The organism is Campylobacter sp. JMF_08 NE1 (genome assembly GCF_027737875.1).
In the GTDB taxonomy this organism is placed as follows: Bacteria; Campylobacterota; Campylobacteria; order Campylobacterales; family Campylobacteraceae; genus Campylobacter_B.
The window spans coordinates 57,672-104,133 of sequence record NZ_JAOVUC010000006.1; the positions used below are offsets into that span (position 1 = coordinate 57,672).

42 protein-coding genes and 1 tRNA gene (1 of these 43 running past the window's edge) are annotated in these 46,462 nt (G+C 38.6%); 38 read left to right on the forward strand and 5 right to left on the reverse strand.

Features of this window, described 5'->3' with window-relative positions; all coding sequences use genetic code 11:
• The 19 genes from gap to OFN91_RS06210 form a co-directional block, all read left to right on the forward strand.
• On the forward strand, positions 1–4 hold the final stretch of the coding sequence (gene gap, locus OFN91_RS06120; protein ID WP_270859369.1) for a type I glyceraldehyde-3-phosphate dehydrogenase. 1,001 nt of this gene lie to the left of the window's left edge; the window shows 4 of its 1,005 coding nt (coding positions 1,002–1,005); its start codon lies beyond the left edge, outside the window; its stop codon occupies positions 2–4.
• Position 5: 1 nt separating this feature from the next.
• Complete coding sequence (locus OFN91_RS06125) at positions 6–1,217, forward strand: phosphoglycerate kinase (RefSeq protein ID WP_270869036.1); 1,212 nt, start codon at positions 6–8, stop codon at positions 1,215–1,217.
• Complete coding sequence (locus OFN91_RS06130) at positions 1,214–1,906, forward strand: triose-phosphate isomerase (protein WP_270873620.1); 693 nt, start codon at positions 1,214–1,216, stop codon at positions 1,904–1,906. Before OFN91_RS06125 ends, OFN91_RS06130 begins: the two co-directional genes overlap by 4 nt.
• Positions 1,903–2,721, forward strand: a complete 819-nt coding sequence (fabI, locus tag OFN91_RS06135) for an enoyl-ACP reductase FabI (RefSeq protein WP_270859372.1) — start codon at positions 1,903–1,905, stop codon at positions 2,719–2,721. The genes OFN91_RS06130 and fabI overlap by 4 nt, the downstream gene beginning before the upstream one ends.
• 53 nt (positions 2,722–2,774) lie before the next feature.
• Positions 2,775–3,755 carry a 3'-5' exonuclease gene (locus OFN91_RS06140; protein WP_270873621.1) on the forward strand — a complete coding sequence of 327 codons (981 nt, stop codon included), beginning with the start codon at positions 2,775–2,777 and terminating at the stop codon, positions 3,753–3,755.
• A complete protein-coding gene (locus OFN91_RS06145; RefSeq protein ID WP_270861933.1) occupies positions 3,748–4,584 on the forward strand; it encodes a DNA ligase in 837 nt (278 codons plus the stop codon). Before OFN91_RS06140 ends, OFN91_RS06145 begins: the two co-directional genes overlap by 8 nt.
• A gap of 44 nt (positions 4,585–4,628) precedes the next feature.
• Complete coding sequence (gene galE / locus OFN91_RS06150) at positions 4,629–5,618, forward strand: UDP-glucose 4-epimerase GalE (protein WP_270859375.1); 990 nt, start codon at positions 4,629–4,631, stop codon at positions 5,616–5,618.
• Positions 5,619–5,683: 65 nt separating this feature from the next.
• Positions 5,684–7,228 (forward strand): oligosaccharide flippase family protein, encoded by a 1,545-nt coding sequence (locus OFN91_RS06155; RefSeq protein WP_270873622.1) that lies wholly within the window; start codon positions 5,684–5,686, stop codon positions 7,226–7,228.
• Positions 7,225–8,508, forward strand: coding sequence for a Coenzyme F420 hydrogenase/dehydrogenase, beta subunit C-terminal domain (locus OFN91_RS06160; RefSeq protein WP_270873623.1), 1,284 nt, complete (start codon positions 7,225–7,227; stop codon positions 8,506–8,508). The genes OFN91_RS06155 and OFN91_RS06160 overlap by 4 nt, the downstream gene beginning before the upstream one ends.
• Positions 8,505–9,554, forward strand: coding sequence for a polysaccharide pyruvyl transferase family protein (locus OFN91_RS06165; protein ID WP_270873624.1), 1,050 nt, complete (start codon positions 8,505–8,507; stop codon positions 9,552–9,554). The genes OFN91_RS06160 and OFN91_RS06165 overlap by 4 nt, the downstream gene beginning before the upstream one ends.
• Positions 9,554–10,525 (forward strand): glycosyltransferase family 2 protein, encoded by a 972-nt coding sequence (locus OFN91_RS06170; protein ID WP_270873625.1) that lies wholly within the window; start codon positions 9,554–9,556, stop codon positions 10,523–10,525. Before OFN91_RS06165 ends, OFN91_RS06170 begins: the two co-directional genes overlap by 1 nt.
• A complete protein-coding gene (locus OFN91_RS06175; RefSeq protein WP_270873626.1) occupies positions 10,522–11,595 on the forward strand; it encodes a glycosyltransferase family 4 protein in 1,074 nt (357 codons plus the stop codon). The genes OFN91_RS06170 and OFN91_RS06175 overlap by 4 nt, the downstream gene beginning before the upstream one ends.
• Entirely contained in the window at positions 11,592–12,632 is a 1,041-nt protein-coding gene (locus OFN91_RS06180; RefSeq protein WP_270873627.1) for a glycosyltransferase, read from the forward strand. Before OFN91_RS06175 ends, OFN91_RS06180 begins: the two co-directional genes overlap by 4 nt.
• A gap of 19 nt (positions 12,633–12,651) precedes the next feature.
• Positions 12,652–13,686 carry a glycosyltransferase family 2 protein gene (locus tag OFN91_RS06185; RefSeq protein ID WP_270873628.1) on the forward strand — a complete coding sequence of 345 codons (1,035 nt, stop codon included), beginning with the start codon at positions 12,652–12,654 and terminating at the stop codon, positions 13,684–13,686.
• On the forward strand, positions 13,683–14,810 hold the full coding sequence (gene pglJ, locus OFN91_RS06190) for an N-acetylgalactosamine-N,N'-diacetylbacillosaminyl-diphospho-undecaprenol 4-alpha-N-acetylgalactosaminyltransferase (protein ID WP_270873629.1): 1,128 nt from the start codon (positions 13,683–13,685) through the stop codon (positions 14,808–14,810). Before OFN91_RS06185 ends, pglJ begins: the two co-directional genes overlap by 4 nt.
• Positions 14,803–16,974 (forward strand): STT3 domain-containing protein, encoded by a 2,172-nt coding sequence (locus OFN91_RS06195; protein ID WP_270873630.1) that lies wholly within the window; start codon positions 14,803–14,805, stop codon positions 16,972–16,974. Before pglJ ends, OFN91_RS06195 begins: the two co-directional genes overlap by 8 nt.
• Position 16,975: 1 nt before the next feature.
• Positions 16,976–18,103, forward strand: a complete 1,128-nt coding sequence (locus tag OFN91_RS06200) for a glycosyltransferase family 4 protein (RefSeq protein ID WP_270873631.1) — start codon at positions 16,976–16,978, stop codon at positions 18,101–18,103.
• Positions 18,096–18,701 carry an undecaprenyl phosphate N,N'-diacetylbacillosamine 1-phosphate transferase gene (pglC, locus tag OFN91_RS06205; protein ID WP_270873632.1) on the forward strand — a complete coding sequence of 202 codons (606 nt, stop codon included), beginning with the start codon at positions 18,096–18,098 and terminating at the stop codon, positions 18,699–18,701. Before OFN91_RS06200 ends, pglC begins: the two co-directional genes overlap by 8 nt.
• Entirely contained in the window at positions 18,688–19,275 is a 588-nt protein-coding gene (locus tag OFN91_RS06210; protein ID WP_270873633.1) for an acetyltransferase, read from the forward strand. The genes pglC and OFN91_RS06210 overlap by 14 nt, the downstream gene beginning before the upstream one ends.
• Positions 19,276–19,479: 204 nt before the next feature.
• Here OFN91_RS06210 and OFN91_RS06215 read toward each other — a convergent pair whose 3' ends face one another.
• A complete protein-coding gene (locus OFN91_RS06215; RefSeq protein WP_270868060.1) occupies positions 19,480–19,668 on the reverse strand; it encodes a hypothetical protein in 189 nt (62 codons plus the stop codon).
• Between the two features lie 156 nt (positions 19,669–19,824).
• Between OFN91_RS06215 and OFN91_RS06220 the strand changes: the two genes are divergently transcribed.
• The 12 genes from OFN91_RS06220 (at position 19,825) to OFN91_RS06275 (ending at position 33,622) form a co-directional block, all read left to right on the forward strand.
• Positions 19,825–21,861, forward strand: coding sequence for a WG repeat-containing protein (locus OFN91_RS06220; RefSeq protein ID WP_270873634.1), 2,037 nt, complete (start codon positions 19,825–19,827; stop codon positions 21,859–21,861).
• Positions 21,862–22,086: 225 nt separating this feature from the next.
• Positions 22,087–23,181 (forward strand): UDP-N-acetylbacillosamine transaminase, encoded by a 1,095-nt coding sequence (gene pglE, locus OFN91_RS06225; protein ID WP_270873635.1) that lies wholly within the window; start codon positions 22,087–22,089, stop codon positions 23,179–23,181.
• Positions 23,178–24,968: a polysaccharide biosynthesis protein gene (locus OFN91_RS06230; RefSeq protein WP_270873636.1), complete on the forward strand. Its 1,791-nt coding sequence runs from the start codon at positions 23,178–23,180 to the stop codon at positions 24,966–24,968. Before pglE ends, OFN91_RS06230 begins: the two co-directional genes overlap by 4 nt.
• A 2-nt stretch (positions 24,969–24,970) precedes the next feature.
• Positions 24,971–25,582 carry an imidazole glycerol phosphate synthase subunit HisH gene (gene hisH, locus OFN91_RS06235; protein ID WP_270873637.1) on the forward strand — a complete coding sequence of 204 codons (612 nt, stop codon included), beginning with the start codon at positions 24,971–24,973 and terminating at the stop codon, positions 25,580–25,582.
• The gene (gene hisA, locus OFN91_RS06240; protein ID WP_270873638.1) at positions 25,582–26,289 is read left to right on the forward strand and encodes a 1-(5-phosphoribosyl)-5-[(5-phosphoribosylamino)methylideneamino]imidazole-4-carboxamide isomerase; all 708 of its coding nucleotides are present in this window, start codon (positions 25,582–25,584) and stop codon (positions 26,287–26,289) included. Before hisH ends, hisA begins: the two co-directional genes overlap by 1 nt.
• 27 nt (positions 26,290–26,316) lie before the next feature.
• Positions 26,317–27,153 carry a 50S ribosomal protein L11 methyltransferase gene (locus tag OFN91_RS06245; protein ID WP_270873639.1) on the forward strand — a complete coding sequence of 279 codons (837 nt, stop codon included), beginning with the start codon at positions 26,317–26,319 and terminating at the stop codon, positions 27,151–27,153.
• A complete protein-coding gene (gene ftsH / locus OFN91_RS06250) occupies positions 27,146–29,083 on the forward strand; it encodes an ATP-dependent zinc metalloprotease FtsH (RefSeq protein ID WP_270873640.1) in 1,938 nt (645 codons plus the stop codon). Before OFN91_RS06245 ends, ftsH begins: the two co-directional genes overlap by 8 nt.
• Position 29,084: 1 nt before the next feature.
• On the forward strand, positions 29,085–29,822 hold the full coding sequence (gene pssA, locus OFN91_RS06255; protein WP_270859396.1) for a CDP-diacylglycerol--serine O-phosphatidyltransferase: 738 nt from the start codon (positions 29,085–29,087) through the stop codon (positions 29,820–29,822).
• 82 nt (positions 29,823–29,904) lie between these two features.
• Positions 29,905–31,422, forward strand: a complete 1,518-nt coding sequence (locus OFN91_RS06260; protein WP_270873641.1) for a 2-isopropylmalate synthase — start codon at positions 29,905–29,907, stop codon at positions 31,420–31,422.
• Between the two features lie 146 nt (positions 31,423–31,568).
• On the forward strand, positions 31,569–31,907 hold the full coding sequence (atpE, locus tag OFN91_RS06265) for an ATP synthase F0 subunit C (RefSeq protein ID WP_270859398.1): 339 nt from the start codon (positions 31,569–31,571) through the stop codon (positions 31,905–31,907).
• 32 nt (positions 31,908–31,939) lie between these two features.
• Positions 31,940–32,025, forward strand: a tRNA-Leu gene (locus OFN91_RS06270).
• Between the two features lie 199 nt (positions 32,026–32,224).
• Positions 32,225–33,622, forward strand: a complete 1,398-nt coding sequence (locus OFN91_RS06275) for a carbon starvation CstA family protein (protein WP_270859151.1) — start codon at positions 32,225–32,227, stop codon at positions 33,620–33,622.
• A gap of 250 nt (positions 33,623–33,872) precedes the next feature.
• Here OFN91_RS06275 and OFN91_RS06280 read toward each other — a convergent pair whose 3' ends face one another.
• The 4 genes from OFN91_RS06280 to OFN91_RS06295 all read right to left on the reverse strand — a co-directional run bounded on the left by OFN91_RS06280 (position 33,873) and on the right by OFN91_RS06295 (position 38,417).
• Complete coding sequence (locus OFN91_RS06280) at positions 33,873–34,838, reverse strand: helix-turn-helix transcriptional regulator (protein WP_270873642.1); 966 nt, start codon at positions 34,836–34,838, stop codon at positions 33,873–33,875.
• A 52-nt stretch (positions 34,839–34,890) separates the two neighbouring features.
• Positions 34,891–36,294, reverse strand: a complete 1,404-nt coding sequence (locus OFN91_RS06285) for an anion permease (protein ID WP_270873643.1) — start codon at positions 36,292–36,294, stop codon at positions 34,891–34,893.
• Between the two features lie 18 nt (positions 36,295–36,312).
• Positions 36,313–37,668 (reverse strand): adenylosuccinate lyase, encoded by a 1,356-nt coding sequence (gene purB / locus OFN91_RS06290; RefSeq protein ID WP_270860740.1) that lies wholly within the window; start codon positions 37,666–37,668, stop codon positions 36,313–36,315.
• Between the two features lie 263 nt (positions 37,669–37,931).
• Positions 37,932–38,417 carry a YbaK/EbsC family protein gene (locus OFN91_RS06295; RefSeq protein WP_270873644.1) on the reverse strand — a complete coding sequence of 162 codons (486 nt, stop codon included), beginning with the start codon at positions 38,415–38,417 and terminating at the stop codon, positions 37,932–37,934.
• A gap of 91 nt (positions 38,418–38,508) precedes the next feature.
• Between OFN91_RS06295 and mnmG the strand changes: the two genes are divergently transcribed.
• The 7 genes from mnmG to OFN91_RS06330 all read left to right on the forward strand — a co-directional run bounded on the left by mnmG (position 38,509) and on the right by OFN91_RS06330 (position 46,213).
• Positions 38,509–40,380 carry a tRNA uridine-5-carboxymethylaminomethyl(34) synthesis enzyme MnmG gene (mnmG, locus tag OFN91_RS06300; protein WP_270873645.1) on the forward strand — a complete coding sequence of 624 codons (1,872 nt, stop codon included), beginning with the start codon at positions 38,509–38,511 and terminating at the stop codon, positions 40,378–40,380.
• A 508-nt stretch (positions 40,381–40,888) separates the two neighbouring features.
• The gene (locus OFN91_RS06305; RefSeq protein ID WP_270873646.1) at positions 40,889–42,451 is read left to right on the forward strand and encodes a cyclic peptide export ABC transporter; all 1,563 of its coding nucleotides are present in this window, start codon (positions 40,889–40,891) and stop codon (positions 42,449–42,451) included.
• A gap of 108 nt (positions 42,452–42,559) precedes the next feature.
• Positions 42,560–42,883 (forward strand): c-type cytochrome, encoded by a 324-nt coding sequence (locus OFN91_RS06310; protein ID WP_270859129.1) that lies wholly within the window; start codon positions 42,560–42,562, stop codon positions 42,881–42,883.
• 103 nt (positions 42,884–42,986) lie between these two features.
• On the forward strand, positions 42,987–43,961 hold the full coding sequence (gene bioB, locus OFN91_RS06315) for a biotin synthase BioB (RefSeq protein ID WP_270873647.1): 975 nt from the start codon (positions 42,987–42,989) through the stop codon (positions 43,959–43,961).
• A gap of 54 nt (positions 43,962–44,015) precedes the next feature.
• Positions 44,016–44,639 (forward strand): riboflavin synthase, encoded by a 624-nt coding sequence (locus OFN91_RS06320; protein ID WP_270873648.1) that lies wholly within the window; start codon positions 44,016–44,018, stop codon positions 44,637–44,639.
• Positions 44,603–45,445, forward strand: a complete 843-nt coding sequence (locus tag OFN91_RS06325) for a polyphenol oxidase family protein (RefSeq protein ID WP_270873649.1) — start codon at positions 44,603–44,605, stop codon at positions 45,443–45,445. Before OFN91_RS06320 ends, OFN91_RS06325 begins: the two co-directional genes overlap by 37 nt.
• 9 nt (positions 45,446–45,454) lie before the next feature.
• Positions 45,455–46,213, forward strand: coding sequence for a hypothetical protein (locus OFN91_RS06330; protein ID WP_270873650.1), 759 nt, complete (start codon positions 45,455–45,457; stop codon positions 46,211–46,213).
• Positions 46,214–46,462: the final 249 nt, after the last annotated feature.

The window sequence follows — 46,462 nt, forward strand, 5'->3', positions numbered from 1 at the left end:
TTAAAATGAGCCAAATTTTAGATATTAAGGATTTGAATTTTACAGACGGCGCGAAAGTTTTTATTAGATGCGATTTTAATGTGCCTATGGACGAGTTTGGCAATATCACAGACGATCGCAGAATCCGCTCATCAATCCCTACGATTCGCTACTGTTTGGATAATGGTGGTTGCGTGATTTTGGCAAGCCACCTTGGCCGCCCAAAAAACGGCTACGAGGAGAAATTTAGTCTTCGCCCTGTGGCAAAAAGACTTGGCAGATTGCTTGATCGCGAGGTTAAATTTGTCGATGATATCGTAGGAGAGCGCGCTAGCAAGGCAGTTAGCGAGCTAAAAAAGGGTGAGCTTTTATTACTAGATAATTTGCGTTTCGAAAAGGGCGAAACCAAAAACGATACTGAATTAGCCAAAAAATTAGCTAGCTATGGTGAATTTTATGTCAATGACGCATTTGGCGTATGCCACAGAGCGCACGCAAGCGTCGAGGCTGTGACGAAGTTTTTCGACAACGAGCACAAAGCGGCTGGATTTTTGCTACAAAAAGAGATTAAATTTGCAGCCGACCTTATCAAACGCCCAGCCCGTCCTTTCGTCGCTGTAACTGGCGGTAGCAAAGTCAGTGGCAAGCTCCAAGCCTTGCATAATCTACTCCCAAAAGTCGATAAACTCATCATCGGTGGCGGTATGGCTTTTACATTTTTAAAGGCCGTCGGATATGATATCGGAAATTCGCTTTTAGAAGAGGATTTGATCGAAGAAGCAAAAAATATCTTGCGCAAAGGCAAGGAATTAGGCGTTAAAATTTATATCCCAGTCGATACTATCGCAGCCCCTGCTTGCTCGCAAGATTCTGTTATGAAGCGCGTAACGGTTCAAGAAATCCCAGCTGGCTGGATGGGGCTAGATATCGGACCTGCGACCGTGGCTCTTTTTAAAGAGGCGCTTGATGATGCGCAAACTATCTGGTGGAACGGACCTATGGGCGTGTTTGAGATCGATAAATTTGCACGCGGAAGTATGCGTATATCGCATTTCATCGCTGATAGCGACGCTACGACCGTCGTGGGCGGTGGCGATACAGCTGATGTGGTCGAAAGAGCCGGAAACGCCGATGATATGACATTTATCTCCACAGGTGGTGGGGCTAGCTTGGAGCTAATCGAGGGTAAAGAGCTTCCTGGCGTAAAAGTCCTAACTATCGAGGATAGCGAGCAATGATACTAGCCGCAAATTTAAAATGCAATCACACTAGGGCTAGTTTCGAGCGTTATTGCGAAATTTTAAATGCAAATTTAGGCGATGAAATTTTATCAAAGCACGAAATTTTGGTATTTCCGCCAAGTGTGGCTTTAAATTTGGGAAATCACAAATTTATCCAAGGCGCACAAAATTTCTATCCATGCCAAAACGGCAGTTTCACAGGCGAAATCGGCAAAGAAATGCTGGGCGAATTTGACATTTCTTGTGTTTTAATCGGTCATAGCGAAAGGCGTGAAATTTTAGGCGAAAGTGATGAGTTAATCGCGCGAAAATTTGAATTCGCAAAATCACAAGGCTGGAAAATCGTATTTTGTATCGGCGAAAACGAGGCTGTGTATAAAGAGGGCAAAACCAAGGATTTTCTAGCCTCTCAGCTTGAAAAAATCGATTTAGATTACCAAAATTTGGTTATCGCTTACGAGCCGATTTGGGCGATTGGCACGGGAAATACAGCCACGAGCGCGATAATTGATGAAATTTTAAGCTTTTTACGCACCAAAACAAAGGCACCTTTGCTTTATGGTGGAAGCGTAAATTTAAAAAATATCGCCGAAATTTCGCAAATTCCAAGTTGCGACGGCGTTTTAGTGGGAACGGCTAGTTGGGAAGCAGAAAATTTCATAAATCTAATCAAGGAAGCAAAATGATACTAAAAGGTAAAAAAGGGCTAATCGTCGGCGTTGCAAATAACAAATCTATCGCTTATGGCATTGCGAAAATTTGCCACGAGCAGGGAGCGGAGCTGGCTTTTACATTTTTAAATGACGCTTTGAAAAAGCGCGTCGAGCCGATTGCAGCGGAGCTTGGAAGCGATAAAATTTACGAGCTAGATATCAACAACGACGAGCATTTGGCGAATTTGCGCGCGAGTTTAGAAAAGGATTTTGGCAAATTTGACTTCGTGCTTCACGCTGTGGCATTTGCCCCACGCGAGGCGCTTGATGGAAAATTTATCGACACTACAAAAGAAGCTTTTAATATCGCTATGCAAACTTCGGTTTATTCGCTGATTGCGCTTACAAACGCAGTCGAACCGCTATTAAATGACGGCGGAGCGATTTTGACATTAAGCTACCTTGGTGGCGTGAAATTCGTGCCACATTACAATGTCATGGGCGTGGCAAAAGCAGCGTTAGAGAGCTCAGTTCGCTACCTAGCGCATGATTTGGGTGAGCGTGGAATTCGCGTAAATGCGATTTCAGCGGGTCCGATTAAAACTCTCGCAGCTAGTGGTATCGGCGATTTCCGCCTAATCCTAAAATACAACGAAAAAAATGCCCCACTCAAACGAAATGTGGATATTTTCGAAGTCGGCAAAAGTGGCGCGTATTTGCTTAGCGACTTTGCCAGTGCAGTTACGGGCGAGATTCACTATGTCGATTGCGGTTACAACATAATGGGCATGGGCGACATCGCCACCGATGACGAGGGCAACACAATCCTAGCGATTGATAAAAACTAATCCTTTTATCCGCCGTTTTGGCGGATAAACTAGCTTGACTTTATGGAAAATTTATGAATAAAAAACAATCTTACATTTGCGTTTTTGACTGCGAAACTGTGCCTGATACTACGGCTTTGCTTCGAATTTTAGACAAAGAAATCATTGATGAGTGCTATGATGAATTTGACAAAAAAAAATATGCCAAAATTTTGCTTGCTGGAATTGATGCGAAAATTCAGAGCAAAAATGATAGCATCTCAAACACTCTGCCTAAAATTTACGGCGATGAGCCGATTTTTAACGATGATAAAAGCAAAATTTTAAACCACAAAAAGCTCTCAATCGCGGCAATGGCGCATTTCAAGGAAAAAACAGGAAGCGAGTTTTTGCCTATAAATTTCCACAAAGTCGTAAGTATCAGCGCGGTTTTGGCTGATGAATTTGGCAAATTTGTGCGTGTAAGCACCCTGCAAGCAGACGATGAAAAGGGCAAAATCAAAAAATTTATCGATTTTATCAACTCTCACAATCCACGCCTTGTAAGCTTCAACGGGCGTGGCTTTGATTTGCCGATGATTATGGTGCGCGCAATGGTGCATAATATCAGTGCCAGCGAGTATTTTTGCACCGATGATAAGCTTGCGAACAAGGATAAATGGACGAATTATCGCTCGCGATATGACGGGGTTTTTCATCTTGATTTGCTCGATCATATTTGCGATTTTGGCTCTGTTAGGGGGCTCAAACTCGACTTTTTGTGCGCGTCTTTGGGGCTGCCTGGCAAATACGATGTGCATGGTGATCAGGTTTTGGAGCTGTTTTATGACGAAAAGGGCGATAAAATCGACGAATATTGCCAGAGCGACACATTAAATACCTATTGGCTTTTCTTAAAATACGAGCTTTTGCGTGGCAAAATTTTGCTAAATGATTATTTGGATAATCTAAATTTGATGAGCGAGTATCTGCAAAAACACTGCGCCGATATGGGGTATAGCGAGATTTTTTGCGAATTTATCGCGCGCGAGATTGAGAAATTTAAAAATGAATAAATTTGCAAAAACGCTTTTTTGTATTTTTTTATTTTTCACAAATTTGGCTTTTGGCGATGAATTTCGCCCAATGCTACTGAAAGAATACAAAAAAGGTATGGATATCTCAGGCTGGGTCGTAAGCGAAAAACTCGACGGAATCCGCGCTATATGGGACGGCAAGACCCTTCGCTCACGCAAGGGCAAAATCATAAATGCTCCCGAATCTTGGACAAAAGGATTTCCAGATTTTATGATTGAAGGTGAGCTTTGGAGCAGGCGAGGCGAGTTTGAAAAAATCGCTTCGATTGTGAGCAAAGCCACGCCAGATGAGCGTTGGAGCGAGATTAAATTTTATATTTTTGATATGCCAAATGAGAGAAAAAATTTGTTTGAAAAGATGAAAATTTTATCAAATTTCATCGAAAAAAACGGCGTGCAAAATTTAGTCGTAATCCCGCAAACTCCGGTTAGTTCGCACGAACAAATCGAAGAAATGCTAAATTTGGTCGTTGATAGTGGCGGTGAGGGGCTGGTGATCCGAAATCCATACGCGCTGTATGAGAGCGGGCGCAGTGCAAATATCCTAAAATACAAAAAAATGCGCGATAGCGAGTGCAAAATTACGCACATAAACCCAGGATATGGCAAAAACAAGGGCAAAATGGGTTCTGTAACTTGCGTGGATATAAAAAGTGGAGTGAAGTTTAAAATAGGGTCTGGTTGGAGCGATGAGTGGCGCGCAAAACCCCCTAAAATCGGCACTATTATCACTTATCAATACCAAAATTTAACAAGTGAAAAAAAGCCTAGATTTCCTACATTTTTGCGCCTTAAACCTGCAATTTAACAAATTAGGGTATAATCAAAAAATTTTTTTAAAAGGAAAATGATATGAAAATTTTAGTTACAGGTGGCGCTGGATACATCGGCTCGCATGTTTTAAAGCAACTTTTAGAATCAAATCGCCATGAAATCGTGGTTGTCGATAATCTTTGCAAAGGCTCAATGAAGGCAATCGACGCGCTTAAAAGCGTGGGCGAGTTTGAATTTATCAAAGAAAATTTGGAAAATTTGCCAGTAATCGAGGAAATTTTTAAAAAAGGAAAATTTGACGCGATTATCCATTTCGCGGCGTTTATCGAGGTTGCCGAGAGTGTGAAAAACCCGATAAAATACTATCTAAACAACACCGCAAACGCGATAAATTTAATCGCGCTTTGCCAAAAATACGGCGTGAAAAACTTCATTTTCAGCTCCACAGCGGCAACTTATGGCGAGCCAGAAAACGGCAAAGTAACCGAGGAAAGCCCGCAAGCTCCGATAAATCCGTATGGCAAAAGCAAGCTTATGGTCGAGTGGATACTAAAAGATACAGCCGCTGCGAATAAGGATTTTAAATTTGGAATTTTGCGCTATTTCAATGTCGCGGGCGCGTCAAGCGACGGACTAATCGGTCAAAACTATCCAAACGCCACTCACCTAATCAAAATCGCAACCCAAACAATCACTGGCAAACGCGATAAAATGTATATTTTCGGCGATGATTACGACACCAAAGACGGCACTTGTATCAGGGACTATATCCATGTCGAGGATCTCGCGAGCGCGCATTTAGCGGTGCTAGAATACTTGCAAACCAACGATAGCAATGTCTTTAATGTGGGTTATGGCACTGGATTTAGCGTCAAAGAGGTCATTAGCGAGGCTAAAAAGGTAAGTGGAGTGGATTTTGCGGTCGAAATCGCGCCGCGTCGCGAGGGCGATCCAGCTTGTCTAATCTCAAATGCTTCAAAAATTCGCTTCCAAACAACATGGGTTCCATGCCACGAGGATTTAGACGAGATAATCCAAAGTGCGCTAAATTGGGAAAGAAAGATTTAAAACTTCAATAAAATTCAGGCAAATTTAAATGCCTGAATTTCTAAATTTAAAATTTATGGTATTTTATGAATCTTGCTAGTATTTTAAATTCAGAGCCGACAGCTCAAAGAAAATTTGGCGTAGTATTATCGTATGTAAATATCTTTATTTCTACAATTTTAATGCTTGTTTATACGCCGTTTTTTTTGCGTATTATGGGACAGAGTGAGTATGGGTTGTATTCACTTGCCAGTAGCGTTATAGGCTATTTAGCGATTTTAGATTTAGGTTTTGGAAATGCGATTGTTGTCTATACTGCAAAATATATAGCCAGTGGCGAGATAGAAAAAGAAAAAAAACTTCATGGCACTATTTTTAGTGTATATTTATGTATGAGTGCAATCAGCCTTATAATCGGGCTTTTGCTTATATTTTTTACTCCGCAAATTTTTGGCGAAAAATTAAGCTTAGATGAAATTTCAAAACTTCAAATAATGTTATCCTTACTTACATTTAATTTTGTTTTAAGTTTCCCTTTTAGTATTTACTCATCAATTTTGACAGCTTATGAAGATTTTGTATTTTTAAAATTAATTGGGATTTTACGAACAATTTTATTACCAATTATCACTATTCCTATTTTATTTTTAGGGTATAGAGCAATTAGTATGGTAATTGTAGCAACTATTATAAATTTGATAGCAATTTTTGTAATTTACTTTTTTTGCAAGAAAAAAATAAATCCAAAAGTAAGCTTTAAAAACTTTGATTTCAGCATACTTAAAGAGATTTTTGCATATTCGTTTTTTATATTTTTAGGCATGGTTGTTGATCAGGTTAATTGGAGTGTGGATAATTTTATTTTAGGCGTAGTTGCAGGGACGACGGCAGTATCGCTGTATGCTGTGGCAAGCGGTGTGAATTCTATGTTTATCACACTTTCTGTAACCATAAGCGGTGTAATGCTTCCAAAAATTTCAAAAATGGTTTCGGCAAATTCAAGCAATGACGAACTTACAAATGAGATGATAAAAATCGGCAGATTGCAATTTTATATCATTTTCTTTATATGTTCGGCTTTTATTTTATTTGGTAGAGATTTTATGATACTTTGGGCTGGGAAAAATTACGAAACAAGCTACTATGTAGCGATGATTTTAACAATTCCAATTAGCATACCTTTAATCCAAAATTTAGGCATTGCGATTTTACAAGCGAAAAATAAATTTAAATTTAAAGCCATTGCAACCTTTATAATGGCGTTTGTAAATATCGCTATTTCTATTCCACTTGCCAAAATTTACGGCAGTATCGGTGCTGCGTGTGGAACTGCGACGGCTTTGGTGGTTTTAAATATAATTGTTATGAATTTATATTATCACTATAAAATTGGCTTAAATATGTTAAAATTCTGGGCTAATATAGCTAAGATGTTTATTATTTCGCTTGGTTGCGTGATGATAATTTTACCGATAATTTATGCGTTAAATTTACACGGAGTTATCTATATTTTGGTTTGTGGTGGAATTTATGCGATAATTTTTGCTATTATTAGTTTTAAATTTATTATGAACGATTACGAAAAAGCGATTTTTAGCAATGCTTTTGCAAAGATAAGGAGCAAATTTTGAATATCATAGGTGAAGTTGTCGCAAAAGATAGATGTATCGGCTGTGGTGCGTGTGCCGGGCTGTGTCCATCAAAAGTGCTAAGTATGGATTTTAATAGCTCTGGTCATTACGAACCAAAAGAAATTCCAGGTTGCAACCCAAAATGCGATATTTGCTTAAAAGTTTGCCCTTTTTATGAAAAAGATTTAGCTGAAAATGAAATCTCAAATGAAATTTTTGATAGCAAAAATTCATATAAAGAAATAGGCAAATATGTTGGGAATTATGAATTTTTTATAAAAGATGAAAATGAACGCATAAATAGTGCCAGCGGTGGGGCTGGATACTATCTGCTAAGCGAACTTTTAAAACGAAAAATGGTCGGTAAAATCATCGCCGTTGCGCCGTGCGAAAATTCAGAAAAATTATTCAAATTTGATATTTTTGATAACGCAGAAAGCCTAAAAAACGCTAGAAAATCGGCATACTATCCAACTAATATGGAAGAAATTTTAAAATTTATATTAGCAAATGACGATACTTATGCAATAACTGCTTTGCCGTGCTTTGCAAAGGCTTTGCGACTTGCAATGAAAACTAACCCAAAACTTCGCAAACGCATAAAATATATAGTCGGACTTGTTTGCGGTCAGGTCAAAAGCAAGAAATTTGCTCAATTGTTGGCAGATTTGAATTTCAGAGAACACAAAGAGCTTAAAAAGGTTGATTTTAGATACAAAATCAAGGATAGACCTAGTTCAAATTTCGCTTTTAAATTCTTGTCTGATGATGATTGCTCATCGATTAGAGATTGGTCGTCTGCTAACGAATACGCAACTTCACCAGTGATATTTTGGACAAGTAGAGCCTTTACGCCACTAGCGTGTAATAACTGCAACGATACTTTTGCGTTATGCGCAGACGCCGTGCTTATGGATGCGTGGCTTCCTAAATTTACACCCGATTGGCGTGGGCATTCGCTTGTGATAACAAGAAATAACGAACTTGATGAAATTTTTAAAAATGCAGATAAAAATACTGTGCATTGCGAGAGTTTCGATATAGAGCAAATTTATACTTCACAGCGAGCCGTCGTGGCACAAAAAGCTGCGTATTTTTATAATAAATTAAACATTTTACAAAAGCAAAAACTAAAATTGCAAAGAAAAATTTATCGTGACGATATGAAGGCGATTAAATATATAAATGATTATGTAAAATTTGAAAAAGTGTTAGAAAAAATCAAATTCCCATTTTTGGTTTGTAAATATATCATTAGAAAAATAAAGGAAAAAATGTGAAAATAGGAATTTTACCATTACTTTTGATAAATAATTACGGTGGAATTTTACAGGCGTATGCTATGCAAAAAACTTTGGAAAGTTATGGTTATGAAGCAAAAATTTTAAGAATAAAATACGATAATAACTATTTTTCTCTTGCTTATTGTAAATTTTTAGCGGCAAAAATTATTAAATTTAGAAAATATAAAGATGCAACATACGGATTTAAATATTTGAGAGATACTGCAAAATTTATTAAAAAAAACATAAATATTACAAAAGATATTTTTGAGATAAGAGATTTTGAAAAAGTTTTAAAAAATGAGAAATTTGGCGGCATAGTGCTAGGTAGCGATCAGGTTTTGCGCCCTAAATTATGGGGTTTTAAAGATTATGAAAAATGTATTTTAGGGCTTAGTGATGATTTGAAAAAAATCATCTACGCAGGAAGTTTTGGTTCAAAACAAGCTGAAAATTTAGAAAAATTAAAAAGCGTTTTTGATAAATTTAAGGTCGTATCTGTGCGTGAAAAAAGTGGCGTGGAGCTTTGCAAAAAGCATTTTGGCGTAGAAGCAAAATGGGTACTAGACCCTACGCTTCTAGCAGACAAAAAAATCTATGAAAAATTTCTTAGCCAAACAGAGGCTGAAAATAAAATTTTTGCCTATATTTTAGATAGTAATGAAAAAACTAGCCAAATTTTACGAGAAGTTTCGGAGCGCGAAAATTTGGGTGTTTGCGAAGTAAATGACACGGCTAATCGCATAAGTATAGAAAAGTGGATAAGCTCTATCGCAAAAGCGAAATTTGTCATCACAGATAGCTTTCATGGGTGCGTTTTTTCGATAATTTTCAATAAACCATTTTTTGCTTTTGTTAATGAAGCGCGTGGAAATGCTAGACTTGAATCGCTTTTTGAAATGTTTGAGTTAAGCGGTAGAATTATAAATTCAAGTGATGATGTAAATTTGAAAAATGAGATAGACTATAAAAAAGTAAATGAAATTTTGACACAAAAAAGAGAATTTTCTAAAAATTTTATAATTAAAAATTTGGAGAAGTAATGAATAAAAATCCATTAGTTTCAATAATAATTCCAGTCTATAATGTCGAAATGTATTTAGGCGAGTGTCTAAATTCTGTTATAAATCAAGATTATAAACATTTAGAAATTATCTTAGTCGATGACGGAAGCACGGACAAAAGCGGGGAAATCTGTGATGAATTCGCAAAAAAAGATAATCGCATAAAAGTAATTCACCAAAAAAACAGCGGCGTAAGTAGTGCTAGAAACAAAGGTCTTGATAGTATAAGTGGAGATTTTGTAACATTTATAGATAGCGATGATGTGGTAGCAAAAGAACATATCCAAAATATGGTAAATTTACTAAAAGACGACACTGATATAGTTTGCACACCAGCTAGAAAAGATTTGCCCGAATTTGAAGTGCGAGAGTTAAGCGGAATTGATGGTTTAAAATATATTTTAGATGAGCGATATTTTATAAATTTTTTTAAAGATGTGAAGTTTGATTGGGGTAATTGTAATAAGCTTTTTAAAGCAGATATTGTAAAAAGTATTAGATTTTTGCCCGACGAAAAGGTCGGAGAAGATTTTAGTTTTTTGTGGAAAGCGTTTTTAAATTCAAATAAATTTATTTTTGGGAATAAAAATACCTATAATTATAGGCGTTCCGAGACTTCGGTTATGGCATCGAAATTTGACGAACGACACCAGACTCTTTTACTTGTCTGCGATAGATTTATCGAGCATGTCGAAAATAACGATATAGATTTATTAGAAGAAGCATATTGGATAAAAGCAAGAAGCCTTTTTGATTTGATTGCCTATGCACAAAATGATAAAAATGAAAAATTTGTTAAAAAATATTCAAGAGAGTTGCAAAAAATACAGATGAAAATTTACAAGAATAAAAATGTAAAATTTTATTTGAAATTTTTATGCTTTTTGCACTCGAATTTTTATATTTTGTTATTTATAAAAAGAAGCATAAAAGAAAGACTTGGGCGATGAAAATTTTATTCGTAATTTCAGCACTTGGTAAAGGTGGAGCAGAACGGGTTTTGCAGGTTTTGGCAAATCATTTTGTAAAAGACCATGAAATTAAAATTTTAAAATTTGATAGCGATGAGCCTTTTTATGAATTTTCGCAAAAAATCGAAATAAAAAATTTAAATCTAGGTGTTGGAAATTTGGGCTTTTTTGGCAACATAAAAAAACGATTTGGCAAAATTTTCGCCCTAAGAAATGAGCTTAAAAACAGCGATGCAGACATCGTAATATCGTTTTTGGATAATACAAATATTTTAACACTACTTGCAAATTTTGGCGTTGGTAAAAAAATCATCATAACAGAACACATAAATTATAATTTTTTGCAAGGGTTTTGGCGAGTGCTAAGACGACTAACTTACCCTTTTGCGGACGGCTTAACGGTGCTTACGAAGTATGATTATGAGCGATACCCTTATGTCAAAAATCGCACCATTATGCCAAATCCTATGTTTGAAATACCAGAAATTTCTGGTTTCAAAAAAGAAAATTTAATTTTAAGTGCAGGGCGTTTGATACCGCATAAAGATTTTAAAACATTTTTAAAAGCCCTAAATTTGGTGGATAGTAAGCTTTTAAAAGGCTGGAAAATCGTCATCGCAGGGGATGGAAGCGAGAGAGAAAATTTACAAAATTTAGCTAATGAGCTAAATTTAAATATCGATTTTGTGGGTTTTGTAAGCAACCTGCACGAATATTACGCCAAAGCAAAGATTATCGCGGTAACTAGCACACAAGAGGGATTTTGCAATATCTTAATGGAGAGCATTTATTTTGATATTGCTAGGATTTCAACTGATTGTATCGCAGGTCCGTCTGAGCTAATAAATAATGGCAAAGACGGCTTTTTATGCGAAGTCGGCGATGAAAAGGGAGTGGCAGAAAAATTAGAAATTTTAATGCGTGATGAAAATTTGCAAGAAGAATTTATAAAAAATGCGAATTTAAGGCGAAATGATTTTTTGGCTGAAAATATTTGTAAAAAATGGGTAGATTTTATTAATTTAACTTTGGAGAAAAATAATTTATGAAAATTCTATTCGTTATTTCTAGATTGGCTAATGGTGGTGCAGAGCGTGTTTTGCAAGTTTTAACAAATTTTCTATGTGTAAAATATGAAATTTGTATCGCTATCTTAGAAGACAACAAACAAAGATATAATTTTGATAAAAGAATTAAATTTTTATATTTAAATGTGTATAAAAATGGTGGTAAATTTGATAAGTATAAAATTTTAAGGCAATGTTTTAAAACGGAAAGCCCCAATTTAATAATCAGCTTTATGGATTGGACTAATGTTGCTTGTGTTATATCGAATTTTGGATTAAGTTATCCGCTGATTGTTACAGAACATAATACGCACTCTTATTTGCAAAATAAATTTTTTGCAAAAATTAGAGATATTTGTTATAAAAGAGCTGATTTTTTGACTGTTTTAAATGAAGACGATAAGAAATATTATTCAAAATTTACAAAAAATTGCGAAGTGATGTATAATCCATATTTTGGCAATTCTTTGAAAGATATTACATTAAAAGAAAATATCATTTTAAGTGTAGGACGATTAGAGACAGTTAAGGGCTATGATATTTATTTTAAAGCTTTAAGTCTAATTGATAAAAAATTACTAAATAAGTATGAAGTTCAAATTGCAGGAGACGGTTCGCAAAGGCAAAATCTTAAAAATTTAGCAAAAGAGTTAAATTTAAAAATTAATTTTTTAGGTCATCAAGAAAATATTTCTAAATTTTACGAAAAAGCTAAAATTTTCGTTATATCATCTGTCGATGAAGGATTTGGAAATGTTTTAGTTGAAGCCGCGTTTAATAAATGCGCTCGGATTTCTAGCGATACTGTTGGCGCAAAAGAGATTATAAAAGATAAATTTGATGGAATTTTATTTAAAATAGGAGATGAAAAAGAGTTGGCGCAAAAACTTTCAAATTTAATGCAAGATGAAAATTTGCAAAAACAACTAATAAAAAACGCAGAAATTGGGCTAGATAAATTTAAAGCAGAAAATATAATTTTAAAATGGGAAAATTTGATAAAAAATATAGCAAAATAAATTTAAAAAGGTTAAACAAATGGTTAAAAATCCGTTGATTTCAGTAATAATCCCTGTTTATAATGTTGAAAATTTTTTGCATGATTGCTTAAATTCTGTAATTTCGCAAACTTATACAAATTTAGAAATTATTTTAGTCGATGACGGAAGCACGGATAAAAGTGGCGAAATTTGCGATGAATTTGCTAAAAATGATACTCGCATAAAAGTGCTTCATCAAAAAAATTCAGGTCAAGCAGTAGCAAGAAATAATGCACTTGATATAATGCAAGGCGAATATTTAAGCTTTGTAGATAGCGATGATATAATCGATGAAAACTATATACAAATTCTTTTTGATTTGATTAAGAAATACAATACAAAAATTTCTATGGCAAATTATAAAGAATTTAGCAAAAACGAGCAAATTCAAAGCTACAAAGCAGAAAATTTACAAAATAATGATGAAAAATTATTAGAGCCAAAAGATATATTTATCGGTAGTTGCATTGGAGAGCCTTATTGCTTAACTGCTGTTTGGCGCTGTCTGTTTCATAGGGATATTTTTGTAAATTTACGATTTCCAGCTGGCGAAATTCACGAAGATGTGGCGATTTGGTTTGAAATTTTTCAAAATTGTAAAAACATAGCAATTAGTAAACAATATATATATTTTTGGCGATTAAATTTGAATTCAACGGTTAGGAAAAAAATCGATGATAAATTTTTTGTAATTATAAAAAATACTGAAAAATTCACGAGCCAGTTTGAAAATAAATACCCAAACTATGCTAAATTTGCAAAATATAAAATGTGTTTTGTATATTTAAATTTAGGTCATAAAATTATAGAAAATAACAGCAAAGAACATTATGATAAGTTACCAAAATATCACGCTTATATTAGGAATAATTTAGACTTAAAACTAGCAATGAAATATTTAAAAATAGGTTTTACAAATAAAATTTTATTTTTATTTTATATTCACCCTAAATTACCAGATTTTTTAGTAAATTTTTATCAAAATTTTATAATGCCGATAAAAAATATAATTCAAAAAGTGATTAAAAAATGAAAAAACTAAGCGTATTTATTTATTCTATGGCTGGTGGTGGGGCTGAGCGGGTTGTGAGCAACCTTTTGCCTGAGCTTTGCAGGGCCTACGAAGTGCATTTGATTTTGATGAACGATAGGATTTTTTATGAAATTCCAAATTCGGTGCAGGTGCATTTCATAGAAAAATCAGCCCCTTTTGAAAACGGCTTAAAAAAGCTAATCAAACTGCCATTTTTAGGGCTAAAATATAAAAATTTATGCAAAAGATTAGACATCGATATTCACTTTGTATGGATGAATCGCCCTTGTTATGTGGCTGGTTTTGCGCGAATTTTTGGAGATAAAAAACCTTTGATAATCAATGAGTGTTCAACGCCAAGTGTGCTTTATAAGGAGCCGAATTTCAAATCGAAAATCAGCAAATTTTTACTTCGCTGGCTCTATCCGAAGGCTGATTTTATCTATCCAAATTCGCTTGGCAATTTGGCCGATTTGCGTGATAATTTTGGTATAAATCCCGCTAAAATGGGTGTTTTATACAATGCGCTAAATTTAGACGAAATCGCGCAAAAAGCCTGTGAGCAGGTAGAACAAAAAAAGCCGTTTTTCCTAAGTGTTGGCAGACTTGATGCTGGAAAAAATCACGAGCTTTTGATTCGTGCTTATGCAAAGCTTAAAAATTGTGATAAAGATTTGCTGATTTTAGGCGATGGCGTGTTGCGTGAGCATTTGCAAAATTTAATAAACGAGCTAAATTTAGCTAGTCGCGTAAAACTGCTCGGTTTTGATAACAATCCTTATAAATATATGTCAAAATGCTATGCTTTCGTTTTCGTTAGCCTTTTTGAGGGCTTTTCAAATGCGCTAATCGAAGCTTTGGCGTGTGGAAAACTCGTCATTTCAAGCGATCATCAAAGTGGTGCAAGAGAGCTTTTGGGTGATGATGAGTGGGGCGTTTTAGTTGGAGTAAATGGCGAAGAGAGCACGATAAAAGCTATGCAAAAAGCGATCGATGAGCCTGAATTTGTAAAAATTTATGAAAAAAAGGCTAAAATAAGAGCCGCTTTTTTTGACAAAAAAAAGATAAGCAAAGATTTAATCTTAAAAATTGAAGAAATCAACAAAGGATATAGGGGTGAATAATAGCGCGCAAAACACGCAAAATGGGGCAAATTTGCCACAACAAAAAGGCGGCGTTTTTAAATTTATTAAAAATTTTGAACTCTCCAAACATTTGTTAATTTTGATTGTTTTAGCTTACGGCGTGAGCGTGATTTTTAGGCTGTATTGGGTGTATTGGGCGAGTGGATACTCTCACATACTTTCATGGAATAATCAAATCATGATCAACACAAACGACGGATATGCGTTTGCTGAGGGAACGAGGGATTATTTGGCTGGATTTCATCAGCAAAATGATTTAAGCTACATTGATTTTCCCCTAGCCAAGCTAACTGCATTATTAGCGCAGATTACGCCATTTTCGCTAGAAAGCCTCTTTTTGTATATGCCAGTCGTTTTTTCATCGCTTATCGTCGTGCCTATTTTGCTCATTTCGGCTGAATTTCGCGCCCTTAGGGCTGGATTTATCGGCGCGCTAGTTGCTTGCGTGGCAAACAGCTACTACAACCGCACAATGGCTGGGTATTATGATACCGATATGCTAAATATCGTCTTGCCGATGTTTATCTTGTGGGCGTTTATCAGGGTTTGCACCAAGGGCGATGCTAGGGCTCTGTTTTTTACAGGCGCATTTGGGATTTTTTATCTGTGGTGGTATCCATCTAGCTTTTCGCTAAATGCGATGATGTTAGGCGCGCTAGTGCTTTACACGCTGATTTTTGCGCGCAAAAATTTGGTGAATTATGAAGCGATAATTATATTTTTGCTAGCGATTTGTATGTTTAATCTATACGCTAAAATTTTGCTTTTTTTAGCGATTTTTTATCTTTTTGCATACAAAAAAGAGATTGTAAATTTTAGAATTTTGCTTGGCGTGGGAATTTTAGTTTTTGCGATTTTTGCGTATTGTGGTGGATTAAATCCGATTATTTTCCAGGCTAAATTTTACATTTTCCGCTCGTTTGCGGACAATCCTGACACGATTTTTCACTTTTTTAATGTCAATCAAACTATCCAAGAAAGCGGTCTTGTGCCAAAAGAGGTCTTCATGCGCCGAATCAGTTCGAGCGTGATTGTCTTCGTGGTGGCGTGCGTAGGGTATGTGGTGCTGTGTTTTAGGCACAAAGAGTTTTTGCTCTCACTGCCACTTTTGCTTTTGGGCTTTGCGGCAAACAAAGCTGGGCTTAGATTTACCATTTATGCTGTGGGCGTAATGGGGCTAAGCTTTGGGTATATTTTGTATTTTTCGGTAAAACGGCTAAATCTGCCAAAATTCGCTGGGCGCATTATCTTGCTAGCCTTAACTATTTTGGCGCTTTATCCAGCGTGGCAACACATCAAAGCATACACCGTCGAGACTGTGTTTTTCAAAAGCGAGGTTGAGGTTTTAGACAAGCTCAAAACTATCGCCGATCGCGAGGATTATGCGCTTGCGTGGTGGGATTATGGCTATGTCATAAGGTATTATTCCGATGTCAAAACCCTAATTGACGGCGGCAAGCACCTAGGAAATGACAACTACCCGGTAAGTTTCGCGCTTTTGGCTGATCAATACAGCTCAGCGCACATGGCGCGCGTAGATGTCGAATACACAGAGCGAAATTTCACCGAGAAATTTCCAAATAAAATAAAGCAAATTTTAGCTGATTACAAACTCGATGATTTCAATGCGTTTTTGCTAAATTTAAGCTTGCCGGATTTCAAAACACCGGCCAAAACTCGCGATATTTATTATGTCTTGCCAGATCGCATGATGAGCATACTCTCGACCGTGTCGCAGTTTTCGAGCATCGACATAACCACAGGCAAAATGAAAAAAGATAAAATTTTCATTGCTAGCGAAAGGTTTTGGCAAGATGAGAGCGGTATAACTATGGATAATGGTATCAAAATCGCAAATAACTTGCTTAGCATAGAGGCTGAGGGCAATAAATTTCCGATAAATACATTTTTCGAAACCAGCCACAACGCTAGTGGCAAACTCGAAGTCAAAGAGATTAAAGTCGATAGTTCGGCGCAATTTTCGATAATTTATATGAAGGATTATGGCAGATTTTTGCTGCTAGACCCTGAAATGCTAAATTCGACCTATATTCAGCTTTTTGTGCTAGAACGCTACAAAAGCGATCTTTTCGAGCCTGTGGTTTTAAGCCCAGCTGTGAAAGTTTATAGATTAAAGAAATAAAATGGCGAAATTTGGTTTCCTTTCACACTCTGATATGAGTATTTATTTTTTTAGAGCGCCCATTATGCGGGAGTTACAGCGTCTTGGTCACGAGGTTTTTGCGATAGCGCCACGCGGAAATTATACGGCGAATTTGGAAAAAGAATTTATTAGCGTAACTTACGATTTAGACAAAGCAAGTCTAAATCCGCTCAAAGTATCGCAAAATACGGCAAATTTGGCTGGAATTTTAAAAAAGCTAAATTTGGATTTTTTGCAAACTTCGGCGCACAAATCAAATGTTTTTGGCACATTTGCTGCCAAAAAGGCCGGAATTTCGCGTGTGTTAAATTTAGTCGAGGGTCTGGGAAGCTTTTATATCGACACAGATCTTAAATCTCGCATGGTCAAATTTAGCATTGAAATGCTCTACAAAAGGGCGTTTTCGCTAAGCAATGGTTGCATTTTTGTCAATGATAGCGACCCAGATTATATGCTCTCTCGCGGACTTATTAGCGAGAATAAAATTTTTCGCATTAAAAGTGTCGGCGTAAATAGCGAAATTTTCGACGAAAACGCTCACGAGCGCGCGAGCTTGCCTGAGATCACAAAGGGTAAAAAAATCGTGCTAATGAGCGGTCGTGCGCTCTGGCATAAAGGAATAGCCGAATTTTACAAAGCCGCTGAAATTTTAAAAGAGCGAAAAGATACTTGTTTTGTCTTCGCGGGCGATGTTTTTGCAGGGAATAAAAGCTCGGCTGATGAGGCATTTTTGCGCTCGGGAAATGTCGTTTGGCTAGGGTGGAGAGATGATGTGGCGGCGCTTTATAAGGCGTGCGATATTTTCGTGCTTCCAAGCTACAAAGAGGGCTTTCCACGCACTGTTTTGGAGGCTATGAGTATGAGTAGACCTTGCGTGGTAAGCGATGTGAGTGGCTGTATCGAGGCTGTGAGCGATGGCGTAAATGGGCTAATCTGCAAGGTTAGAAACGCGAGCGATTTGGCTAGAAAGATTGAAACGCTACTTGATGATGAGAGTTTGGCGCGCAAAATGGGGCAAGCTGGGCGCAAAATGGTGGTCGAAAACTACGATGAGAAAATCATAGCGAAAAAATATATTGAAATTTACAGGAAATTTATCGATGTATAGGGCATTTTTCAAACGATTTTTGGATTTTTTTGGCGCACTTTTTTTGATAATTTTGACTTCGCCACTTATGATTGTAACATATTGTCTAATCCGCAAAAACATAAGCAAAAGCGCGATTTTTACGCAATCCAGGCCGGGGCTTGACGAAAAAATTTTTAAAATTTACAAATTTAAAACTATGAGTGACGAGCGGGACGAGGGCGGCGAACTTTTAAGCGACGAACTACGGTTAAACGAATACGGCAAAAAAATTCGTGCTTTAAGTTTGGACGAACTACCGCAACTTTTCAATGTCCTAAAAGGCGATATGAGTTTTATCGGACCTAGACCTTTGTTGCCCGAATATTTGCCGCTTTACAGCGAAGAGCAAAAACTTCGCCATAGTGTGCGACCGGGCATAACGGGGTTGGCGCAAGTAAATGGACGAAATGCCATTAGCTGGGCGAAAAAATTTGAATTCGACACGCATTACGCTAAAAATTTAAGCTTTTTACTAGATTTAAAAATCGCATTTTTAACCATAAAAAAAGTTATCAAAAAAGACGGCGTTAATAAAGAAGGCATGGCGACAACGGAGAAATTTAATGGAAAAAACTAAAATTTATATTTACGGCGCAAGCGGTCATGGCAAGGTCGTAGCAGATGTCGCAAAAAGCGCAGGTTATAAAGAAATCGTTTTTTTAGACGATAACGGCGAATTAAAATTTAGCCCTGATTTACCGAAATTTCCCGTTATAATCGCAATCGGCGATAATAAAATCAGAGAAAATTTGCAAAAAAAAGTCAGCGAAGCAGGATTTGAGCTAGCCACGCTTATACACGAAACTGCCGTGATTTCGCCATCGGCTAAAATCGGGCGTGGCGTGGTTATCATGCCAAATGTCGTGGTAAATGCAGATGCGATTATCGGCGACGGGGCGATTTTAAATTCAGCGTGTGTAATCGAGCATGATTGCGTAGTGGGCGAGTTTAGCCACATTTGCCCGCGCGTGAGCGTGGCTGGAAATACTAAAATCGGGCGTGGCGTGTGGCTTGGGATTGGCTCGTGCGCGATCCAGGGCATAAATATCGGCGAGTGCTCATACATAGGGGCTGGAAGCGTTATCATCTCAGATATCGCCCCATTTAGCCTAGCTTACGGCAGCCCAGCGAGAATAATTAAAAGAATTTAATAAATTTAATTTCGTATGAAATTAAGTGAAATTTGCTATTTATTATTTCAAAAAATTTCATAGTGATAGCTTGGATAAATTGTGCGACAAGTTTATTGCGGACGAAATGAGATTAAGTAAGCACCAAAGCTTAATGACCGCAAACACTTTCTATCAAAAAGGACAATTTTAAAAATATAAACGAGTGTAAAATTTTGTGAGATTTTAGTTTTCTTTATCGAATTTTTTCGCTATTTTGCAGAGTTCATCGTGGTTTTGTTTGCTTTTGGCGATAATATCATCAATCGCCAAACCTTGCATTATTACGCGATATAAATTCGGTCTAGTTTTTTTCCAATTTCGCAAAGTTTGCACATTTACACCAAGAAACCCTGCAATATCTCGTTTTGTCATTTTTCACCTACTTTTTTTGCGAAAAAGCTTATAAAAAATGTTTTTAAAATCTAACAGCATAATATTTAGCTATTTTTATTTTAAAAAGCATAAATATTAGGTTTTTTTTATTGCGAGTTAGTATAATATGCGAAAATTTATTTAAGGATATAAAGCATGGGTATTTTTAAATGGCTTTTTGATTTTTTCTTTGGCGATTCTGACGAAAAAAAATGTGATGAAAAAAATAGATCATATTATTGCTATCAACATTCAAAACCTGACTATTATAAACCAAAGCATAGCTCTCAATCTCCAAAATCCTATTGTCATGGTTATGAAAAGATTTGTAAAAATGGTAAATTTGGGCTTGTTGATAAAAATGGAAGTAATGTGCTACCTTGTATTTTTGATGAAATAGACGAAATAGACGAAATAATAGACGAAATAGTTGATAATTTTATTTTATTAAAAAATAAAAAAATAGTTGATAATTTTATTTTATTAAAAATAAATAAAAAATTCGGACTTTATGATAAATTGTCTGGAAAAATAGCTTACATTACAAAAGATAATAAGTTATTTGGAGTTAGTAAGCAATGGTCTCATAAGTATTATACAATCTATGATTTGATAAAAATATTGGGTTATGACATAGATAAAAAATATGTAAAATATATAGAACATATTGATGAAAACGGACAAAAAATTTCACATTGCATTATCGACGAAATAAATGAATTTAGTAGTAATTTTTTGCGTATTAAAATCGATAAAAAATTTGGATTTATTGACAAAAAAAATGAAAATAAAATTATTATATATGATGAGTATGATGAGTTGGAAAAATTCAATGATTGTATTATGGTTAAAAAAGGTAATAAAATTGGCTTATTAAATCAAAATGGCAAAGAAATTATTCCTTGTAAATTTGATGAAATTTATACTTTTGCGGAAATTAAAAATTACTTAAAAATAAGTAAAAACAGTAAAATTGGTATTTATGATAAAGACGGAAATGAGATTGTTCCTTGCATATATGATGAGTTGGAAAAATTCAATGATTGTATTATGGTTAAAAAAGGTAATAAAATTGGCTTATTAAATCAAAATGGCAAAGAAATTATTCCTTGTATTTTTGACGAAATAGATGAAATAGACGAAATAGACGAAATAGTTGATAATTTTATTTTATTAAAAATAAATAAAAAATTCGGACTTTATGATAAATTGTCTGGAAAAATAGCTTACATTACAAAAGATAATAAGTTATTTGGAGTTAGTAAGCAATGGTCTCATAAGTATTATACAATCTATGATTTGATAAAAATATTGGGTTATGATATAGATAAAAAATATGTAAAATACATAGAACATATTGATGAAAACGGACAAAAAATTTCACATTGCATTATCGACGAAATAAATGAATTTAGTAGTAATTTTTTGCGTATTAAAATCGATAAAAAATTTGGATTTATTGACAAAAAAAATGAAAATAAAATTATTATATATGATGAGTATGATGAGTTGGAAAAATTCAATGATTGTATTATGGTTAAAAAAGGTAATAAAATTGGCTTATTAAATCAAAATGGCAAAGAAATTATTCCTTGTAAATTTGATGGAATTTATACTTTTGCGGAAATTAAAAATTACTTAAAAATAAGTAAAAACAGTAAAATTGGTATTTATGATAAAGACGGAAATGAGATTATTCCTTGCATATATGATAAAATATCTTACATTGGTGATAAGTGTTTTGCCGCAAAAAGGAACAATTATGCATATCTGATAAATGAAAATAATAAAGCCATACGATGTGATTGCGATGAAATATGTTCTTTATTAAATGATTTTTTATTCAAAACTAGCAAAAATGGGAAATTTGGAATAATTGATAGAAATGGAAATACAATTTGTTATTGGCTTTATGATGACATTATTGCATTACATGATTTTTATATAATTAAAAGGGATAATAAATTGGGTTTAATTGATAAAAATGGCGATAAAATATTTCCTTGTATATATGATGAAATTGATTATAAACCTGAAACAGAAAATTTTTTAATTAAAAAAAATGAAAAATTTGATATTATCGATAAAAATGGAAAAAAAGTAAGACCTATAATAGATAAACACAACGAAAAAAATAATGAAGAAAAGTATGAATTTACATCAGAAGTAATACATAGTGATACATGGGATTAAAGATATTTATTGTTGTGAAAGATATATTTGTAAAGCCTTAGAACGGGTATCCTTGCCTACCAAATTTTTTAAATTTGCAAATTTTATAAAACAGCAAAAATAAAAATCATAAATTTATTTAAAAGTGGTAAAATAACGGCTTTTAAATTTTTAAATTTGCAATTTTTTGGTTGCAAATCGCCTAAAAATTAGGCTAAATTTATAAATTTCATCGAAAGAGAGAAAATGGCAAGAATATTTTTAAGCCCCCCAAATATGGGCGGAAACGAACTAGAATACATAAAAAAAGTTTTTGAAAGCAACTATATCGCGCCACTTGGCGAGTATGTTAATAGATTTGAAAAATCAGTTTGCGATTACACTGGCGCGAAATCAGCCCTCGCGCTAAATGCCGGTTCAGCCGCACTTCATCTAGCATTGCGAACGCTAGGCATAAAAGACGGCGATGTGGTGCTTGGTTCTACTTTTACCTTTATGGCGAGCCTTAATCCGATCTTTTATGAGCGTTGCATACCTGTGCTAATCGACAGCGACGAAAGCTGGAATCTAAGCCCAGAACTTCTAAAAAAAGCAATCAAACTAGCGCCCAAAAAACCAAAAGCCCTAATCCCGACCCACCTTTATGGACAGGCTGCGAAAATGGACGAGATAATGGAGATTTGCGAAAATGAAAATATCGCCGTTATCGAGGACGCAGCCGAGGCACTTGGTGGATTTTACAAAGGCAAAGCCCTTGGCACGATTGGCGCGTGTGGTGCGCTAAGCTTTAATGGCAACAAAATCATCACCACAAGTGGCGGTGGAATGCTAATTTCGGACGACGAAGCCTTAATCGCCAAAGCAAGGTATTACAGCACGCAAGCCAGAGAGCCGCTTTTGCATTATGAGCATTTGGATTATGGCTATAACTACCGATTAAGCAATGTTTTGGGCGCGATTGGCGTGGGACAAATGGAAGTTTTGGAAAAACGCGTCGAGCGAAAAAGAGAAATTTTCGCACTTTATAGTGAGCTTTTAAAAGACTGCGCCGAATTTATGCCAGAAATTCCAAATTCACGCGGAAACAGATGGCTTACAACCTTGGTTTTCAAAGAAAAAAATGCTCACTTACGCGTAATCGACGCACTCAATAAAGCCGATATCGAAAGCCGTCCGCTGTGGAAACCAATGCACTTGCAGCCAGTTTTCAAAGGCGCATTAAGTGTGGTTAATGGCACGAGCGAGGATCTATTTAGTCGCGGAATTTGTCTGCCAAGCGGAAGCGATATGAGCGACGAGCAGGTCGTAAAAGTCGCCGAAATTGTAAAGAAAAGCTTATGATTTTTAGACCGACCAAGCTCAAACGCTTCGCATTTTTTCTGATTTTAGATATTTTAATTTCGATTTTTAGCGTCGCAATCGCTTTTGTGCTTCGTTTCAGTGGCGATATTCCAAACGAATTTTACAAAGGCTTACTACTAAGCGCGACCCTAATTACCGCTATTCGCATTGCGTATTTGTGGTTTATGAAAATTTACCTTGTGCCGTGGCGATTTTTCGGGCTTTATGAAGCGCGCAAAATTTTCTACACGCACATTTTCACAGCTTTGACATTTTTGGCGATTTTCTTTTTAATGGAAAAGATTTTCAATCCCTTCCCGCGCTCTGTGATTGCCATAGACGCGGCGATTTGCTTTATTTTAATCAGTGGCGTAAGAATCTCAAAACGCATGTTTTTACTCCACGAAAAGTCAAATTCTAGCGCCAACGAACCCTGCGTCGTCGTGGGAGCGACTAGCAAAACCGTGCATGTGCTAAAAGGTATGCGCCAACACCACATAAACTACTATCCTGTGGGCGTCGTCGATGGCAGAAAAGAGCTAGTGGGCACATACTGCGAAAATTTCGTCGTGCGCGCAAAAAGCACGATTCCAGAAATGATAAAAGAAAGTGGCGCCAAAACCGCTATCGTGGCACTTTCTCTGCACCCAGAAGATCTCAAAGAGCTCTACGACGAGCTAATCGCGTATGGGCTAAAAGATATCAAGCTATTTTCGCTACTAGAAAACGAGCAGAAAAAAATCCGCGACATTTCGATCGAAGACCTACTTGCGCGCAAACCAAAGGATTTGGATAAAGAGGCGATTAAAAATTTCATCGACGGCAAGGTTGTTTTAGTAACTGGCGCAGGTGGCACGATAGGAAGCGAGATTTGCAAACAATGCTTGAATTTCGGTGCAAAACGGCTGATTATGGTCGAGCATAGCGAATTTAACCTTTATCAAATCAACGAAGCCACGAACGCAGATCCTCGCAACGAATTAAAAATGATAAATATCGTTTATCGCGATGAATTCGATGAAATTTTTGCTGAATTTAAGCCTGATGTCGTGGTGCATGCAGCAGCGTATAAACATGTGCCGCTTTGTGAATTTAACCCGCATTTAGCGGTGAAAAACAATGTCCTTGGCACAAAAAATGTCGTGGATTTATCCAAAAAACATGGCGTTAAAAAGGTCGTTTTAATCTCCACTGACAAGGCTGTGCGCCCTACAAATATCATGGGCACAACAAAGCGAATTTGCGAACTTTATAGCCTAAATTCGAGCGATGAAGCCACTCAAATCGTGGCTGTGAGATTTGGAAATGTGCTAGGAAGTAGCGGAAGCGTAATCCCGAAATTTAAACGCCAAATCGAAGCAAACGAGCCACTTACGGTTACACACCCTGATATTGTAAGGTATTTTATGCTAGTGAGTGAAGCTTGTCAGTTAGTGCTTCAAGCGGCCTCAATCGCCAAAGGTGGGGAACTTTTCGTGCTTGATATGGGCGAACCTGTCAAAATCGCAGACCTTGCCAAACGCATGTTGCAGTTAGCTGGAAAAGAGGAGCTTGGGATTAAATTTGTAGGACTTCGTCCCGGCGAGAAGCTTTACGAAGAGCTTTTGATCAACGAAAACGACAAAAGCACAAAGTATCAATCGATCTTTGTTTCAAGCTTTACAAAATACGATTTAGAAAAGCTAAATTTGCAAATTTCAGAGCTTGTAAATGCGCAAAACTGCGAAGTTGCCGCAAAACTCAAAGAGATTGTGCCGGAATTCGACCATAAATTAAATAAGGATTGATTTTGATAGGAATTGTTGATTATGGTGCTGGAAATATACGAAGCGTGAAAAACGCGCTTAGCTTTTGTGGGGCGAAATTTGAGCTAGTGAGCGAGCCAGAAAACCTTTTAAGAAGCGACAAAATTTTACTTCCTGGCGTGGGGGCATTTGGCGAAGCAATGGCTAAACTAAAAAGCGCGAATTTAGACGAAGCGATAAGAGAATTTGTCGCAAGTGGGCGGTATTTTTTGGGAATTTGCCTTGGCATGCAACTTCTCTTTGATAAAAGTGCGGAATTTGGTTCAAGCGAGGGGCTTGGGATAATTAGTGGCGAAGTGGTGAAATTTGATGAGAGCAAATTTAGCGAGAGTTTAAAAGTCCCGCACATGGGCTGGAATACACTAGAATTTACGCGCGAGGCGCCCATAAATTCGGGGCTTGAAAGTTCGGTTTATGCGTATTTTGTGCATTCTTATCACGCGCTTTGCGATGAAGAATTTATCCTAGCAAAGACGGCGTATGGGTATGAATTTGTAAGTGCGGTTTGCAAAGAAAATGTCTTTGGCTTTCAGCCACACCCCGAAAAAAGCCACGAAAATGGCATAAAAATAATTAAAAATTTCACGGAGTTATAATGGAAATTTTACCTGCGATTGATTTAAAAGAGGGTCTTGCTGTGCGCCTTAGCAAGGGCGAAATGGAGAGTGCTAAAATTTATTCAAAGACCCCTTGGGAATTAGCTAAAAAATTTGAAGACATGGGGGCGAAATACCTGCATTTGGTAGATTTAGACGGAGCGTTTGCGGGAGAGCCTGTGAATTTCAAAACGATTGAGAAAATCGTAAATTCGACAAATTTAAAGGTCGAAGTAGGTGGTGGAATCCGCGATGAAAAGCGCATAAAAGACTACCAAAATTTGGGCGTTTATAGATTTATTTTAGGCTCAGTTGCGCTAAAAAATCCAAATTTTGTCAAAGAAATGTCGCCAAAATACAATATCGTCGTAGGAATCGACGCGCTTGGTGGTATGGTCGCAACCGAGGGCTGGGCAGATGTGAGTAGCATTAAAGCAACTGATTTGGCTAGGCTTTACGCAGGAGCGGGAGTTAGCGCGATAATCTGCACGGATATCGGCAAAGATGGCATGCTATGTGGCGTAAATGTGGGATTTACCGAAGCAATCGCCGAAGCTAGCGGGATTGATACAATCGCAAGTGGCGGAGTGAAGGACATTAGCGACATTTTGGCGTGCAAAAACAGCGGTAAAATCGCAGGCGTAATTGTCGGCAAGGCATATTACGAGGGCAGTATAGATTTAGAAAAAGCGTTTAAAATTTTGTGATATCGTAATGGCTTTTAAGGTTTTGAGATGAAAGAATTTTATAATGAAATGAGTGTAAAGAGCCAAAACGGCTTGGAATTTTTCAAAGATTTTGTCTTTGAGCTTGGGATTTCGTGCATAGAAGAGCGCGAGGGCGAGTTTATCGTGCGCGATGAGGATAGCCTAGAAATGGTGAAATTCGCGCTAATCGAATTTAAAGAAGCCTTGCAAAAATCCACAGGGGCGCAAATTTTGCTAGAAATCGAAATTTCGCAAAAGAAAAATCAAGATTGGATAAACGAGTATAAAAAGGGCGTCGAGCCGATTGAGGTGGGTAAATTTTATGTCCGCCCTAGCTGGTGCGAGAGCAGAGCAGGGCTAATCGATATTTTAATCGATCCAGCACTCGCCTTTGGCTCAGGGCACCACGAGAGCACAAATATGTGTTTGCAAATTTTAAGCGAGATTACCAAAGAGGGCACAAAAGCCCTTGATGTGGGCTGTGGAAGCGGAATTTTAAGTATCGCGATGAAAAAGCTTGGCGCAAATGTCAGCGCGTGCGATACTGATGAGCAAGCCACTGATGCTAGCGTGCAAAATGCGCAAAAAAACGGCGTGAGCTTGGATAAAATTTGGACAGGAAGTATCGCAGGAGCGGGCGAAAAATACGATTTAGTCGTAGCAAACATAATCGCTGATGTGATTTTGATACTAGCCAGCGATTTGAAAAACGCGCTAAACCCAGGCGCACACCTCGTGCTTTCTGGAATTTTAGAAAATTACAAAGATAGAATAAAATCTGCATTTTCGGATTTGCGCTTCGTGAAAATGGAGCAAAAAAACGAGTGGTGTAGCTTTGTTTATGAGAAAGGTGAAAATGAATAATCAAAATAACAAAAATCAACAAAATGGCGGAGGAAATTTTTTCAACAAAAATCCTATTGGTATGTTTGTGGTTTTTGCGCTGATTTTAATTGTGATTTTTAGGGCAATTAGCCCAAATGGTGGCGGTTTTGGCGAGGGCGCGACCCTTGGAAATTTAGGCGTGGGACAGACTAGAAATGTCAGCTACTCGGAGCTAAAATCACAGCTTAAAACAGCTCAAATTTCAATGGTTTCTATCGGCAAAACCACGATAAAAGCCCAAAGTGGCGATATTATGTATGTAGCCCAAAGGGTCGATGATAACGAGCTTGTGAGTATTTTAGAGAGTAGAAATATCCCTTATGGCGCATATAACGAAACAAATTTACTCACAGATTTGCTTTTTAGCTGGGTTTTACCGCTTGTGATTTTTTTTGGAATTTGGATGTTTTTGGCCAATCGTATGCAAAAAAATATGGGTAGCGGTATGCTAGGAATCGGCAGTTCGAAAAATTTAATGAGCGCAGAGAAGCCAAATGTCAAATTTAGCGATGTCGCCGGTGTCGAAGAGGCCAAAGAAGAGGTCAAAGAGATAGTTGATTTCCTCAAAAACCCTGAGCGATACATAAGCTTAGGAGCGAAAATCCCAAAAGGCGTCTTGCTTGTAGGCCCTCCTGGCACGGGTAAGACACTGCTTGCAAAGGCTGTCGCAGGAGAAGCAGATGTGCCGTTTTTTTCTATTTCGGCTTCTAGCTTTATAGAGATGTTTGTAGGCGTGGGCGCAAGTAGGGTTAGAGATTTGTTTGAAACAGCCAAAAAACAAGCACCCGCGATTGTTTTTATCGATGAGATTGACGCGATTGGAAAAAGTAGAAATTCAGGCGGAATCGGCGGTGGAAACGACGAGAGGGAGCAAACCCTAAATCAGCTTTTGGCAGAAATGGACGGCTTTGGCACAGAGTCTAGCCCAGTCATCGTCCTAGCAGCGACAAACCGCCCAGAGACGCTTGATGCTGCGCTTTTGCGTCCGGGTAGATTTGATAGGCAGGTTTTGGTCGATAGACCTGATTATGACGGCAGAATCGCGATTTTAAAGGTGCATATGAGAGATGTCAAATTTGCTCGCGATATTGATATTGAAGAGATTGCTAGGCTAACTGTGGGCTTTGCTGGGGCTGATTTGGCAAATATAATAAATGAAGCCGCGCTTTTGGCGGGTCGAGAGGCGAAAAAAGAGGTCGAGCAAAAAGATCTGCTCGAAGCAATAGAGCGCGTGGCGATAGGATTAGAAAAAAAATCGCGTCGCGTAAATCCTGTGGAGAAAAAAATCGTCGCTTACCACGAGAGCGGTCATGCGCTCATCGCCGAGCTTACCAAAGGCGCAATGCCAGTTAGCAAGGTTACGATTGTTCCGCGTGGGCTTGGTGCGGCTGGATATACGCTAAATTCGCCGTTTGAAAATAGATTTTTGCACCAAAGATATGAAATTTTCGCTGAAATTGATGTTTTACTCTCTGGGCGAGCTGCTGAGGAGGTATTTTTGGGCGAGATTACAGACGGGGCTAGCAACGATTTACAGCGCGCGACTGATTGGCTAAAATTTATGGCGGCCAAGGTCGGTATGACGGACGAGCTAGGCTTAATCGTGCTTGAAAAACAGCAATATTCGTTTTTAAACGGCGGTCAGAGCATTAAGGATTACAGCGAGGAAACGGCTGTAAAAATCGATAATTATGTCAGAAAAACTCTCGATGAGCGTTATAAAGCTGTAAAAGATACCCTAAAAACATATTCTGGCGCAATTGAGGAAATGGTAAAAACTCTGTATGAAAAAGAGACCGTCGCTGGCGAGGTTATCGTGGATATTATCGATAAATTTGAAAAAGAAAACAATTTGCCGACGCGTTTGGTGCGAAATTTAGCCAAAGAAAATCCAGAAGAAGAGGCGTAAAATGGAAGAAGAAAGAGGAAAATTAGTATATATTTTGCCAAATCTTTTCACCGCGGCTAGTATATTTTTGGCAATGCTAAGCATTTTTGCCTCGATAAATGGGCATTATGCTAGCGCGATTGCGTATATAATTTTTTCTTTAATTTTTGACGGACTTGACGGGCGCGTGGCAAGGCTCACGCACACAACGAGCAAATTTGGCGTAGAATTTGACAGCCTTGCTGATATAGTGGCGTTTGGCGTGGCACCAGCGGTGTTGTTTTATTTTGTCATCGGCAAGGATTATGGGCAGGTCGGCACGCTAATTAGCGCGCTGTATGTGATTTTCGGCGCTGTGAGATTAGCGAGATTTAATGTCACTGTGGGCACCTACGAGCCAAATGTTTTCATCGGTCTGCCAATCCCAACTGCGGCTATTACGATTGCTGTGTGGATTGGGATTTACCTCAAATACGAGGTTTCGTCAGTGTGGGGTGGCGTATTTATCATCGGCATGGCAATTTTGTCGTTTTTAATGGTCAGCAATATCCGCTTTCCAAGCTTTAAAAAGATAAATTTAAAACGGCCAAATGCGATTAAAATTTTGGTTTTGCTCATTGTGGTGTTTTTTTCGTGTCTGTATCTTTTCAAGCTCGAATTCCCTGCATTTATCATTTTGCTATACATAGGATATGGGCTCGTGCGCGCGGGGCTAACGCTTATCGGGGTTAAATTTAACAAACAAAGCAAAGAGAACTAAATAATAAAATTTATCAATTCCAACTAAATTTAAGCCTAAAATTGCTATAATCGCCAAATTTTATCAAATGAAAGGGTAGGTTATGGATAAAAATAAAATTATTATTTTTGATACGACATTGCGCGACGGCGAGCAAAGCCCTGGCGCTTCGATGAATACAGAAGAAAAAATCCGCCTTGCACTCCAATTAGAAAAACTCGGCGTCGATGTTATAGAGGCTGGGTTTGCGGCGGCTAGTCCGGGGGATTTCGACGCGATTAATCAAATCGCAAAGGCTACTAGCAAGATTAGGGTTTGTTCGCTCTCTCGCGCGCTCGAAAACGATATCAAGGCCGCGGCGCAGGCTATCGCGCCAGCGAAATTTCAGCGCATACACACATTTATCGCCACTAGCCCGATTCACATGGAATTTAAGCTAAAAATGAAGCCTGATGAGGTCATCAAACGCGCAGTTGCGGCTGTGCAATATGCGAAGACTTTCACAGATGATGTGGAGTTTAGTTGCGAGGATGCGTGTAGAAGCGATGTAGGCTTTATGAAGGAAATTTGCGAGGCAGTTATCGGCGTGGGCGCAACTACGATAAATTTACCAGATACCGTGGGATATCGCTTGCCAAATGAAATTTACGCTATTTTTAAACAAATGGTCGAATTTATAGATGGTAGAGCGATAGTATCGGCTCACAATCACAACGATTTAGGGCTTGCCACGGCAAACACACTAGCGTGCATTGAAGCTGGCGCGCGCCAAGTCGAATGCACCATAAATGGTCTTGGCGAGAGAGCTGGAAATACTGCGCTCGAAGAGATTGCAATGGTCGTAAAAACTAGAAATGACCATTTCTCGCCACTTTATACGGATATAAATTTCAAAGAAATTTATCCATCAAGCCGTCTAGTCGCAAGTATCACAGGTATCGAACCACAGCCAAATAAGGCAATCGTGGGCAAAAATGCCTTTGCGCACGAAAGCGGAATCCACCAAGACGGCGTTTTAAAACACCGCGAAACTTACGAGATTATGAAGGCTGATGATATCGGGCTGGATAAAAACTCTCTCGTGCTTGGCAAACACAGCGGACGCCACGCTTTCAAGGACAAATTAATCTCCCTTGGCTACGAGTTAGACGAGGCGCAGTTGCAAGTGGCGTTTGAGAAATTTAAAATTTTAGCCGATAGCAAAAAAGATGTCTATGACGAGGATTTAAGAGAGCTTGTAAATGACGAATTTATGGGCGCGAAAACCAAGGCTTACGAGATTGCGCTTCTTAGCTCAAATGGCTGCAACAAAGGCCACGCAAGCGCAGCTGTCACGCTAAATCACGATGAAATTTTGCTAAGCGATAGCGCGCTTGGAAATGGTGGGGTTGATGCGATTTTTAAAGCGATTGATCGCATAAGCAAGGTTAGTGGCGAGCTTAAAGATTATCAAGTCAAGGCCGTATCCAAAGGCAAAGATGCTCTGGCAAAAGTAACCGTTAAGGTCGAATTTGAGGGCACTGGCGCGATTATGGGGCATGGGCTTGATGTCGATACGATGCTGGCCTCAGCCAAGGCTTATGTCGGCGCACTAAATACATATTTAGCTTCGAAAAAATAAAATTCATAAAGTGGCGAAATTTAGGCGAATTTTGCCACTTTTTTAAACTAATTAAAAGCAAAATTTCACTAGAATACCGCACTCAAAATGTTCTTAGTAGGGGACAGATCCGAAAGGCGTTTTGAAATTTTATTTTGGAGACTTTTATGAAAAAAGTTTTGGTTTTACTTTTCGCGCTTTGTGGCGCAGCATTCGCAGGTGAGGAGCTTAGCGCTTATACTCAAATCGTATCATACTCAGCAATCGCTGTTGGTATCGTTCTTGGTTTTGCCGCTCTTGGTGGCGCTGTTGGTATGGGTAATGCAGCTAATGCAACAATCCTTGGTATCGCTCGCAACCCAAGCGTAGCTAGCAAACTATCAACTACAATGTATATTTCGCTAGCGATGATCGAAGCACAAGTTATTTATGCGCTTGTTATCGCATTTATCTTGCTTTTCGCTAATCCTTTTGTTACAGACGCTCTTACAAAAGCAGCTGCGTAATCACTCGCCCGCACTTTCGCGGGCTCTTTCATGCGACCATGGTGGAATTGGTAGACACGCTATCTTGAGGGGGTAGTGCGCTTCGCGTGTGCGAGTTCAAATCTCGCTGGTCGCACCATAAGTTTTATCCAAATTTACTATTTCAAATTCACCTATTAACAAAATTAAACAAAAATCACGCAAAAATAACATTTTTTCCAAATTTTAAGCAATATTATTTGTAAATGCTAGATAAATTCAAATTAAATTTATGTAACATTATATACAATTTTACAAACAATTTTTTTTGTTTTAAATTCTTTTTCGAGGAGGCAAAAATGCTTTGGTTTTTCTTTTGTGTAGCGCTTCTGATTGGAGCGTTTTTTACATACGGAAAATTCGTAGAAAGTGTTTTTGGTGCCAGTGCTGAGCGCAAAACTCCTGTGCATGACATGGCCGATGGCGTGGATTATGTCAAAATGTCAGATTGGAAAATCTATCTGATCCAAATCCTAAACATCGCCGGTCTTGGACCTGTATTTGGTCCGATTATGGGTGCGCTTTATGGTCCTGTGGCTATGCTATGGATCGTCATCGGAACGATTGTAGCAGGTGCTGTGCATGACTACTTTTCTGGTATGCTAAGCGTGCGCGCAAACGGTGCTTCTATCCCTACCGTCGTAGGTGTGCAGTTAGGAAACTGGGCGAAACACTTCATGAATATTTTCGCTCTTGTATTGCTCGTGCTCGTTGGTGTTGTTTTCACAACTGGTCCTGCTGGCCTTCTTAAAGGCATTACAGGTATGGAAGCTGGTATTTGGGTAATCATCATTTTTGCTTACTACTTTATCGCGACACTATTTTCAATCGATAAAATCATCGGTAGATTTTATCCGATATTCGGTGCTTTGCTGATTTTCATGTCAGTTGGTCTTACTGTCGGATTTATCGTTAGTGGCAGAAGCTTCTATCCAGAGGGTCTAAATTTCTTCGTAAATATGGATCCAAAAGACCTTCCGCTATGGCCATTGCTTTTCGTTACTATTAGTTGTGGTGCGCTTTCAGGCTTCCACGCTACACAATCACCGCTTATGGCTAGATGTATCCAAAACGAAAAATCAGGTAGAATGGTTTTCTACGGCGCAATGATTGGCGAGGGTATTATTGGTCTTATTTGGTGCACACTTGGTCTAAGCTTCTATGAGACCAGAGAGGCTCTTGCAGCAGCTGGTAACCCAGCACAAGTAGTCCATGAGATCTCAAAAACACTTCTTGGACCTGTTGGTGGTATCATTGCGGTTCTTGGTGTCGTTATTTTGCCTATCACATCTGGTGATACTGCGTTCCGTGCGGCTCGTTTGATTATCGCTGATTTTTTCAAAATGCCACAAAGAGATATCGTAAAACGACTTTTCATTGCCGTTCCGCTATTTGCTATCGGTATTGGTCTATCTCAAATCGACTTTGGTATCATTTGGAGATATTTTGGTTGGGCGAACCAAACAACTGCGACTATCATGCTATGGGCAGCGTCAGCCTACCTATACCGTAGAGGTAAATTCTTCTGGGTTACTTTGATCCCAGCAATCTTTATGTCAAATGTCGTAATCGCTTACCTTGTAAATGCGAAAATCGGCTTTAACATGCCTATGACTATCGCGACAGCGGCTGGTATCATCGGCACTATCGTTATCTTGCTACTATTTTTCAGACTTAAAAAAGTTAGCGAAGAATAATTCACAAGGGGCAAATTTTGCCCCTTTTTTAAATTTTATCCATTTTTTAAAATTTGTTCCACTGCGCGAGTGAAATCTGCCAAATCGAAGCTTTGCATTAAAATTTGAGCGTTTTTGTAGCTAAATAGTATCCTATTATACCACCTACTGTCGAATACACTCTCGCGAGTCGTGGTAAAACGCTAATCCCGGCACTTTAATCGCTCTATCTCTGGGCGCAAATGCAAATGAAGAGCGAGTGAAATTTAGGCTAAATTTGCAAATTTAGCCTATCTAAATTTTTCCCAAATTTTAGATAATCCATAATTAATTTATCAAATTTATTCCTTGTTGATTTCGGCGAAAGTATTACAAAATCAGGAAACCAACGCCTTGCTAGTGGCATTAGCATATCATCGCTACTTATGGTAAATTCGACCACTTGCCATAAATTTTCTAAAATTTCATCGGTGATTTTTTGCGAAGCGAAAAATGTCTTTTTCTCGAAAAATTTAACCACTTTTGGCGAGATAGCCACTCGCACCACAAAGGGCTCGGCTCTGTATCCGTCAAAAAATGTTTCTAAATTTTGTATAAAATTTTCTGTGTATTTGTCGGTATAAAAAGTGTTTTTAAGCAACCTAATCTCATCTATAAAATTTACTCTTAAAACCTCGAAACCGCTGTTTTTATCGCAATCCCTGAGCGTTGCGACAGACCAATTTCCCTTTGAATAAATAAGCTTTAAAATTTTTACATTTTTTAAAATTTCATTATCGTATTTTAAATTTGTATATTTTTTAAATTTAATCGCTTGTTGAAGTTTGGCAAAAATATCTAAATTCGGCGTTTTTTCGTGCGGTGAGCCTTTTATTAAAAAAATTTCGCTTAGCTCTTTTTCTAGTTTTTCATCGACTTTTTTGTGCGCTTGTGGCAAAAATTTACTAAATCCGGGATTTATGATATGGAGCAAATCGATGAGTTTTTCGCTTTCGTTTTGGTATTTGTTGGGGCTGATAAAGGTTTTGAAAAATTCTGTATTTTTGCAGATATAGCTTCCTTTGGCGAGTTTTGCGATAAATTCTTCGCCAAAAATCTCTCGCAGATCTTTTACATATCTTCTGGCTGTGCGGGTTGAAATGCCTGTTTGTAGGGCATAATCCTCGATGATTATCTCTTTTCCGCTAACGAAATCTTTAAGCAATTCCAAAATTTCAAAAACTTTTTTATTTGCCATGAAAAATCCAAATTTAAAAATTAAAAAGAGCGGAAAAATCCGCTCTTTTATTTTACCATAAACCTAGAACTTTCCACCAAATTCCGCCTATAATCGTCCAAATAAACAGATTTATCAGCGTTGTGATAAAGCCTAGTCTCCACCACTCGTTTTGGGTGTTGTAACCTGCACCAAAGATTATCGGTCCAGGAGCACCGCCGTAGTGGGTGATTGGCATCATAAGGTTACTTGCATAAGCAAACACGAGTGCTACGAAAACGCTAGGAGCTCCCGCTGCGATAGCAACTGCACCAAAAGCCGCATACATCGCAGTAATGTGCGCAGTTAAACTAGCAAATAAATAGTGCGAATAAACATAGATTAAAAGCAAAATTCCCATTATCAAAATCCAGTTTATATCGCCCATACCGCCTGCGACGGTGTCTGAAAACCACTTGATAAAGCCAAGTTTATTTAAACCGCCTGCAAGTGCGATTAGCGCACCCATCCACATTAGCGTATCCCATGCGCCTTTTTCGCCGATTACATCGTTCCACTCTAAAATTTTTAGAGCAACCATAACACAAACCGCTATCATGCCGACATTGGTCGCATTTATGCCTGTTAGGGTGCCAGTTGCCCATAAAAGCAATGAGCCGATAAAAACGCCTAGCATACATTTTTCACTTTTTTGCATAGGTCCGATTTTTGCAAGTTCGGCTTTTGCGATTTCTTTGCCTTGTGGAAACGCCTTTATCTCAGGCGGATAAATTTTATAAAGCACAAAGGGGATTATTATAAGCGAACAAATCGCAGGAACTATCGCACCAAGCGCCCACAATGTCCAGCTAATTTCCACACCAAATGAGCTTAACGCTAAGCTTGCAATTAGCGGGTTTCCTGCCATAGAGGTTAGAAACATACCATTTGTAATGGTGTTTCCTTGCCAAAGCGTTTGCATAAAATATGCTCCTGCCTTTTTTCTGCTTCCCTCATCAGGCTCAGAACCTAACGCCTTAGCTAACGAATTTACGATAGGGAATAAAATTCCACCAGCCCTAGCACCACTACTTGGCATAGCAGGGCTGATAACCGCATCACTTATGACGATGGAGTAACCTAGCTTTAAGGTGCTATCTCCCAAAAGCGAGATGATTTTATAAGCAATGCGCCTACCAAGCCCTGTTTTGATAAATCCGCGCGCTATCATATACGCGCTTACGATCAACCAAATAGTCAAATTTCCAAAACCAGCTAATGCTTCTGCTGGTTTCATCGTTTTAGTTAAAATCGTAATCGTAACACCGATAAAGGCAACCGCTCCGATTGGAAGCGGTTGGAGAATAAGACCTAAAATTGTGGCAAAAACTATGGCAAAAAGATGCCATGCTTGATCACTCACAGCCTCAGGGTGCGGACAAAACCATATAAGTATTCCGACGACAATGACTAGAATTCCTTTTGTAAGCTTATTCATAGCTTATCCTTTTTAAGTTTATCCGAAGTATTTTTTACTATCTTCGATAACTCTATCTACAAAAGTAGCACTCAATCCGACATATTTTTCAGGTTGCATGATTTCTTCTAAATCTGCTCTTGTGAAATATTTACTAACCTCTTCGCGCTCTAAAAGATCATCAATTACTGGTTTGCCGTCTGTGAAGGCTTTCATACAAACTTCATAAACGATTTCGTGCGCAGTTAAACGACCAAGCTTTTCGCCTAAGTGTAGCATTACGGCTTCGCTTAGCATTGCGCCTTTTAGTGCATTAAGATTTCTTTTCATATTTTGTGGATAAACAAGTAAATTTTCTAAAATATCGTTGATTTTTTCAAGCGCACCTGCGATTAAAATAGAGCTTTTTGGAATTGCGTCCCACTCGACCGCCTCGCAACCCCAGTCGCGCTCGTTTTCGCACTCCATAGCCTCTACCATTAAAGGTGCTTGTGCGCGGACAATTTTAGTTAGAGCGATTACGCCTTCGCAAACTTGCGGATTTCGTTTATGTGGCATAGTAGAGCTTCCTACTTTTCCCATGAAAAACGGCTCTTCAACCTCGCAAATTTCAGTTCTTTGAAGACTTAAAATTTCTCTTGCGATGCGTCCGATTGTCCCTGCGATTATCGCTAGCGTAGATACATACTCAGCCATGTGATCTCTGCTTGGGTGCCATGAAATCACAGGGATATTTAAGCCCAAATCCTCCATCATAAGTTTTTGCATTTCTAAGCCTTTGCCCTCTTGGCTTGCCATAGTGCCGACCGCACCGCTTAATTGACCAACTAAAACTCTTGGAGTAATCTCTTTTAATCTATCAAGGCTTCTGCGAATTTCTTGCGCCCACATTGCAGTTTTAAAACCAAATGTAATAGGCAAAGCGTGTATTACATGCGTTCTACCAGCCATAACGGTGTTTTTGTGCTCGGCTGAAATTCTCAATGCTTCTTTGTAGGTTTTTTCCAAAAGTTTTTTGATGAGCGGCAAAGCTTCTTTGATCTGCAAAACCATACCATTATCCATAATATCTTGGCTTGTCGCACCCCAATGCACAAATTCGCCACTATCATCATCAAAGACCTTTTTAAATTCTTTTAGCAAAGGAACGATTGTGATAGAGCTTTTGTAGTTTTCACCTATCGCGTCTAAATCTAAAAGCTCGGCTTTGGCAAATTTTGTGATTTGCTCGGCGCGTCTTGGCTCGATAATGCCTAGTTTTGCTTGCGCTCTTGCAAGAGCAGCTTCGGTATCTAGCCATTTTTGCGCTTTGTTTTCGTCGCTGAAAATCTTTCTCATCTCTTCGCTGACGAACATAACTCTAAAAACTCTACTATCTACTACACCTGATGCCATTTTGCACTCCTTAAAAAGAAATTTATTTTTCTAATTTTCTTGGCAAAATTTTACTGAATAAAAATGTCAGAAATTGTCCGTTTGGATTTTAAAAAATTTGGATTGTCGAAATTTTAATTAAAAAAAGTGCGCTGTTTTGGGAATTTGTTGAAATTTGGCTAAATTTGATTTATTTAAATTTAAGCCCAAATTTAGGGAATAATTTTAAAAATAGTGTCAAAATTCGTCCGTTTAAATTTAAAAAAAGCCAAATTTTGATTTGGCTAAATTTTAGCGAATTTTACCAGCTTTGGATTTGCGATTTTTTGGTAATCTTTCGCGTCTAAAATCACCGAGTGATCGAGCAAGCCTGCGTTAAATGCAATTTCGTCATATCGCTCAAAAAGCGCAGGATCGCAGACTAAAACTAGCTTTTCGTGGAAGCTAAACGGTGGCACAGAGCCAAAAACGCAATCACTTAGCTCCAAACCCTCGGCCGGAGAGACTAGGCTGGCGCGGTTTCGCTCAAACGCCCTTGCTAGTGCGCTCAAATCCGCTTGCATATCGGCTGGAAGCACGGCTAGGGCATAGATTTTTTCTCCGCCACCTTTTAGGGTGCAAATTAGAGCTTTTGCGCCCTGTCCAAGCTCGGTGCCTCTTGCTTTGGCAACCTCTGCGCTAGTGCCTACGCTATCGTGAGTTACGACGCGAAATTTTGCTCCATTAGCCTCTAAAATTTCAACGATTTTATTAAAAATTTTCTCGCTCATTTTCAATCCTTTTTAAATTTTAAAAGTTCAATTTTACCAAAATTTCATAGAGTTTTTGATACTATCGCACGCAAAATTTTAAAGGAAAAATATGAATTATGATGTGATAGTTATAGGCGGCGGACACGCTGGAATCGAGGCTGCGCTAGCAAGCGCGAAAATGGGCGTGCGCACACTTTTGATTACGATTTTAATCGAGCAATTAGGCGCTGCAAGCTGTAATCCGGCAATCGGAGGGCTAGCTAAGGGGCATTTGGTCAAAGAACTCGACGCTCTTGGCGGTCAAATGGGGCGCACCACCGATGAGTGCGGGATCCAATTTCGCATACTAAACGAGAGCAAAGGCCCGGCTGTGCGTGGTTCGCGCGCGCAAATCGATATGGATAAATACCGCATTTATATGCGAAATTTGCTTTTAAACACGCCAAATTTGGAGCTCACGCAAGAGATTGCAACCGAAATTTTAAGCGAAAATCGTGGTGATGAAATCATCGTGCGAGGCGTGAAAACCCACCTTGGCAACGAATACACCGCCAAAAAGGTCGTCATCACCACTGGCACATTTTTAAACGGCCTTGTGCATGTGGGCGAAAGCACCATAGAAGCGGGGCGCGTTGGCGAATTGCCCTCAAAAAATCTCTCAAATTCGCTCAAATCTTTCGGGCTAAAAATGGGCAGGCTCAAAACCGGCACCTGCCCTAGAATTGACGCAAAAACAATTGATTTTAGCGTCTTGGAGCGTCAAGACGGCGACGAAAATCCAAAGCCATTTAGCTTCCGCACCGAAAATTTCGCGCCAAATCAGCTTCCATGCTACATCGCCTACACAAACGAAAAAACCCACGAGATAATCAGCTCAAATTTCGCCCGTGCGCCGATGTTTACTGGGCAAATTTCAAGCACAGGACCAAGGTATTGCCCTAGCATAGAAACCAAAATTTACGAATTCCCAGATCGCGAGCGCCACCATGTTTTCGTCGAGCCCCAGACTGCGCAGGCTAGCGAGTATTATGTAAATGGACTTTCGACTTCGCTTCCTTACGATGTGCAAGTTAGCTTTATTCGCTCGATTAAGGGCTTTGAAAACGCCAAAATCGTGCGCCCAGGATACGCTATCGAATACGATTATGTTGATCCTACCGAGCTCAAACACTCTTTGGAGTGCAAAAAGGTCTCGGGGCTGTATCTTGGCGGGCAGATTAATGGTACCACAGGCTACGAAGAGGCTGGGGCGCAGGGGCTTATGGCGGGTATTAATGCTGGTCTTGCCGTACGCGCCAAAGAGCCGCTAATCTTGCGCCGTGATGAGGCTTATATCGGCGTGCTAATCGATGATTTGGTCACCAAGGGCACGAAAGAGCCATACAGGATGTTCACTTCGCGCGCCGAGTTTAGGCTACTTTTGCGCGAGGATAACGCGATTTTGCGCCTTGGCAAATACGGGCATGAAATAGGGCTGATTGATGATGAAATTTATAGCAAAATTTGCAAGATTGAGGGCGAGACGAGGGCTGGCGTGGAGCTTTTAGAAGCCAAAGAACTCACGCCAAACAAGGCAAATTTGGCGTTTTTAGCAGAACTTGGCGAGGAGGCGATAAGCCAAAATGTAAGCTTGCAAAAAATCGTAGCCAGAAAGAGCTTTACAAAAGAGAAATTAAAGTCGCTTGATCCGATTTTTGCGGGATTTTGCGATGAGAGTTTGGAGCAAATTTTAGTCGAGTGCAAATACAAACACTACATCGCCGAACAGCGCGCCAGCATTGATAAAATGAAGGATATGCTAAGCGTGAAAATCCCTGAGGACTTCGATTTTCGCGCGGTTAGCGGCCTTAGCAATGAAGTGGTCGAAAAGCTAGAAAAATTCGCCCCGCCGACGCTGTTTGCTGCAAGTGAGATTTCAGGTGTAACACCTGCCGCGATTGATATTTTGCACATTTATATCAAAATGCGTGGGAAAAAATAAGGAAATGTAAAGCATTTCCGTAAAAATAAAACCAGCTAAATTTAGAAAAACGCAGTTTTTCTAAATTTAGCCACCTTGTAAAGCGTCGTCGGGGGTTGGGGGTTTGTAAGGGGGAAGGGGCGCGACCTCGCAATTGGGGCCCCCTTCCCCCTTACAGAGAATTTCACGGCGCAGGTTAAATTCAAAAAATCGTTCAATACAAAATTTAGGTTGAATTTTGAATTTAAATTTTACTGGATTGCCACGCCGTGCAAGCACGGCTCGCAATGACAGCAAATTTAGCGTAAGGAATTTTAAAGTCGTAGATTGCTTCACTTTCTGCGAAAGCTCGCAATGACAGATTTAACAAATTTGCCTGCCATTGTCATTGCGAGTAAATTTCGGGGCAGTGTTTGGGGGGTTGCGCTAGCGAAATGCGAAATTTTAAAATTTCAAATTTTCCAAATTTAAAATTTATAAAATTTTTTGTGCTTAAATTCTGCGATTAAACAAATTTAAGGACAAAATTTTGAAACATTACAAAGGTTTTGGCAAGCAAATTTTGCTAATGATTATCTTTAATGCCGTTTATAGTGGCGCTGGAATCGCGATTTTGGCGTTTATCAACAAATATTTGCTAGGCGAGGGCGAGAAAACGACCTCGCTAATTTTCATGTTTTTTGGGCTTTTGGTGCTGTTTTTGGCTCTCTCGGTCGCTTCACGCGCCGTGCTTTGCGTGATTGAGAATAACTTCGTCTTCAACCTGCGCTCAAAGGTCATCAAACAGATAATCGATACGAAATTCGAGTGCATTGAGGCCGCGTCAAAGGCGAATTTGCTGGCCTCTCTAAGCTCTGATATTTCGCGCCTGACTGACGGATTTATGCGCATTAGCGAGCTAATTCAGGGCGGTATGACGGTCGTGTTCGCTGGAATTTATACGATTTACATTTCGCCGAAAATGTTTTTGTTTTTGTTCGTGTGGATCGGCGCGCTGATGATTTTAAACCAGCTAATCATGCGCAAAGTAATGCAAAATTTCGACGCTTACCGCAAAAACGAGGACGAGCTTTACAAGAACTATTCTAAGGCAATCGAGGGGCATAAGGAGCTTTCGCTAAACATAAAAAAAGCGCGCTATCTTTATGAAAATGAGTTTATCCCAAACGCAAACAATCTGCGCCAAACCTCGCTAAAAGCGCAGGTTTATCAGGCGTTTGCGGGGAATTTTATGAGCGTGATGATGCTAGGAGCTGTGGGTGTGGTGCTGTTTTGGGGGCTAAATGGTGGCGCACAGGCCCTCGCAAATGCCGTAACAATCGCACTTACGATACTATTTTTGCGCGCGCCATTAATGATGCTTGTTTTCTCTTTCCCGAGCATTTTGCGCGCCAAAATCGCTTACCAAAAAATCGAGGAATTAGGGCTAGATCCGCATGTGGCGGGATTTGAAATAAAAAATTTAGCCCCATGGCAAAAACTCGAATTAAAAAATGTAAGCTTTACCTATAAAAACGGCAAATTTGGCGTGAAAAACCTAAATTTAGCCATAAATTCGGGCGAGGTCGTGTTTTTAGTAGGCGAAAACGGCAGCGGCAAATCGACGCTTTTTATGATTTTATCTGGGCTTTATGGCGCACAAGCTGGCGAAATACGAGCTGATGAGCGCGCTATATGCGCCGATGAGCTTCGCGCGTATAGCAACAACATAAGTGCGGTTTTTAGCGATTTTTATCTGTTTGATTATATCGTGGGCGATGAAAATACTGCGCGCGAGTGGCTCGAAATCATGGAAATTTCGCAAAAGGTCAGTATCGAAGGGGGCAAATTTAGCACCACAAATCTCTCCGCAGGTCAGCGCAAACGCCTAGCACTCGCGGCTGCGCTAAGCGAGGGGCGCAAATTTATCATGCTTGATGAGTGGGCAGCAGATCAAGACCCGCACTTTCGCGCGCACTTTTACGAGTGCATAATCCCAAGGCTCAAAGAGCGCGGATACACGATATTTGCGATAAGCCACGATGATAAATATTTCGGCGTGGCGGATAAAATTTATAAAATGAGCGGGGGCGAAATTTCGCAAATTCGCTGAAATTTCGCTATAAATTTTGTCGGATTAATTTTTCTTTGATAAAAATTTAATTTTAATTTACAAAATTTAGATTATACTTCACACGCAATTTAACTGAAAGGATCGAAAATGAAAAAAGTTTTCATCGCATGTGCTGCATTAGCGGCAATTAGTTCAAGTGCTTTTGCTGCTGACGGAGAGGCGCTATTCAAAAAATGCGCAGCATGCCACGGCGCAAACGCTGACAAACCTTACCTAGGTGGTAAAGTTCCAGCGCTAAACACACTTGCAAAAGACGATATTATCGCTAGCGTCAAAGGCTATAAAGAAGGCACTGTCGGCGACGGCGGTAAGGGCAAATACGGCATGGCTGGCGTAATGAAAGGCCAAGTCGCAACACTAGATGACGAGTCAATCGCAGCATTGGCTGATTTCATCGAAAGCAAAAAATAATCCCCCTTTTTAATCAATTCTAGCCTGGCGCGTCCCCCTCGCGTCAGGCTTTTTTAATTTAATCAAATTTATAATCCTTGAAATTTCGAAATTTGGAGCTTTTATGAGCGATTTAAATTTTATAAACGAAATGAAAGACAAGGCTATCGCCGGTGAGTGTTTAAGCAAAAATGAAGCGTTAAATTTAGCCAAAACTAGCGATTTGGACGCACTTTTGAGCGCAGCAAATGAGATTAGACAAATTTGCTGTGGCGATGAGTTTAATTTTTGCTCGATTATAAATGCGCGTTCTGGCAAATGCTCGGAAGATTGCAAATACTGCGCCCAGTCTGCGCATTTTAAAACAGGTTGCGAAACTTACTCGCTTTTGGACATGGCGCCTGTTTTGCAAATGGCAGGGCAAAACGAAAAGGCAAAAGTTCATCGTTTTTCGCTCGTTGCCAGTGGTCGCGGGATAAGCGAAAATGACAAAGATATGCCAAAAATCGAGCAAATTTATCGTGCGCTAAGAGAGCAGACGAATTTGCACCTTTGCGCTTCGTTTGGACTTGCGAGCGTGCAAGCCTTGCAAAAGCTTAAAGATAGTGGCGTGAAAACCTATCATCACAATTTAGAGACTTCGCGCAGGTTTTATCCGCGAATTTGCACCACGCACACCTATGATGATAGAGTGCAAACTATCAAAAACTGCCACGCTGTCGGGCTTGATGTGTGTAGCGGCGGGATTTTTGGACTTGGCGAGAGCGTGGAAGACCGCATAGATATGGCGTTTGAGTTGCGAGAACTTGGCGTAAGCTCCGTGCCGATAAACATTTTAATGCCGATTTCAGGCACTCCGCTTCAAAACTGCGCGCCGCTTAGCGAAGAAGAAATTTTACGCTCAATCGCCGTGTATAGATTTATTTTACCACGCGTTTATCTGCGTTTTGCGGGCGGACGCGTAAAGCTTGGCAAAAGTATCGAAAAAGCGTTAAATTCCGGCGTAAATTCGGCGATTACAGGGGATTTTCTCACCACCACAGGGGACAGCATAAGTGGCGATATGGCGCTTGTTTCTTCGCTTGGATTTAGGATATAAATTTGCGAATTTAAGCTGTTTTTTGTAAAATTTCGCAAAAATTTTGGAGAAAAAATGTTTAACGGACTAATCAGAGAAATCGCGGAAGTCGTTAGTTTTAGCGGAAATTCGCTTCGAATTCGCGCTAAATTTCGCCCCGAGCATATCGGCGATAGTATCGCTATAAACGGCGCGTGTCTTAGCGTAACGCAAATTTTAGCTGACGGCTTTGTCGTGGAGATTTCGAGCGAAACGGCAGGGCTGATAGCCACGCAAAATTTCAGAGACAGAGTGCATATCGAACCTGCTATGCGACTTGGGGATCGCATTGACGGGCATTTGGTGCAAGGGCACATCGACGGCGTGGGCGAAATCACAAAAATTACAAAGCTAAAAAGCGGATATGATTTTTTTATAAATTTGCCAAAAAATTTAATGCCATTTGTTGCAAATAAAGGCTCGGTCGCAATCGACGGCGTTAGCCTTACCATAAACGAAGTCTTGCCTAACGCAATTCGCCTAACCATAATCCCACAAACTATGAAAGATACGCTATTTGGCGAGTTTAAAACGGGGCGAAAGGTAAATGTCGAAACCGATCTGCTCGCAAGATACGCAGCGCGAATTTTGGGCTTTGTGGGCGAGAAAAAAGAGAGTTTGTCGTGGGATCAGGTGAATTTGATTTCAAGCCTTTATTAAATGCCTTTAAATTCGGCTTTACCGATAAATTTGGTTTAGCTAACGCAATTTTTAAGGATACTGCGCTGAAAAATTTGAACGGCGAAAATTTGGGAAAATTTGGCAAATTTAACCTTGCTTTTCATGTGGGCGATGAATTTGAAAATGTGCTAAAAAATCGTTTTAAATTGGCAAATTTGCTAGGTTTGCCTTTGCGAAATTTGATTTTTATGAACCAAATTCACAGCGATAAAATTTGCGTTGTAGATGAAAAATTTATGGCTGAATTTGGGGTGAAATTTGATAAATTCTTTGAATTTGGCAAATTTAAAAGTGAAAATTTGCAAAGCGAATTTGTGAAAATTTTACCCGAGTGCGACGCAATGATTACAAATTTGCATGGCGTGGGGCTGTGTGTCATGGTGGCGGATTGTTCGCCTGTTTTGCTGCTCGATGAAAAAAGCGGCGCAGTGGGCGTAGCTCACGCTGGCAGAGCTGGGGTTACGCAAAAAATCGTAACCAAAACAGCCATTAAAATGAGTGAAATTTACGGCACGAAAATTTGCGATTTAAGCGTGATTGTGGGGGCAAATATTGGAGGCAGTTGCTACGAAGTTGGGGATTTAGATCTTGGCGAATTTAATGCCTTTAAGCGTGGCGATAAATTTGATATGAATTTGGCTTTAAAAGCCGAATTAAAGGGGCTTGGCATAAAGAAATTCAAATTTAGCAAATTTTGCACTCATTGCGAAAATCATCTTTACTCATACCGCCGAGAGAAGCAAACAGGGCGTTTTTGCGGGTTTGTAGTGAAAAATAGAAATTAGGACTTTAAAATGGAATTAAAAGAATTTATAAAATTATCGGTAAATGTGCTAAAAGATAAAACGCCATACATAGAACAAAAAAATTTAATAAGCGATATTTTTGAAAAAACAGAAAATATTCTTGTTAGACTTACCATAATCGATTCGTTGTATTCTACGCAAATGAATAAAAGATTGTATGGCTTAAATGACTTAGCCAATGAAATTGGTAAAATTAAAGATTTGGATAAAGAAATTCAAAATTTCAAAGATAACAAACCAAATAAAATTAGTAAATTATTGGATGAAAAATATGGAATAAAGAAAAGTGGTAGAGAATTCGGACAGGCTAGGTCGTTGATTTCAAAATATATTTATTTTGCAACAAATTATAACTTTCCAATCGAAGATAGATTAGTAAAAAAAGTATTAAATGCGGTTTTAAAATATTTTGGATATAGCGAAATTGATATGGATAAAAACGATATATTAAGGGAGTTGATTATTTTTTGTGATAATTGTGAAATAAAATATTCAGATTTCGATAATTTATTATGGTTATTAGGCAAAATCAAAGAAGGCTCTTTGGCTTCAATTGTCGATAAAGAAAAATATGAAAAAATAATTGAAAAATTAGAATTATCAGATATAGCTGAAAGTAAGGTTTTTGATAAGAAAATGGCTGAAAAATTAAAAAATATAAATGAAATAGATAAAATCAAGAATTTAATATCTAATGACTTCTATGAATTTTTAGAATTTGCCAAAAATATTAAAATAGAAAAATAAAAATATCCATTGTTTTAAGGGGAAAATTTGACTTTTGCTTGTCATTGCGAGCGAGTGTAACGAGCGAAGCAATCCAGAAAAATTTAAATTCAAAATTCAACCTAAATTTTGCATTGAACGATTTTTTAAATTTAACCTGCGCTATGCTTTTCTCGTAAGGGGGAGGGCGCGCTTTTTAGGAGACGCTACCCTCCCCCTTACCAACCCCCACCCCTGTAAAACCTTAGAAGTGGCTAAATTTTAAAAAGC

What these genes read in the sequence shown, in the direction of transcription:
- OFN91_RS06145 (WP_270861933.1), top strand. Translation starts at nt 3,748, where the DNA reads ATGAATAAATTTGCAAAAACGCTTTTTTGTATTTTTTTATTTTTCACA.
- pssA (WP_270859396.1), top strand. Translation starts at nt 29,085, where the DNA reads ATGGAAGAAGAAAGAGGAAAATTAGTATATATTTTGCCAAATCTTTTC.
- atpE (WP_270859398.1), top strand. Translation starts at nt 31,569, where the DNA reads ATGAAAAAAGTTTTGGTTTTACTTTTCGCGCTTTGTGGCGCAGCATTC.
- OFN91_RS06170 (WP_270873625.1), top strand. Translation starts at nt 9,554, where the DNA reads ATGAATAAAAATCCATTAGTTTCAATAATAATTCCAGTCTATAATGTC.
- pglC (WP_270873632.1), top strand. Translation starts at nt 18,096, where the DNA reads ATGTATAGGGCATTTTTCAAACGATTTTTGGATTTTTTTGGCGCACTT.
- OFN91_RS06245 (WP_270873639.1), top strand. Translation starts at nt 26,317, where the DNA reads ATGAAAGAATTTTATAATGAAATGAGTGTAAAGAGCCAAAACGGCTTG.
- bioB (WP_270873647.1), top strand. Translation starts at nt 42,987, where the DNA reads ATGAGCGATTTAAATTTTATAAACGAAATGAAAGACAAGGCTATCGCC.
- OFN91_RS06200 (WP_270873631.1), top strand. Translation starts at nt 16,976, where the DNA reads ATGGCGAAATTTGGTTTCCTTTCACACTCTGATATGAGTATTTATTTT.
- OFN91_RS06180 (WP_270873627.1), top strand. Translation starts at nt 11,592, where the DNA reads ATGAAAATTCTATTCGTTATTTCTAGATTGGCTAATGGTGGTGCAGAG.
- OFN91_RS06175 (WP_270873626.1), top strand. Translation starts at nt 10,522, where the DNA reads ATGAAAATTTTATTCGTAATTTCAGCACTTGGTAAAGGTGGAGCAGAA.
- ftsH (WP_270873640.1), top strand. Translation starts at nt 27,146, where the DNA reads ATGAATAATCAAAATAACAAAAATCAACAAAATGGCGGAGGAAATTTT.
- OFN91_RS06295 (WP_270873644.1), bottom strand. Translation starts at nt 38,417, where the DNA reads ATGAGCGAGAAAATTTTTAATAAAATCGTTGAAATTTTAGAGGCTAAT.
- galE (WP_270859375.1), top strand. Translation starts at nt 4,629, where the DNA reads ATGAAAATTTTAGTTACAGGTGGCGCTGGATACATCGGCTCGCATGTT.
- OFN91_RS06230 (WP_270873636.1), top strand. Translation starts at nt 23,178, where the DNA reads ATGATTTTTAGACCGACCAAGCTCAAACGCTTCGCATTTTTTCTGATT.
- OFN91_RS06155 (WP_270873622.1), top strand. Translation starts at nt 5,684, where the DNA reads ATGAATCTTGCTAGTATTTTAAATTCAGAGCCGACAGCTCAAAGAAAA.
- OFN91_RS06125 (WP_270869036.1), top strand. Translation starts at nt 6, where the DNA reads ATGAGCCAAATTTTAGATATTAAGGATTTGAATTTTACAGACGGCGCG.
- OFN91_RS06220 (WP_270873634.1), top strand. Translation starts at nt 19,825, where the DNA reads ATGGGTATTTTTAAATGGCTTTTTGATTTTTTCTTTGGCGATTCTGAC.
- hisA (WP_270873638.1), top strand. Translation starts at nt 25,582, where the DNA reads ATGGAAATTTTACCTGCGATTGATTTAAAAGAGGGTCTTGCTGTGCGC.
- OFN91_RS06330 (WP_270873650.1), top strand. Translation starts at nt 45,455, where the DNA reads ATGGAATTAAAAGAATTTATAAAATTATCGGTAAATGTGCTAAAAGAT.
- OFN91_RS06275 (WP_270859151.1), top strand. Translation starts at nt 32,225, where the DNA reads ATGCTTTGGTTTTTCTTTTGTGTAGCGCTTCTGATTGGAGCGTTTTTT.
- OFN91_RS06140 (WP_270873621.1), top strand. Translation starts at nt 2,775, where the DNA reads ATGAATAAAAAACAATCTTACATTTGCGTTTTTGACTGCGAAACTGTG.
- OFN91_RS06185 (WP_270873628.1), top strand. Translation starts at nt 12,652, where the DNA reads ATGGTTAAAAATCCGTTGATTTCAGTAATAATCCCTGTTTATAATGTT.
- OFN91_RS06310 (WP_270859129.1), top strand. Translation starts at nt 42,560, where the DNA reads ATGAAAAAAGTTTTCATCGCATGTGCTGCATTAGCGGCAATTAGTTCA.
- OFN91_RS06130 (WP_270873620.1), top strand. Translation starts at nt 1,214, where the DNA reads ATGATACTAGCCGCAAATTTAAAATGCAATCACACTAGGGCTAGTTTC.
- purB (WP_270860740.1), bottom strand. Translation starts at nt 37,668, where the DNA reads ATGGCATCAGGTGTAGTAGATAGTAGAGTTTTTAGAGTTATGTTCGTC.
- mnmG (WP_270873645.1), top strand. Translation starts at nt 38,509, where the DNA reads ATGAATTATGATGTGATAGTTATAGGCGGCGGACACGCTGGAATCGAG.
- OFN91_RS06320 (WP_270873648.1), top strand. Translation starts at nt 44,016, where the DNA reads ATGTTTAACGGACTAATCAGAGAAATCGCGGAAGTCGTTAGTTTTAGC.
- pglE (WP_270873635.1), top strand. Translation starts at nt 22,087, where the DNA reads ATGGCAAGAATATTTTTAAGCCCCCCAAATATGGGCGGAAACGAACTA.
- pglJ (WP_270873629.1), top strand. Translation starts at nt 13,683, where the DNA reads ATGAAAAAACTAAGCGTATTTATTTATTCTATGGCTGGTGGTGGGGCT.
- OFN91_RS06285 (WP_270873643.1), bottom strand. Translation starts at nt 36,294, where the DNA reads ATGAATAAGCTTACAAAAGGAATTCTAGTCATTGTCGTCGGAATACTT.
- OFN91_RS06260 (WP_270873641.1), top strand. Translation starts at nt 29,905, where the DNA reads ATGGATAAAAATAAAATTATTATTTTTGATACGACATTGCGCGACGGC.
- fabI (WP_270859372.1), top strand. Translation starts at nt 1,903, where the DNA reads ATGATACTAAAAGGTAAAAAAGGGCTAATCGTCGGCGTTGCAAATAAC.
- OFN91_RS06215 (WP_270868060.1), bottom strand. Translation starts at nt 19,668, where the DNA reads ATGACAAAACGAGATATTGCAGGGTTTCTTGGTGTAAATGTGCAAACT.
- OFN91_RS06280 (WP_270873642.1), bottom strand. Translation starts at nt 34,838, where the DNA reads ATGGCAAATAAAAAAGTTTTTGAAATTTTGGAATTGCTTAAAGATTTC.
- OFN91_RS06210 (WP_270873633.1), top strand. Translation starts at nt 18,688, where the DNA reads ATGGAAAAAACTAAAATTTATATTTACGGCGCAAGCGGTCATGGCAAG.